General features: G+C 72.1%; 52 protein-coding genes (2 of these 52 only partly in view). 28 read left to right on the top strand and 24 right to left on the bottom strand.

The window, feature by feature from the left end:
* Positions 1–809: the start of a transketolase gene (gene tkt / locus AB0M43_RS20710; protein ID WP_363726939.1), read on the bottom strand. Its footprint begins 1,282 nt before the window's first position; 809 of the gene's 2,091 nt are visible here — the first part of the coding sequence; its start codon is at positions 807–809; the stop codon falls past the left edge of the window.
* A 258-nt stretch (positions 810–1,067) separates the two neighbouring features.
* Here tkt and AB0M43_RS20705 point away from each other — a divergent pair, with 258 nt between their 5' ends.
* The 4 genes from AB0M43_RS20705 (at position 1,068) to AB0M43_RS20690 (ending at position 4,308) form a co-directional block, all read left to right on the top strand.
* A complete protein-coding gene (locus tag AB0M43_RS20705) occupies positions 1,068–1,940 on the top strand; it encodes a heme o synthase (protein WP_363727016.1) in 873 nt (290 codons plus the stop codon).
* Between the two features lie 111 nt (positions 1,941–2,051).
* Positions 2,052–2,390 (top strand): hypothetical protein, encoded by a 339-nt coding sequence (locus tag AB0M43_RS20700; RefSeq protein WP_197007748.1) that lies wholly within the window; start codon positions 2,052–2,054, stop codon positions 2,388–2,390.
* Positions 2,391–2,601: 211 nt separating this feature from the next.
* On the top strand, positions 2,602–3,432 hold the full coding sequence (locus AB0M43_RS20695; RefSeq protein WP_363726937.1) for a hypothetical protein: 831 nt from the start codon (positions 2,602–2,604) through the stop codon (positions 3,430–3,432).
* Between the two features lie 126 nt (positions 3,433–3,558).
* On the top strand, positions 3,559–4,308 hold the full coding sequence (locus AB0M43_RS20690) for a hypothetical protein (RefSeq protein ID WP_363726935.1): 750 nt from the start codon (positions 3,559–3,561) through the stop codon (positions 4,306–4,308).
* Here AB0M43_RS20690 and AB0M43_RS20685 read toward each other — a convergent pair.
* Together AB0M43_RS20685 and AB0M43_RS20680 are read right to left on the bottom strand one after the other, a co-directional pair.
* Positions 4,305–5,183, bottom strand: coding sequence for a COX15/CtaA family protein (locus AB0M43_RS20685; RefSeq protein ID WP_363726933.1), 879 nt, complete (start codon positions 5,181–5,183; stop codon positions 4,305–4,307). The genes AB0M43_RS20690 and AB0M43_RS20685 overlap by 4 nt on opposite strands.
* Before the next feature lie 62 nt (positions 5,184–5,245).
* Complete coding sequence (locus AB0M43_RS20680) at positions 5,246–5,788, bottom strand: hypothetical protein (RefSeq protein WP_363726931.1); 543 nt, start codon at positions 5,786–5,788, stop codon at positions 5,246–5,248.
* A 186-nt stretch (positions 5,789–5,974) separates the two neighbouring features.
* Here AB0M43_RS20680 and AB0M43_RS20675 point away from each other — a divergent pair, with 186 nt between their 5' ends.
* From AB0M43_RS20675 to AB0M43_RS20640, 8 genes are read left to right on the top strand one after another with little or no spacing between them, the layout of a single operon-like run.
* Positions 5,975–6,673 (top strand): metalloregulator ArsR/SmtB family transcription factor, encoded by a 699-nt coding sequence (locus tag AB0M43_RS20675; protein ID WP_363727014.1) that lies wholly within the window; start codon positions 5,975–5,977, stop codon positions 6,671–6,673.
* Positions 6,670–8,097 (top strand): Fe-S cluster assembly protein SufB, encoded by a 1,428-nt coding sequence (gene sufB / locus AB0M43_RS20670; protein WP_363726930.1) that lies wholly within the window; start codon positions 6,670–6,672, stop codon positions 8,095–8,097. The genes AB0M43_RS20675 and sufB overlap by 4 nt, the downstream gene beginning before the upstream one ends.
* Positions 8,097–9,242 carry a Fe-S cluster assembly protein SufD gene (gene sufD, locus AB0M43_RS20665; RefSeq protein ID WP_363726928.1) on the top strand — a complete coding sequence of 382 codons (1,146 nt, stop codon included), beginning with the start codon at positions 8,097–8,099 and terminating at the stop codon, positions 9,240–9,242. Before sufB ends, sufD begins: the two co-directional genes overlap by 1 nt.
* Complete coding sequence (locus AB0M43_RS20660; protein WP_363726926.1) at positions 9,239–9,550, top strand: non-heme iron oxygenase ferredoxin subunit; 312 nt, start codon at positions 9,239–9,241, stop codon at positions 9,548–9,550. Before sufD ends, AB0M43_RS20660 begins: the two co-directional genes overlap by 4 nt.
* Entirely contained in the window at positions 9,547–10,308 is a 762-nt protein-coding gene (gene sufC / locus AB0M43_RS20655) for a Fe-S cluster assembly ATPase SufC (RefSeq protein ID WP_363726924.1), read from the top strand. The genes AB0M43_RS20660 and sufC overlap by 4 nt, the downstream gene beginning before the upstream one ends.
* Position 10,309: 1 nt before the next feature.
* Entirely contained in the window at positions 10,310–11,599 is a 1,290-nt protein-coding gene (locus AB0M43_RS20650) for a cysteine desulfurase (RefSeq protein WP_363726922.1), read from the top strand.
* Positions 11,599–12,042 (top strand): Fe-S cluster assembly sulfur transfer protein SufU, encoded by a 444-nt coding sequence (sufU, locus tag AB0M43_RS20645; protein ID WP_363726920.1) that lies wholly within the window; start codon positions 11,599–11,601, stop codon positions 12,040–12,042. Before AB0M43_RS20650 ends, sufU begins: the two co-directional genes overlap by 1 nt.
* A 5-nt stretch (positions 12,043–12,047) precedes the next feature.
* Positions 12,048–12,410 carry a metal-sulfur cluster assembly factor gene (locus tag AB0M43_RS20640; protein WP_363726919.1) on the top strand — a complete coding sequence of 121 codons (363 nt, stop codon included), beginning with the start codon at positions 12,048–12,050 and terminating at the stop codon, positions 12,408–12,410.
* A gap of 330 nt (positions 12,411–12,740) precedes the next feature.
* Here AB0M43_RS20640 and AB0M43_RS20635 read toward each other — a convergent pair whose 3' ends face one another.
* Entirely contained in the window at positions 12,741–13,430 is a 690-nt protein-coding gene (locus tag AB0M43_RS20635) for a hypothetical protein (protein WP_363726917.1), read from the bottom strand.
* A gap of 37 nt (positions 13,431–13,467) precedes the next feature.
* On the opposite strand from AB0M43_RS20635, the gene AB0M43_RS20630 reads away from it, so the two are divergent.
* On the top strand, positions 13,468–13,974 hold the full coding sequence (locus tag AB0M43_RS20630; protein WP_363726915.1) for a CGNR zinc finger domain-containing protein: 507 nt from the start codon (positions 13,468–13,470) through the stop codon (positions 13,972–13,974).
* Positions 13,975–14,016: 42 nt separating this feature from the next.
* Here AB0M43_RS20630 and AB0M43_RS20625 read toward each other — a convergent pair whose 3' ends face one another.
* The gene (locus AB0M43_RS20625; RefSeq protein ID WP_363726913.1) at positions 14,017–14,691 is read right to left on the bottom strand and encodes a DNA alkylation repair protein; all 675 of its coding nucleotides are present in this window, start codon (positions 14,689–14,691) and stop codon (positions 14,017–14,019) included.
* A gap of 105 nt (positions 14,692–14,796) precedes the next feature.
* Here AB0M43_RS20625 and AB0M43_RS20620 point away from each other — a divergent pair, with 105 nt between their 5' ends.
* Positions 14,797–15,417: an acVLRF1 family peptidyl-tRNA hydrolase gene (locus AB0M43_RS20620; protein ID WP_363726911.1), complete on the top strand. Its 621-nt coding sequence runs from the start codon at positions 14,797–14,799 to the stop codon at positions 15,415–15,417.
* 230 nt (positions 15,418–15,647) lie between these two features.
* On the opposite strand, the gene AB0M43_RS20615 is transcribed toward AB0M43_RS20620, so the two are convergent.
* The gene (locus AB0M43_RS20615; protein ID WP_363726909.1) at positions 15,648–16,973 is read right to left on the bottom strand and encodes a M20/M25/M40 family metallo-hydrolase; all 1,326 of its coding nucleotides are present in this window, start codon (positions 16,971–16,973) and stop codon (positions 15,648–15,650) included.
* Between the two features lie 111 nt (positions 16,974–17,084).
* On the bottom strand, positions 17,085–19,085 hold the full coding sequence (locus AB0M43_RS20610) for a M4 family metallopeptidase (RefSeq protein ID WP_363726907.1): 2,001 nt from the start codon (positions 19,083–19,085) through the stop codon (positions 17,085–17,087).
* Positions 19,086–19,316: 231 nt separating this feature from the next.
* Here AB0M43_RS20610 and AB0M43_RS20605 point away from each other — a divergent pair, with 231 nt between their 5' ends.
* Positions 19,317–22,019, top strand: coding sequence for an AAA family ATPase (locus AB0M43_RS20605; protein WP_363726905.1), 2,703 nt, complete (start codon positions 19,317–19,319; stop codon positions 22,017–22,019).
* Between the two features lie 132 nt (positions 22,020–22,151).
* On the opposite strand, the gene AB0M43_RS20600 is transcribed toward AB0M43_RS20605, so the two are convergent.
* The gene (locus AB0M43_RS20600; RefSeq protein ID WP_363726903.1) at positions 22,152–23,096 is read right to left on the bottom strand and encodes a helix-turn-helix domain-containing protein; all 945 of its coding nucleotides are present in this window, start codon (positions 23,094–23,096) and stop codon (positions 22,152–22,154) included.
* A gap of 71 nt (positions 23,097–23,167) precedes the next feature.
* Between AB0M43_RS20600 and AB0M43_RS20595 the strand changes: the two genes are divergently transcribed.
* Complete coding sequence (locus AB0M43_RS20595; RefSeq protein WP_363726901.1) at positions 23,168–24,283, top strand: saccharopine dehydrogenase NADP-binding domain-containing protein; 1,116 nt, start codon at positions 23,168–23,170, stop codon at positions 24,281–24,283.
* Between the two features lie 88 nt (positions 24,284–24,371).
* Here the strand turns inward: AB0M43_RS20595 and AB0M43_RS20590 are convergent, their stop codons facing one another.
* Complete coding sequence (locus AB0M43_RS20590) at positions 24,372–25,397, bottom strand: neutral zinc metallopeptidase (protein ID WP_363726899.1); 1,026 nt, start codon at positions 25,395–25,397, stop codon at positions 24,372–24,374.
* Between the two features lie 186 nt (positions 25,398–25,583).
* Here AB0M43_RS20590 and AB0M43_RS20585 point away from each other — a divergent pair, with 186 nt between their 5' ends.
* Positions 25,584–27,203, top strand: coding sequence for an ABC-F family ATP-binding cassette domain-containing protein (locus tag AB0M43_RS20585; RefSeq protein ID WP_363726897.1), 1,620 nt, complete (start codon positions 25,584–25,586; stop codon positions 27,201–27,203).
* A 110-nt stretch (positions 27,204–27,313) separates the two neighbouring features.
* Here the strand turns inward: AB0M43_RS20585 and AB0M43_RS20580 are convergent, their stop codons facing one another.
* Entirely contained in the window at positions 27,314–28,540 is a 1,227-nt protein-coding gene (locus AB0M43_RS20580; RefSeq protein WP_363726895.1) for a hypothetical protein, read from the bottom strand.
* Positions 28,541–28,677: 137 nt separating this feature from the next.
* On the opposite strand from AB0M43_RS20580, the gene AB0M43_RS20575 reads away from it, so the two are divergent.
* The 3 genes from AB0M43_RS20575 (at position 28,678) to AB0M43_RS20565 (ending at position 31,722) form a co-directional block, all read left to right on the top strand.
* On the top strand, positions 28,678–28,905 hold the full coding sequence (locus AB0M43_RS20575; RefSeq protein WP_363727012.1) for a helix-turn-helix domain-containing protein: 228 nt from the start codon (positions 28,678–28,680) through the stop codon (positions 28,903–28,905).
* Between the two features lie 22 nt (positions 28,906–28,927).
* Complete coding sequence (locus AB0M43_RS20570; protein ID WP_363726893.1) at positions 28,928–29,728, top strand: enoyl-CoA hydratase/isomerase family protein; 801 nt, start codon at positions 28,928–28,930, stop codon at positions 29,726–29,728.
* Between the two features lie 92 nt (positions 29,729–29,820).
* Positions 29,821–31,722 carry an ABC transporter ATP-binding protein gene (locus AB0M43_RS20565; RefSeq protein ID WP_363726891.1) on the top strand — a complete coding sequence of 634 codons (1,902 nt, stop codon included), beginning with the start codon at positions 29,821–29,823 and terminating at the stop codon, positions 31,720–31,722.
* 66 nt (positions 31,723–31,788) lie between these two features.
* On the opposite strand, the gene AB0M43_RS20560 is transcribed toward AB0M43_RS20565, so the two are convergent.
* From AB0M43_RS20560 to AB0M43_RS20550, 3 genes are all read right to left on the bottom strand, one after another.
* Positions 31,789–33,486, bottom strand: a complete 1,698-nt coding sequence (locus tag AB0M43_RS20560; protein WP_363726889.1) for a hypothetical protein — start codon at positions 33,484–33,486, stop codon at positions 31,789–31,791.
* A 204-nt stretch (positions 33,487–33,690) separates the two neighbouring features.
* A complete protein-coding gene (locus AB0M43_RS20555; protein WP_363726887.1) occupies positions 33,691–34,449 on the bottom strand; it encodes an SDR family oxidoreductase in 759 nt (252 codons plus the stop codon).
* Between the two features lie 66 nt (positions 34,450–34,515).
* A complete protein-coding gene (locus AB0M43_RS20550; RefSeq protein ID WP_363726885.1) occupies positions 34,516–35,082 on the bottom strand; it encodes a helix-turn-helix domain-containing protein in 567 nt (188 codons plus the stop codon).
* A gap of 64 nt (positions 35,083–35,146) precedes the next feature.
* On the opposite strand from AB0M43_RS20550, the gene AB0M43_RS20545 reads away from it, so the two are divergent.
* Together AB0M43_RS20545 and AB0M43_RS20540 are read left to right on the top strand one after the other, a co-directional pair.
* A complete protein-coding gene (locus AB0M43_RS20545) occupies positions 35,147–35,767 on the top strand; it encodes an NUDIX hydrolase N-terminal domain-containing protein (protein WP_363726883.1) in 621 nt (206 codons plus the stop codon).
* 43 nt (positions 35,768–35,810) lie between these two features.
* Complete coding sequence (locus tag AB0M43_RS20540) at positions 35,811–36,455, top strand: HAD family hydrolase (RefSeq protein WP_363726881.1); 645 nt, start codon at positions 35,811–35,813, stop codon at positions 36,453–36,455.
* A gap of 139 nt (positions 36,456–36,594) precedes the next feature.
* Here the strand turns inward: AB0M43_RS20540 and acnA are convergent, their stop codons facing one another.
* The gene (acnA, locus tag AB0M43_RS20535; RefSeq protein WP_363726880.1) at positions 36,595–39,390 is read right to left on the bottom strand and encodes an aconitate hydratase AcnA; all 2,796 of its coding nucleotides are present in this window, start codon (positions 39,388–39,390) and stop codon (positions 36,595–36,597) included.
* A 118-nt stretch (positions 39,391–39,508) separates the two neighbouring features.
* Between acnA and AB0M43_RS20530 the strand changes: the two genes are divergently transcribed.
* Positions 39,509–39,868 (top strand): glyoxalase, encoded by a 360-nt coding sequence (locus tag AB0M43_RS20530; RefSeq protein ID WP_363726878.1) that lies wholly within the window; start codon positions 39,509–39,511, stop codon positions 39,866–39,868.
* A 105-nt stretch (positions 39,869–39,973) separates the two neighbouring features.
* On the opposite strand, the gene AB0M43_RS20525 is transcribed toward AB0M43_RS20530, so the two are convergent.
* Positions 39,974–41,407 (bottom strand): PLP-dependent aminotransferase family protein, encoded by a 1,434-nt coding sequence (locus tag AB0M43_RS20525; RefSeq protein ID WP_363727010.1) that lies wholly within the window; start codon positions 41,405–41,407, stop codon positions 39,974–39,976.
* Positions 41,408–41,475: 68 nt separating this feature from the next.
* Here AB0M43_RS20525 and AB0M43_RS20520 point away from each other — a divergent pair, with 68 nt between their 5' ends.
* The 3 genes from AB0M43_RS20520 to AB0M43_RS20510 all read left to right on the top strand — a co-directional run bounded on the left by AB0M43_RS20520 (position 41,476) and on the right by AB0M43_RS20510 (position 44,600).
* Positions 41,476–42,093, top strand: coding sequence for a hypothetical protein (locus AB0M43_RS20520; protein ID WP_363726876.1), 618 nt, complete (start codon positions 41,476–41,478; stop codon positions 42,091–42,093).
* 203 nt (positions 42,094–42,296) lie between these two features.
* Positions 42,297–44,126, top strand: coding sequence for a hypothetical protein (locus AB0M43_RS20515; protein WP_363726874.1), 1,830 nt, complete (start codon positions 42,297–42,299; stop codon positions 44,124–44,126).
* A 120-nt stretch (positions 44,127–44,246) separates the two neighbouring features.
* Complete coding sequence (locus AB0M43_RS20510; protein WP_363726872.1) at positions 44,247–44,600, top strand: hypothetical protein; 354 nt, start codon at positions 44,247–44,249, stop codon at positions 44,598–44,600.
* Between the two features lie 3 nt (positions 44,601–44,603).
* Here AB0M43_RS20510 and AB0M43_RS20505 read toward each other — a convergent pair whose 3' ends face one another.
* The 6 genes from AB0M43_RS20505 to AB0M43_RS20480 all read right to left on the bottom strand — a co-directional run bounded on the left by AB0M43_RS20505 (position 44,604) and on the right by AB0M43_RS20480 (position 51,186).
* Positions 44,604–45,362, bottom strand: coding sequence for a BTAD domain-containing putative transcriptional regulator (locus AB0M43_RS20505; RefSeq protein WP_363726870.1), 759 nt, complete (start codon positions 45,360–45,362; stop codon positions 44,604–44,606).
* Positions 45,363–45,533: 171 nt separating this feature from the next.
* The gene (locus AB0M43_RS20500) at positions 45,534–46,052 is read right to left on the bottom strand and encodes a YidB family protein (RefSeq protein ID WP_363726868.1); all 519 of its coding nucleotides are present in this window, start codon (positions 46,050–46,052) and stop codon (positions 45,534–45,536) included.
* A 171-nt stretch (positions 46,053–46,223) separates the two neighbouring features.
* Positions 46,224–47,672 (bottom strand): aminopeptidase P family protein, encoded by a 1,449-nt coding sequence (locus tag AB0M43_RS20495; RefSeq protein ID WP_363726866.1) that lies wholly within the window; start codon positions 47,670–47,672, stop codon positions 46,224–46,226.
* A gap of 132 nt (positions 47,673–47,804) precedes the next feature.
* Positions 47,805–48,380, bottom strand: a complete 576-nt coding sequence (locus AB0M43_RS20490; RefSeq protein ID WP_363726864.1) for a TetR/AcrR family transcriptional regulator — start codon at positions 48,378–48,380, stop codon at positions 47,805–47,807.
* Between the two features lie 8 nt (positions 48,381–48,388).
* The gene (locus AB0M43_RS20485) at positions 48,389–50,530 is read right to left on the bottom strand and encodes a YhgE/Pip domain-containing protein (protein ID WP_363726862.1); all 2,142 of its coding nucleotides are present in this window, start codon (positions 50,528–50,530) and stop codon (positions 48,389–48,391) included.
* Complete coding sequence (locus tag AB0M43_RS20480; RefSeq protein ID WP_363726861.1) at positions 50,530–51,186, bottom strand: ABC transporter ATP-binding protein; 657 nt, start codon at positions 51,184–51,186, stop codon at positions 50,530–50,532. Before AB0M43_RS20480 ends, AB0M43_RS20485 begins: the two co-directional genes overlap by 1 nt.
* 288 nt (positions 51,187–51,474) lie before the next feature.
* Here AB0M43_RS20480 and AB0M43_RS20475 point away from each other — a divergent pair, with 288 nt between their 5' ends.
* Both AB0M43_RS20475 and AB0M43_RS20470 read left to right on the top strand, forming a co-directional pair.
* Positions 51,475–52,131 carry a potassium channel family protein gene (locus AB0M43_RS20475; RefSeq protein WP_363726859.1) on the top strand — a complete coding sequence of 219 codons (657 nt, stop codon included), beginning with the start codon at positions 51,475–51,477 and terminating at the stop codon, positions 52,129–52,131.
* Positions 52,128–53,057 (top strand): FUSC family protein, encoded by a 930-nt coding sequence (locus tag AB0M43_RS20470; RefSeq protein ID WP_363726857.1) that lies wholly within the window; start codon positions 52,128–52,130, stop codon positions 53,055–53,057. The genes AB0M43_RS20475 and AB0M43_RS20470 overlap by 4 nt, the downstream gene beginning before the upstream one ends.
* Before the next feature lie 48 nt (positions 53,058–53,105).
* Here AB0M43_RS20470 and AB0M43_RS20465 read toward each other — a convergent pair whose 3' ends face one another.
* The 3 genes in view from AB0M43_RS20465 to AB0M43_RS20455 are tightly spaced (at most 34 nt apart) and all read right to left on the bottom strand, a layout consistent with a single transcriptional unit that may run on beyond the window.
* The gene (locus tag AB0M43_RS20465; protein ID WP_363726855.1) at positions 53,106–54,098 is read right to left on the bottom strand and encodes a proline racemase family protein; all 993 of its coding nucleotides are present in this window, start codon (positions 54,096–54,098) and stop codon (positions 53,106–53,108) included.
* 34 nt (positions 54,099–54,132) lie between these two features.
* Positions 54,133–55,041, bottom strand: coding sequence for a dihydrodipicolinate synthase family protein (locus AB0M43_RS20460; protein ID WP_363726853.1), 909 nt, complete (start codon positions 55,039–55,041; stop codon positions 54,133–54,135).
* Positions 55,038–55,659, bottom strand: the end of a protein-coding gene (locus AB0M43_RS20455) for a 2Fe-2S iron-sulfur cluster-binding protein (protein WP_363726851.1). 1,274 nt of this gene lie beyond the right edge of the window; only the last 622 of its 1,896 coding nucleotides appear in the window; the start codon falls outside the window, past its right edge — the gene reads right to left on this strand; its stop codon occupies positions 55,038–55,040. The genes AB0M43_RS20460 and AB0M43_RS20455 overlap by 4 nt, the downstream gene beginning before the upstream one ends.

The raw sequence follows: 55,659 nt of genomic DNA, 5'->3' as shown, positions 1-55,659 counted from the left end.
TTCTGCTTCTTCGGGGCGGGCCAGCCGATGATCGTCCGCAGCGCGATGAACGACGGCTTGTCGGTGGTCGAGCGCGCGGCCTCCAGGGCGGCGAACAGGGCCGCCACGTCCTCCTGGTACTCGCCGGTCCTCAGCCAGTCGACCCGCTGCACGTGCCAGCCGTACGCCTCGTAGCGCTGGCAGACGTCCTCGGAGAACGCGATGTGGGTGTCGCCCTCGATCGAGATCTCGTTGTCGTCCCAGACCACGCACAGGTTGCCGAGCTTCTGGTGGCCGGCGAGCGAGCTGGCCTCGGAGGTCACGCCCTCCTCCAGGTCGCCGTCGGAGGCGAACACCCAGATGTCGTGGTCGAACGGGCTCGTGCCCGCGGCGGCGTCCGGGTCGAACAGGCCGCGCTCGCGCCGGGCGGCCATGGCCATCCCGACCGCGTTGGCCAGACCCTGGCCGAGCGGGCCCGTGGTCGTCTCGACGCCCGCGGTGTGCCCGTGCTCCGGGTGGCCCGGGGTGAGCGAGCCCCACTGGCGCAGGTGCTCCAGGTCGTCGAGCGTCAGCCCGTAACCGGACAGGTAGAGCTGAATGTACAGCGTCAGCGACGAGTGGCCGCAGGACAGGACGAACCGGTCCCGGCCCGCCCACGCCGGATCGGCCGGGTCGTGTCGCAACACCCTGTTGAACAGCAGGAACGCCGCGGGGGCCAGGCTCATCGCTGTGCCCGGATGCCCGTTGCCCGCCCGCTCCACCGCGTCAATTGCCAGCACCCTCGCCGTGTCGACAGCACGACGATCGAGGTCGGACCAGTCCAGAGTCACGATTCTTCTAGCCCCTCATATCCGAGAACGTCTTCGTTGACCCTACCTATCCGGGTCGGGGGTCGAACGCTGAACCACCCGCGTACCCCGCGCTGCCGCTGCCCAGGTCACGGGCATACCCTGTTCTACGTTTTGTAGACAGACTCGGAGGGTGGCCATTCACCGGTGAGTACCGTCGCCGACAGCCCCGGGGAGGCCGTGGCCCGCCTGCCGCACGCGGCGGCCGGGACCCCCGACGTCCAGGACAGCGCCGCGCGGGTGGGCCTCTTCCGGGCGTACGTCTCCCTGACCAAGCCACGCATCGTCGAACTGCTGCTCGTCACCACCGTGCCGGCGATGCTGCTGGCCGAGCGTGGCGTGCCGTCCCTGTGGCTGATCCTGGCCACCGTGGTCGGCGGCACGCTCGCCGCGGCCAGCGCCAACGTCCTGAACTGCTGGTACGACCGCGACATCGATCCGCTGATGCGCCGTACGCGGTCCCGGCCGCTCGTCACCGGGCGGATCTCGCCGCGCGGGGCGCTCACCTTCGGCCTGACCCTGGGCACGGTGGCTGTCGCGCTGATGGCGCTCACGACGAACCTGCTGGCCACGGCCCTGACGTTCGCCGCGATCATCTACTACGCGGTGATCTACACGATGTGGCTCAAGCGCACGACCCCGCACAACACCGTGCTCGGCGGGGCGTGCGGCGCGGCGCCGGTGCTGATCGGCTGGGCCGCCGTGACCGGCACCCTGTCGCTGAGCGCGTGGCTGCTGTTCGCCGTGATGTTCTTCTGGCAGCCGCCGCACTTCTGGGCGCTGGCGATGAAGTTCAAGGACGACTACGCCGCGGCGAGCATCCCGATGCTCCCCGTGGTCGCCTCGGCGCGGCGGGTCGCGTTGGAGAGCGTGGTCTACACCGTGCTCACCGTCGCCGCCTCGCTCGCGCTGTGGCCGGTGGCGAACCTCAGCTGGGTGTACGGGGTCCCGGCGGTCGTCGCGGGCGCCATCTTCACCCGGGAGGCCGTCCGGTTCTACCTCCAGACCCGGGCCGGCGGGGAGTTGAAGACGATGCGGCTCTTCCACTGGTCGCTCACCTACGTGACGGTCCTGTTCGTCGCCGTCGCGGTTGACGCATTGTTGACAGGCTGATCAGTCCGTTTCGGATATGTCTAGATTTAGCAGCCTCGATAAGAGTAAGCATCGTCACACTCTTGGTCCGATGTTAAGCGGGGGTAAGCCAGACGTGCCTACTGTGGTGGCATGGCTGACGCATCGACTGCCCCCGCAACGGAGCCGGACAGTACCGGCTCGCTCGAGATCCCGAGCGGACTCGTGGCGGACATCGAAGAGTTCAAGGAAGCCCATGACGGCGCCAGCGCCGTGATCGAGTACGTGGGACGTAAGGGCGCCCGCATCGTGCTCGTCGGCGAAGACGGCTCCTGGGGCGACCAGTTCGCGCCAGCGACGGACGTGGCCCGCGAGGCCTGCTCCCAGGCCGGTGTCTCGATCCTCTCCTCGTGGGAGCGCGAGATCAGCGACCGGATGCGCGGCGGCTCGAAGCTGCTGCGGGCCATGAAGCGCAGCGTCTTCGCCCGTTAGCCCCGCCAGCCCACAGACTTTCCGAACGGACCGCACGACCGCGCCGCCGGGGTGACCACCCCGGCGGCTGACTTTTGCCCGCTCCCGGGCCGGACCCGCCCGCCTTCCGGGCCCGCTCCCGGGCCGGACCCGCCCGCACGCCACCCGGCCCGCTCCCCGGACGGTCCGCCGACCCGGGGCCACGGAGCCGCCGGTGTGGTGTGATGGCGCCATGAAGGTCATCTCCCTCGCCACCTGCTCCGCCATGCCGGACCTCGACGAGGAGGAGCCGCTCGTCCTCGGGCCGCTCGCCGAGCTCGGTGTCCGCGCCGTCCCCGCCGTCTGGGACGACCCGGCGGTCGACTGGTCGGCCTTCGACCTCACCGTCCTGCGCACCACCTGGGACTACGCGCCCCGGCGCGAGGAGTTCCTCGCCTGGACGCGCGCCGTCCCGCGCCTGCTGAACCCGGCGGCCACGGTCGAGGCGAACACCGACAAGCGGTACCTGGCCGCGCTGGACGTCCCCGTCGTCCCGACCGTGTTCCTGGCCCCGGGCGAGGCCTTCACGGCCCCCGGCGGCGAGTACGTTCTCAAGCCCACCGTGAGCGCGGGCAGCCTCGACACCGGCCGCTACGGCCCCGCCGACGACGCCCTCGCCGCCGCGCACGTCGCCCGCCTGCACGCCGCCGGCCGCACGGTGATGCTCCAGCCGTACCTAACCGCCGTGGACGACGCGGGGGAGACCGCGCTGCTCTACTTCAACGGGGAGTACAGCCACGCGATCCGCAAGGGGCCCATGCTCACCGGCCCCGACCTCGGCACCGAGGGCCTGTTCAAGGGCGAGAACATCACTCCACGGGTACCGTCGGGCGCCGAGCGGGCCCTCGGCGACGCCCTGGTGGCCTCCCTGGACGCCCCGCTGTACGCCAGGGTCGACCTGATCCCCGGCCCCGACGGTTCGCCGCTCCTGGTCGAACTGGAGCTGGTGGAGCCGTCGCTGTTCCTCGGCCACGACCCGGGCGCCCCGGCCCGCTTCGCCCGCGCCATCGCCGCCCGCCTCTGAGCACCCCCGGCGGGCGCGGAACCCGCCCCGCGCCCGGGCGTACCCGTCTCGTCAGGGTGGTGGTCGCGTCGAGGTCACAGACCGTGACATATTGACAGGGGTCAGCGGTCCGTCTACACAAGACCGATGAGACGCACCGTGATCACGCTCGCCCTGCTCGGCCTCCTCGCCGGCTGCACCGGCACCCCGAAGCCGGGGGCCACGCCGACCCAGTCACCCAAGGCGGGCCGGGACGCGGCGCTGCCCGGCTTCGCGTTCGCCGGCTGCGTGAAGTCCGAGGAGGGCCGGGAGCTGGGGGTTCCCGGGCTGACCGGCGCGATCATGGGCAAGGGGGACCGGGCCGTGGTGTTCTCCAACACCGCCGACGGCAACGGCTGCGACTGGGTCGAGTACGCCCGCGAGCTCGTCGCCCAGGGCTACCAGGTGGCCGTCTGGACGTACGGCGCCGCCGGCGGCCAGCCCGAACGCAGCGCCGAGCTGAAGTCGGTCGTGGAGAAGGTCCGGGCCGGCGGCGCGAAGAAGGTCGCCCTGGTCGGCGGCTCCCGGGGCGGCTGCCTGTCGGTGATCGGCGCGGCGGAGATCCAGCCGGCGGTGGCCGGGGTCGGCGTCCTGAGCTGCGCGAAGGTCTACAACCGCGACCAGCCGACCGACCTCGCGCCGTGGACGGCCAAGCTGACCGCCCCGACGCTGTACGTGCTCGGCGACCAGGACCCGTACCTGAAGGCGGCCGAGGCGGAGGCGGACCTCGCGGCGGCCCCGGCGACGGACAAGAAGCTGCTGGTCCTGCCCGGCAACGGCGCGCACGGCGACGGGCTGCTCAACGTGCCGGAGGCCCGCAAGCCGCTGACCGACTTCCTGAACCGGGTGACGGCCTAGTCGACGGCGGGGATCGCGGCGCCCGGGGTGCGCAGGTCGTGCCACACGGCGAGCGTCGCGATCCAGACGGCGCAGGCCCCGGCCATGTGCGCGCCGACCAGGACGACCGGCAGGTGGGTGAAGTACTGCACGAACCCGATGACGCCCTGGGCCAGTTCGACCACGAGCAGAACGCCGACCGCGCGACCGGGGGCCCCGGTCGCCTTCAGGGCCAGCCACAACGCGAGGGTCAGGCCGAGCAGCAGGAACACGGCATCGGTGTGCAGCTGCGCCATGGCCTCGGGGTCGAAACCGGTCCGGGCGGCCTTGGCGTCTCCGGCGTGCGGGCCGCTGCCCGTCACCACGGTGCCCAGGACCAGCACGGCCGCGCTCGTCACGCACAGCGCCCAGACCAGGCCCCGCAGCGGCCCGGCCACGATCCACGCCGCGACCCGCTCGGGGTGCCGGGTCCGGAACCACAGGGCGAACGCGGGCACGATCGCCACGATCGACAGCAGGAAGTGGCTGGCCACCACCCACGGGTTGAGCGTCGTGTGCACGGTGAGACCGCCGAGCAGGCCCTGGGCGCCGACCCCGGCGACGACGAGGGTGGCCGGCACGGTCAGCGCGCGGCGCTTGTGCAGCAGGGCGAGGACCAGGGCGGCGATGGCCAGCGGTCCGACGACGCCGATCAGGGTCCGGTTGCCGAACTCGATCAGCCCGTGCACCCCCAGTTCCCTCGTCGGGGTGTACGACCCGTCCGTACACTGCGGCCAGGTGTCGCAGCCCAGCCCCGACCCGGTGAGCCGTACGGCCCCGCCGGTCACGACGATCAGGGCGTTGGCGATGAGCGAGGCGAGGGCGACCCGCGTGAGTAGTACTGGGCTCCGGAACACCGACACAGCGTAGAAGTTCCGCCCGGCGACCCCGAGAGGGGGGCCGCCGGGCACCCGAACCGCTACCCCCGTGGCAGTGGTGCGGGCTGGACCGACTCGAGCAGCTGGAGCAGTTTGTGGGCCCGGACGGCGCAGATCAGCAGTCCGACCTCCATGCCGATGAAGAGCAGCGGAAATATCTGCGGCCAGGCGTTCGCGGCGGCGGAGGCGAGGTGGTCCCTGGAGCCGCGCACCCTGACGAAGATCAGCCAGCCGGTCCCGCCCAGGAGTCCGAGCAGGTAGAACGCGACGTCGGCGATCACGAACACGCTGAGCTGCCGGGCGCGCCGGGTCCAGCGCGGCGAGCCCTCCCGGATCCGGTTGCTGGCGAACAGCAGGACCCCGGTGAGGACGAGCCCGAGCACGGCCTGGATCCCGAACTGGACCAGGTGCACGACCGCGTCGTTGAACGGCGCGACGATCCCGATGCTGGCCACCCCGAGCAGAGGCGAACTGAAGCTGAGCGACGCGCAGGACTCCATCACCCGGAAGATGACCCCGAGCAGCGCGGTCAGCCGGAGCGCGTCGGCGGCGGTGACCTCGAGCGGGGTGAAGGGGAGCTGCATGCTGGGCCTCCGGTAAGGTTGAACGCGTTCAACTCGGCCCGACCGTACCAGATAAATTTGAACGTGTTCAAGGGTGTCCGGCGTCACTGGCCGCCGGGTTTGCCCTCCACCCCGGAAATAAGTAACACTGGTGTTGTGAAAAAGACGGCGGCGGAGCTCAGCGCACCGCCCGCCCCTGCCGGGGGTGTGGTGGGCGTGGACGTCCGCACCCGTGACCGGGTCGCACAGCTCCTGCTCGAACACGGCGCCGCCACGGCCGCCGAGCTCGGCGAGACCCTGGGCCTGAGCCCGGCCGCGATCCGCCGGCACCTCGACGCCATGCACGCCGACGGCCTGATCGAGTGCCGCGACCGGCCCAGCCGGGTCCAGCGCGGCCGGGGCCGCCCCGCCAAGGCCTTCGAGCTCACCGACGCCGGCCGCGCCGCCGGTGGGCCGCACACCTACGACGACCTGGCCCGCGACGCGCTGCGGTGGATCGCCCAGCACGGCGGCACCGAGGCCGTCAACGCCTTCCTCGCCGAGCAGGTCTCGGGTCTGGAGACCCGGGCCCGCGCGGCGATGGCCCACGCGGGTGACGCGCCTCTCGCCCGGGCCGAGGCCCTCGCCGGGGCACTGTCGGCCGAGGGATACGCTGCCGGCGCGACCGCGATCGCCTCCGGCGGGCAGCTGTGCCAGCACCACTGCCCGGTGGCGCACGTCGCCGCCGAGTTCCCGCAGCTCTGCGAAGCAGAGACCCAGGTGATCAGCCGGCTCGTCGGGACACACGTCCAACGACTGGCGACCATCGCCAACGGCGACGGGGTGTGCACCACGTACATCCCGGACCCGCGCAACAGCGCCAGCTACACCGCTAGGACCACCGAGAGCGTGAGGACATACTCATGACCGCAGAGACCGTCGTCGTCAGTCAAGAGGAGCACCTCGCTGCCCTCGGACGCTATGAGTACGGCTGGGCCGACAAGGACACCGCCGGCGCCAACTCGCGCCGTGGTCTCAACGAGGACGTGGTCCGCAACATCTCGGAGCTCAAGAGCGAGCCCCAGTGGATGCTCGACCTGCGCCTGAAGGGCCTGCGCCTGTTCGACCGCAAGCCGATGCCGGCCTGGGGCGCGGACCTCAGCGGCATCGACTTCGACAACATCAAGTACTTCGTCCGGTCCACCGAGCGGCAGGCCGCCAGCTGGGAGGACCTGCCCGAGGACATCAAGAACACCTACGACCGCCTGGGCATCCCGGAGGCCGAGAAGCAGCGCCTCGTCGCCGGCGTCGCCGCGCAGTACGAGTCGGAGGTCGTCTACCACTCGATCCGCGAGGACCTCGAGAAGCAGGGCGTGCTCTTCCTGGACACCGACACGGCCCTCAAGGACCAGCCGGAACTGTTCAAGGAGTACTTCGGCACGGTGATCCCGGTCGGCGACAACAAGTTCGCCGCGCTGAACACCGCCACCTGGTCCGGCGGCTCGTTCATCTACGTCCCCAAGGGCGTGCACGTCGACATCCCGCTCCAGGCGTACTTCCGGATCAACACCGAGAACATGGGCCAGTTCGAGCGGACCCTGATCATCGTCGACGAGGACGCGTACGTGCACTACGTCGAGGGCTGTACCGCCCCGATCTACTCGTCGGACTCCCTGCACTCCGCCGTCGTCGAGATCATCGTGAAGAAGGGCGGCCGCTGCCGCTACACGACGATCCAGAACTGGTCGACCAACGTCTACAACCTGGTCACCAAGCGCGCCGTGTGCCACGAGGGCGCGACGATGGAATGGGTCGACGGCAACCTCGGCTCCAAGGTCACGATGAAGTACCCGGCCGTGTACATGGTCGGCGAGCGCGCGCACGGCGAGGTGCTCTCCGTCGCGATGGCCGGCGAGGGCATGCACCAGGACGCGGGCGCCAAGATGGTGCACGCCGCGCCGTACACCTCCTCGACGATCATCTCCAAGTCGATCGCCCGGGGCGGCGGCCGCACGTCCTACCGCGGCCTGGTCCAGGTCATGGACGGCGCGCACCACTCGAAGAGCACCGTCAAGTGCGACGCGCTCCTCGTGGACACCATCTCCCGCTCGGACACCTACCCCTACGTCGACGTCCGCGAGGACGACGTCCAGATGGGGCACGAGGCCACCGTCTCGAAGATCAGCGACGACCAGCTCTTCTACCTGATGAGCCGTGGGCTGACCGAGGACGAGGCCATGGCGACCATCGTGCGCGGCTTCATCGAGCCGATCGCGAAGGAACTCCCGATGGAGTACGCCCTCGAGTTGAACCGTTTGATCGAGCTCCAGATGGAAGGCGCTGTCGGTTAATGCTCTCCGAAACCATCGTCCCGCCGAAGACCCGCGCGCAGGAGCTTCGCTCGTACGACCCCGCTGACTTCCCGGCCCTCACCGGCCGGGAGGAGGAGTGGCGGTTCACCCCGCTCAAGCGCCTCCTCGGCCTCGCCGACGGGGACGCCGCGGTGGCCGCCGCCGGTCCGCGGCACGAGTACGGCCAGAACCTGCCCGGGGTCACCGTCGGAGTCCTCGCCAAGGGTGACCCGCGGTTCGGCGCGACGCTCGTCCCGTTCGACCGGCCCAGCGCCGTGGCGTACGCGGGTGCGGACAAGGCCCTGCTCGTCGAGATCGGCCGCGAGGCGGTCCCGGCGGAACCCGTCACCGTGCGGATCGTCGGCGGCGGCGTCGACGGGGTCGCCTACGGGCACACCGTGATCGACGTCGGCCCGCTCGCCGAGGTGTCCGTGATCCTGGAGCAGTCCGGCCCGGCCGTGCTCGGCGACAACGTCGAGGTGCTCGTCGCCGACAGTGCCCGGCTCACGCTGGTCACCGTCGCCGACTGGGACACCGGCTCGGTGCAGGCCCAGCACGTCAAGTTCCGGCTCGGCCGCGACTCCAAGGTCACGCACGTCCAGGTGACGCTCGGCGGGGACCTGGTCCGGCAGTACACCTCCGCGGAGTACACCGGGCGGGGTGGCGACTTCGAGAGCTTCGGCCTCTACTTCGCCGACGCCGGCCAGCACCAGGAGCACCGGCTCCTCGTGGACCACACCGTGCCCGACTGCCGCAGCCACGTGACCTACCGGGGCGCGCTGCAGGGCGAGGGCGCGCACACCGTCTGGGTCGGCGACGTGCTGATCCGCGCGGAGGCCACCGGCACCGACACGTACGAGATCAACCGGAACCTGATCCTCACCGACGGCGCGCGCGCCGACTCGATCCCGAACCTGGAGATCGAGACGGGCGAGGTCGCCGGGGCCGGGCACGCGAGCGCCACCGGCCGGTTCGACGACGAGCACCTGTTCTACCTGATGAGCCGGGGCATCACCGAGGAGGAGGCCCGCCGGCTGGTCGTCCGGGGCTTCTTCGCCGAGCTGCTGGCGAAGATCCCCGCCGAGGACCTGCGCGAGCGGCTCAGCGCGGTGATCGACACCCGGCTCACGGCGGTGGGCGAATGACCCGGATCTGCTCCGTGGAGGACGTGCCCAAGGGCTCCGTCCTGCGGGCGGACATCGACGGCCTGGCCGTCGCGGTCGTGCACGCCGAGGACGACAACTTCTACGCCATCCGTGACGAGTGCTCGCACGCCGCGATCGCCCTGTCGGAGGGCGAGGTCGACGGCTGCACGATCGAGTGCTGGCTGCACGGGTCGCGGTTCGACCTGCGGACGGGCGAGCCGTCCGGCCTGCCGGCCACCGAGCCGGTTCCTGTTTACCCCGTCGAGGTGCGTGACGGCGAGATTCACATTGGAGTGGTAAGCGCATGAGCGTGTTGGAGATCAAGGACCTGCAGGTCGCGGTCAAGCTGGCCGAGGGTGAGCTGAAGCCGATCCTGTCCGGGGTGAACCTGACCATCCGGGCGGGCGAGACCCACGCGATCATGGGGCCGAACGGCTCGGGCAAGTCGACGCTCGCGTACTCGATCGCCGGGCACCCGAAGTACCAGATCACCGGCGGCACGGTCACCCTCGACGGCGCCGACGTCCTCGAGATGACCGTGGACGAGCGGGCCCGCGCCGGCCTGTTCCTGGCCATGCAGTACCCGGTGGAGGTGCCCGGCGTCAGCGTCGCGAACTTCCTCCGCACCGCCAAGACCGCCATCGACGGCGAGGCCCCGAAGCTGCGCACCTGGGCCAAGGAGCTCAAGGACGCGATGGCGGCCGTGCAGATGGACCCGGCGTTCGCCCAGCGCAACGTCAACGAGGGCTTCTCCGGCGGCGAGAAGAAGCGGCACGAGATCGTGCAGCTCGAACTGCTCCGGCCGAAGATGGCCATCCTCGACGAGACCGACTCGGGCCTGGACATCGACGCCCTGCGCGTCGTGTCCGAGGGCATCAACCGGGTCAAGGAGCGGGGCGAGACCGGCCTGCTGCTGATCACGCACTACACCCGGATCCTGCGGTACGTGAAGCCCGACTTCGTGCACGTCTTCGTCGGCGGCCGGATCGTCGAGCAGGGCGGGCCGGAGCTGGCCGAGCACCTCGAGGCCAAGGGTTACGAGCGGTTCCTCCCGACAGGAGTCTGAGATGACGTTGACCATCCCGGAGGGGATGCCGCAGTACGACGACGCGCCGCGGTTCGACGTGGCGAAGGTACGCGCCGACTTCCCGATCCTCAACCGGGTGGTCAACGGTAAGCCTCTCGTCTACCTGGACAGCGCCAACACCTCGCAGAAGCCGCAGCAGGTGATCGACGCCATCGCCGTGCACTACGCGTTCCACAACGCGAACGTGTCCCGGTCGGTGCACACCCTGGGCACCGAGGCCACGGACGCCTACGAGGGCGCCCGGGCCCGGATCGCGGCCTTCATCGGCGCGCCGTCGGCCGAGGAGCTGGTCTTCACGAAGAACTCCTCCGAGGCGATCAACCTGGTGGCGCATGCCTTCCGGGAACGCTCCGAGGACGACCGGTTCCGGATCGGCCCCGGCGACGAGATCCTGATCTCGGAGATGGAGCACCACTCCAACATCGTGCCGTGGCAGATGCTCGCGGAGCGGACCGGCGCGACCCTGCGTTGGTTCCCGATCACCGACCACGGCCGGCTCGACGTGTCCACCCTGGACGACCTGCTCACCGAGCGCACGAAGATCGTGTCGATCGTGCACATGTCCAACATCCTGGGCACGGTCAACCCGACGGCCGCGATCACGAGGCGGGCCCGCGAGGTCGGCGCGCTGGTCATGCTGGACGCGTCGCAGTCGGTGCCGCACCTGCCGATGGACGTGGTGGCCTACGACGTGGACTTCATCGCGTTCACCGGGCACAAGATGCTCGGCCCGACGGGGATCGGCTGCCTGTGGGGCCGCGGCGAACTGCTCAACGCGATGCCCCCGTTCCTCGGTGGCGGCTCGATGATCGAGACCGTGACGATGGAGAAGACCACGTACGCGGCGGCGCCCGCCCGGTTCGAGGCCGGCACCCCGCCGATCGCCGAGGCCGTCGGGCTGGGCGTGGCCGTGGACTACCTGACCGCGCTCGGCATGGACGCGGTGCAGTGGCACGAGAAGGAGATCACGGCGTACGCGCTCGACGCGCTCGCCACCGTCCCGGGTCTGCGGATCATCGGGCCGGAGATCCCGATCGGGCGCGGCGGGACCATCTCGTTCGCCCTCGACAAGATCCACCCCCACGACGTGGGTCAGGTCCTCGACTCCGAGGGCGTGCAGGTCAGGGTCGGGCACCACTGCGCCAAGCCGACGTGTGTCCGGTTCGGCGTACCGGCGATGACCCGTGCCTCGTTCTACGTGTACACGACGACCGAAGAGGTCGACGCGCTCGTGCGCGGGCTCGAGCAGGTCCGGAAGGTCTTCGGCTGATGCAGCTTGACCAGCTCTACCAGGAGATCATCCTGGATCACTACCGCCGCCCGAAGGGCAAGGGCCTCCGGGACCCGTTCGGCGCGGAGGTGCACCACGTCAACCCGACGTGCGGTGACGAGATCACCCTGCGCGTCTGGCTGGTCGGCGGGGTCGTCAAGGACATCTCCTACGACGGCCAGGGCTGTTCGATCAGCCAGGCCGCCGCGAGCGTGATGTACGAACTGCTCGCCGGCGCCAAGCTCGAGACCGCCCTGCAGCTCGGGGATACGTTCGTCGAGCTGATGGGCAGTCGCGGCAAGATGGAACCGGACGAGGAAATGCTGGGCGACGGAGTGGCCTTCGCCGGGGTGTCGAAGTATCCGGCCCGGGTCAAGTGCGCGTTGTTGCCCTGGATGGCGTTCAAGGACGCGGCCGCCCGTGCCGCTGCGGTAGGGGAGTAGAAGCCATGAGTGAAGCTGTCGAACTGGCCACCGAGCCGAAGCCGAAGCCGAGCCTGGAGGACCTGGAAGAGGCCCTCAAGGACGTGGTGGACCCGGAGCTCGGGATCAACGTCGTCGACCTCGGCCTGATCTACGGGATCCACATCGACGACGAGAACGTCTGCACCGTCGACATGACGCTGACCTCGGCGGCGTGCCCGCTGACCGACGTGATCGAGGAGCAGGCCCGCGCGGCGCTGCTGACCGGTCCGGGCGGCGGGCTGGCGACGGACCTGCGGATCAACTGGGTGTGGCTGCCGCCGTGGGGCCCGGACAAGATCACGGACGAGGGCCGCGAGCAGCTCCGCGCGCTCGGCTTCAACGTCTGACCGTTCGGACCCGGCGTGGACGACGCTGGACCGCGCCGGGCCACTTCGCCTCAGATCAAGGGCGAGTTCACAATCTTCATATGGTTACGGTGGGGCGTGACCGGCATCTGAAGGTTGGCCCCGTGTGACCCCGTGAAAAAGGGCGCTCCCGGTAGGGAGCGCCCTTTTCTGGCCTACTTGGCGGAGGCTTTTCTCGCCTCGCCCCGGAGCTGCGCGTCACGCTTCTCCGCCGACTTCTTCTTCTTGATCCGGTCCTTCGTCCAGCGGACCTTGCCACGCGCTCCTCTACCCATTCGGGAAGTGTAGCCGCAATAATTCTGTATTCCCCGGTCAGCCCCTACGCAGCCAGCTGATCCCGAGTTCCTCGGCGGTGTGCGCGACCAGAGTGCGTAGTTCCGCCGCTTCCGGGGTGTCGCCCAGGGCGTCGGCGAGGGTGTTCTGGGCGGCGGCGATCTGGGGGCGGGCCCCGGCGGCGGCGCGCTGCTGGACGGACAGCCGGAACAGCGGGACGGTGTCGTCCCCGGTGGCCAGGTGTCGGCTCGCGTACGACTCCAGCAGGACGTCACCGGTGTCCCGGGCCCACTGCCGGACCTTCTCGTACCCGGCGGTGGCGGTCGGGGTGTCGCCGTGCAGGTTCTCCGTCGACACGGCGTGCCAGAAGATCGGCCAGCCGCCGAGTTCGGGGGCGTCGAGGACCGTGGCGAACTGGTCCACCGGGTCGGCGTCGAGGCCGGGGAGGTCGAGGGAGAACAGCCGGCCCCAGTAGGTGACCTGGCCGGTGAGCAGGGTGGCGAGCGGGGTGTCGCCGAGGGCGGCGATCGCGGCCAGGGCCGGGGCCACGTCGCCGAGCTGCCAGAGGAACCGGTCGACGGTGACCTCGGCGATGAGGGCGGCGCGGACCGGGTCGGAGGCCTCGGCGGTGCCGAGATGGTCGAGTGCCAGGTTCCACTGGCCGGCGCGCTGGAGGTGTCGGGCCACGGCGAGTTCCGGGCGGGACAGGTAGGCTTCGTCAAGCGTCATGGGACCTACCATGCCCCCTCTCCGTGTAGGTGGTCAAGTGCGTTACGAGGACTACATCGCGAATCTGGCCCGGCTCGCCGTCGAGCTCGCCAACGGCGACGGCCCGACCCCGTTCAGCGACATGATGTTCGGCGACCACCGGGTCGCGCGCCCCACCCCGGAGGAGCTGGCCGCCCTCCTGGCCGAACTGCGCCCGGCCCTGGAGGCGGTGGCCGACGGCGGCCCACTGACCCCGGTCAACGCGCTGCTCGCGCACTACCCGCCCCGGCTGCACATCAGCGACCACGACGGGCTGGGCGACCCGCACCTGCACCACGCGTACGACGGGGAGCCCGCCCTGGACTGGCTCGCCCGGGGATGCGGCGCGGCCCTCGCGCACATCGCCTGCGGGGTGCCCGAGGTGGTGCTCGGCCGGTGCGGGGCCAAGGGCTGCCCGCACTTCTTCGTGGACTCCTCGCGGAACCACAGCCGGCGGTTCTGCGGCAACACCTGCGCCAGCCGGACCACGGTCGCGGCCCACCGCAGCCGCGCGAAGGGCGCCTGACCGGCCACCGGAGAGACGCCCGCACCAGGACGCGCGAGCCGGCTACAGGTGCTTCAGGGCCTCGCGGACCGAGAGCGGGGACAGCGTGTCCCGGTGGGCGGCCACGAACGCGCGGACCGGCTCGGGCTCCGTGTGCGCGTACTCCCGGAGGGCCCAGCCCAGGGCCTTGCGGATGAAGAAGTCGGGGTGGCCGGCGAGGTCCGCGCAGTACCCGAACAGGCGGGTCGCGTCCGTGCGGCCCTTGTAGCGCAGCTGGTGCAGCACCGCCGTCCGGGCCACCCAGAGGTTGTCGTCGCGCGCCCAGGCGTCCATGGTCGCGACCAGCTCCGGATACGCCGTCACGAGCGGGCCGACGACGTGCGCGGCGAGCGCGTCCACCGTGTCCCACCACGGGTGCGTCTCGACCAGGAACCGGGCGGTGGCCAGGAAGTCCGGGCCGGCGACGGCGATGTGGCGGGCGGCGTAGTCAGTACCAAAATAGTGGTATTCGCGTTTGTCGAGCGCCCAGCAGGCGCGCACGACCGACTCCAGCTCCGCCCCGGACGGCTTCGGCAGGCCCCGGGTCACCTCGCGGGACAGCGCCCGGCGCGGCGTCGACATGATGCCGAGGAACGCGAACTGGTCGCGCATGTAGGCCGCCATCGCCACGGCCCGCTCCGGATCGGCGGCCCCCTCGAAGGCCGCGGTCAGCCGGGGGAGCAGCGTCGGCGTGGTCACAACCCAGAGCATCCCATCCGGGTACGACACCCGGGCGGGAACCCGCGCCCGACCGCCCCGCCGAGCGCCGCTCCGGCCGCGCCCGGCGTGGCATAGCGTTGCGGGATGGCGAGCAGACCAGCGGTGGGCGGCGGACGGTGGGTGGACGTGGCCCCGGCGCGTCTGGACAGGTGGATCGCCGGCTTCGCGGAACGGCACGGCGGCGCGACCGAGGACGGCCTGACCCTGACCGGCGGGGACGGCGAGACCGCCGAGTTCCACCTGACCGTCGGCGCGGCGGCGACCCTGGCGGAGCTGGTCGCGGCGGCGAACGAGCCGTACCGGATCGCCCTGATCCTCGCCCGGCGCGGCGGCTACGCGGTCGGGGTGGCCGCCGGTGACCGGCTGACCGTCTCGAAGGTCGACACGAAGTACGTCCAGAGCCGGACGGCCGCCGGGGGCTGGTCCCAGCAGCGGTTCGCCCGCCGCCGCGCCAACCAGGCCCGGCAGGTCTGGGACGCGGCGGCGGACACGGCCGTCCGGGTACTGGTGCCGGCGGGGCCGGTCAGCGCCCTGGTGTGCGGCGGGGACCGCCAGGCGGTCGACGAGATCCTCACCGACCCCCGGCTCGCCGCACTGGCCGCCGTGCGGGTCGACCGGTTCCTCGAGGTGGCCGACCCCCGGCTCGCAGTCCTGCAGCAGGCCGTTCTCCAGGCGCGGTCGGTGCGGGTGCGCTTGAGTTCCTGACGGGGCGGCGACGCCGTTGTCGCCGCCCCGCCGGATCCGGGCCACTCCCAGCCCGGAGTCCTGATGCGTGCCTGGTGGCCGGTCACCCTGGCCCGGAGGTCCCGCCCCGGGGGAGGCGGGTCGGTGCGGGCGGCTCCCGGCCAGGAGCCGCCCGCCGACCGCGCGACCCGACGCCCCCGGGCCGCGCGGCCCGACCGCGCGACCCCGGGCGTGGCCGGCCGCGCGACCGTCTAGAACCCGTAGATCTGGTACGAGAACGTGGTGCTCCCCGACGAGCCCCCGGCCGTCGCGGTGACCTTCACGCTGTAGGCCCCGGCGGTCGTCGGCGTGCCCGAGATCGCGCCGGAGGAGCTGATCGCCAGCCCCGGCGGCAGGCCGGTCGCGGAGAACGTCAGCGTGCCGCCCGAGCTGGACGTGGCCTTGACCTGCACCGGGAACGACTGGAACCCGACGAACCCGCTCTGGTTACCGGGGTTGGTGACCGTGACCGTGCCGTTCGGCGGGGTGGTCGGCTCGGCCGTGGGGCTCACGGTGGGGCTGGTGGTCGGACGCGGCGTGGGGCTCGACGACGGGGACACGGTCGGGCTGGACGTCGGCGTCGGCCCGGTGCCGACGGCCTGCGCCCAGATCGTGTACGCGATCCCGTCGGCGGCCCGGTTCAGCGCCGTGTCGTTGATGTTCGTCGGGTACTTGTCGCACGACGCGTGGTAGCACGGGTCGTAGGAGGAGTTGGCCGTGCCGCCCCATTTCTGCTGCTGGGCGGTCGTCTTGCGCGCGCTGGCCCCGGTGGCGTACCCCGAACTGGCGATCCCGGCGTTCTGGAAGGAGTAGTCGTCGGAGCGTCCGGCGCCTTCCTTGTTCTCCTCGGGGGCGAGGTTGAGGGATTCCCAGTAGTCCTTGAGGGGTTTGGCGACGGCGGTGGTGATGTTGTTGACGAAGTATCCGGCGTTGGTGGAGGCGATCATGTCGAAGTTGTAGTACCCCTTGATGGCGCTCTTCTGGGTCGAGGTCAGGGAGCTGACGTAGAACTTGGAGCCGTTGAGGCCCTGTTCCTCGTCCGTCCACCAGCCGAACCGGACGTGCTTGGACATGCTCGGGTTCGCCGACGCGAGTGCGAGGGCCGCTTCGAGGATGGCGGCGGAGCCGGAGCCGTTGTCGTTGATCCCGGGGCCGGCGGAGACGCCGTCGAGGTGCGCGCCGAACATGATGACCTGGTCGGCCGGCCCGCCGGGCCAGTCGGCGATCAGGTTGTCGGAGGCGTACTGGCAGCCGCTGGTGCAGCGCTGGCGCGACACCGTGTACCCGGCGTCCTTGAGTTTCTGCTCGATGTAGGCCACCGAGGCGGTGTGCCCGCCGGACCCGGCCCGCCGGTTGCCCGAGTTGTTGGTGGCGATGGTCTGGAGCTGGTTGAGGTGCGCCTTGACGTTGTCGACGCTGATGTCGGGGGCCGCGAGCGACGGCGCCGACTGCGGGCCGGCGTTGGCGGTCACGGCGACCGCGACGGCGCCGGCCAGGCCGAGGGCCAGGGCGGTGAGGGCGATACGTGAGGTCTTCATGGGCACGTCTTTCGCTGAGGGGTTCCCCGCCCCGGGGTCAGTGGGGCGGGGAGAGGGGACCGGCCCGGGACGCGCACCCCCCTCGGGACACGCCCCGGGCCGGAGCTGCTGTTAGAAGCCGTAGATCTGGTAGCTGAACGTGGTGCTGCCGGTGGCGCCGCCGCTGCTGGTCACGGTGACCTTGACGGAGTACGTGCCGGCCTGGCCGGGCGTGCCCGCGATCGAGCCGGTCGCGCTGATCGACAGGCCCGGCGGCAGTCCGGTGGCCGAGTAGGTCAGGGTGCCGCCGTTGCTGGAGGTGGCCCTGATCTGCACGGGGAAGGACTGGAAGCCGACGAAGCCGGACTGGTTACCCGGGTTGGTGACGGTCACGGTGCCGCCCGGCTGCCCGGTCGGGCTGGTGCTCGGGCTGGCCGTCGGGCCCACGGTCGGGCTGGTGCTCGGCGACGGGGACGCCGTCGGGCTGGTCGACGCGGACGGCGACGCGGTCGGGGTGGAGCCCGTGCAGGTCGGCTCGTTGGACTGCGCGGGGACGCTGACGGCGTTCCACGCGGCCTTCACGGCGTTGTACTGCGCGCACGTCGAGTCGATGTTCTTCGCCGACGTGAGGGTGAGCGTGCGGTACTTCGCGTACGTCATGTTCGACGTCTTCGCCAGCATCGCGTTGTAGAAGATCGCCCCGGCCTTCTTGATGTCCTTGAGCCCGGCGACGGCCGTGTTGTTGCAGGTCGGGCTGTTCGGCTTGCCGCCACCGGGCGCGCTGCCCTCGGCGAGCAGGTAGAACCAGTGGTTCATCGGCCCGGCCGCCTTGTGCACCTCGGTGTTGGGGATCGAGGAGGAGTAGCAGTTCGGGTCGTTGGAGACCTTCGAGGGCTCGTACATGTTGCGGATCGGGCCGTTGCCGGAGAAGTTGATCTCCTCACCGACGAGGTAGTCGGGCTCGTCGTAGTCGGCGGACTCGTTGGCGTACGCCTCGGTCAGCGCGCCGAAGATGTCACCGGTCGCCTCGCCCAGGCCCGCCTCGCCGGACACGGAGCTGCCGCCCCCGGTGTACTGGTCCAGGCCGTGCCCGAACTCGTGGCCCACCACGTCGAGCGAGCTCAGCCACTCCTTCGCGGAGTTGTAGCCGATCTTCACGTACGGGGCGGAACCGCCGGTCCAGTACGCGTTGTTCTCCTGGAGGCCGACCCGGATCTGGAAGCCGCCGCCCTGGCCGTCGATCCCGTTGCGGCCGTACCAGGACTTGAGCATGTCCCATTCCTTCTGCGCGGCGAACAACGCGTCCACGCAGCCGGTCTCCTTGTCCTTGGCCTGCCCGTTGCCCCACGTGTTGTCGGAGCCGCTGAACACCGTGGAGTTGCCGTAGTCGGCGCACGACAGCCCGGGCCGCTTGGGGTCCTTCATGGAGTACGTCGAACCCGACAGCGTCGTGTCGATCGTCAGCGGGCTCGGGCCGTTGTAGTGCGCGGTGCCCTGGCCGGCCTCGGCGTGCACGTCGTCGTAGGTCCTCACGACCCCGGCGGTGCGCGCGTCCACGAACACGTGCTTGCGCGACTCCAGGCCCTTGTCCCGGCCCGTCACGATGGTCTCCCAGGTCAGGGTCGGCGTGCCCCAGGCCAGGACGACGAGCCGCTGGCCCTCGACCGAGGTGGCCTCGGTGAGCTGCCCCTTCGCGACAGCCGTGGCCCGCGCCGCCTCCACGGTCGGCGTGGTGTCCACCGCGATGGCCGCGGTCTGCGCCACCGACGTGGACCGGACCCGGCCCTGGGCGTCGGTCACGACGGTGAAGTCACCGCCCACCACGGGCAGGCCCTTGTACTGCCGGTCGTACGTCACGTACTGCAGGCCCTGCGGGCTGGAGGCGACGCCCCGGGCCGCGTACTTCTCGTCCGCACCGGTGAACAGCGCACCGGCCTTCGCGGCGATCAACTGGTCCGCACCGGCGACCGCGGCCACCGGGTCGACCACGGGGTTGGCGTTGGCCGCCAGGGCCGGGGGCAGGGCGGCACCGGCCAGGCCGGGCGCGCCGGCTCCGGTCAGGGCGGCGGCGGTCGCGACCGCGACGGCGGCGCCGACGGCCACCCCCGCGGCTAACAGACGCTGGGTCCTCATGGAAATCCTCGCTTGTCAGAGGGGAATACGGCCGATGAACAAGGGGGTTCATCGAGACCGGTGAACGGAGCGTAGGAGCGCGCGGACCTGGGGAAATGCCCTAGAAGGGGGATCGAGGGTGATCCGTAGGGTGCGGTCGAGGGTTGTGTGACCCACCGCACACAACAGGTCGCTTTACGTGCTGAGCTGGGAACACTCGCCTGAAACGGGCCGGACGGGCAGACTGGCGCTATGCAGGATGTCGCCGCCGTCCTCGGCCGTACGGAGGTCCTCGACCGGTGCCGGGTGCGGCTCGACCGGGGCGGCGGGCTGCTGCTGTACGGTCCCGCCGGCATCGGCAAGACCACCCTCGTCGACGCGCTGGCCGCCGAGGCCGCGTCCGCCGGCACCCTCGTGCTGCGCAGCACCCCCTCGGTTGCGGAGTCCGAACTGCCCTACCTGGCGCTCGCCGACCTGTTCGGCGGCGTGATGGTCGCGGCCGGCCCCGTGCTGCCCACCCCGCAGCGGGTCGCCCTGGACACGGCCCTGCTCCGCCGGGTGCCCGCGCCCGGGTCCCGGGTCGACCCGCTGGCCGTCCGGCTCGCCGTCGTCGAGCTGCTGCGGTACCTGACGACCCGGCGCGGCGTGCTCCTCGTCCTCGACGACGCGCAGTGGATCGACCAGGCCAGCTTCGACGTGCTCGCCTTCGCCGCCCGCCGGCTCACCGGGGGCCGGCTCCGCGTCCTGGCCGCCGAACGCACCACCGGCCCGCCCGCCCGCACCGCCGTCGTCCCGGCCCCGGAGGAGGAGTTCGAACTCGGCCCGCTGTCCGAGGACGTGCTCGCCGACCTGCTCCGGGCCCGGCTCGACGTGCGGCTCGTCGGCCCCGGCCTCAGCCGGTTGTGCGCGGCCAGCGACGGCAACCCGTTCTACGCCCTGGAACTCGGCCGCTCCCTCCGCCGGCACGGCGCCCAGCCCTGGCCCGACGAGCCGCTGCCCGTCCCCGACCGGCTGCGCGCCCTCGTCGCGGCCCGGCTCGCGGACCTGCCCCCGGAGTCCGGCCCGGCCCTGCTGCTCATCGCCCTCACCGGCCGGCCCGAACGGGTCCTCGTGCCCCGCACCGACCCCGGCGTCGTCGCCGCGATGGACGCGGGCGTCCTGGTCTTCGGCGTCGACGGCCGGCTCCGGTTCAGCCACCCGCTGCTCAGCGACCTCGTCCAGGCCGAGGCGGACCCGGCCGACCTGCGGGCCGCGCACGCCCGGCTCGCCGCCCGCGCCGACGACCCCGTCGAACGCGCCCGGCACCAGGCCCTCGCCGCCGACGGCCCCTCCGAACAGCTCGCCGCGGACCTGCTCGCCGCCGCCGTGGTCGCCGAGGACCGGGGCGCGCCCGGCACCGCCGCCGAACTGGCCCACCTGGCCGCCGGCCGGACCGTGGACCCGGCGCTGGCGGCGAGCAGGCTCGTGACCGCCGGCTGGTACGCGCACCGCGCCGGCCTCGCCGACCGGACCCGCGCCATGTGCGGGGAGATCCTGGCCGGCGCCGTGCCGTCCGCGCGGGTCGAGGCCCGGCTGCTGCTCATGGAGCTGTCCGGCGGCGACACCACCGGGGTCCGTACCCTGCTCGCCGCCGCCGAGGCCGACGCGCGCGGCGACGACCGGCTGACCGGCTGGGTGTACCGCTACCGCGCCGAACTGGCCGTCCGCGAGACCGGCTGCGCGTCCGCCCGACCGGACCTCGACATCGCCGAGGAGCTGGCCGAACGCTGCGGCGACACCGAACTGCTCCTCGACACGCTCACCATCCGGCTGTCGGTGGAGGTCACCATCGACCCCGAGCACGCCCGGGAGGTGCTCGACCGGGGCCTGCGGCTCGCCGAGGGGCGGGAACTGACCCGGGGCTCGGCCATGCTCCGCCGGTACGCGGCCCTGGCCACCATGCGCGCGGGCGACCTGCCCCGCGCCGTCGACGTGATGGAACGCCTCCGCGCCGACGTGGAGCGCGCCGGCATCCTCACCGAACTGTTCGAGGTGCTCCAGCTCTGTTCCGTCGTCTACGGCCGGGTGGGCCGGTGCGCCGACGCGTACGCCACCGGCCTGCTCGCCGGCCAGCTCCGGATGGAGGTCGAGCCGACCCCCGGCCGCGGTCTCGTGCACCAGGGCACCGCGGAGCTGTTCGGCGGCACCGTCGAGCGCGCCGTCGAACTGCTGGACGCCGCGATCGACGTCCAGGAACGCATCCACGACCAGGAGTGGTTGGGCTTCGGCCTGATCGCCAGGGGCCGCGCCGACCTGCTCCTCGGCCGGCTGGAGGCGGCGGCCGCCCGGCTCGACCGGGCCCGCACCCTGATGCACAAGCTCGGCCTCACCGACCCGGCCCAGACGATGATCGACGCGGAACTCGCCGAGACCATGGCGCTGACCGGCAACGCCGACCAGGCCGTCCTCGTGCTCGCCGCCGCCCGCGCCGAGGCCGCCCGGCTGCAACGCACCTCCGTGCTCCTCGGCTTCACCCGGGCCGACTGCGTCATCGAGGCCGTCAGCGGCCACCCGCGCGAGGCCGCCGACCGGCTGCGCGCCGCGCTCACCGAACCGGACGCCCCGCCCCTCGACATCGCCCGCGCCTGGCTGACCCTGGGGGAGCTGGAGTGGCGGGCCCGGCGGCCGGGGCTGGCCCGGGTGGCACTGCGCGAGGCGGCGGACCGGTACGGGCTGGCGGGCTGCCGGCCGTGGCACCGGTACACGATGGAGCGGTTGGCCCGGCGCGACGCGGAGGGCGGGCCGGCCTCGGAGACGGAACGCCGGATCATCGAACTGGTCCGGGCCGGCGCGACGAACAAGGAGATCGCGGCGACCCTGCACCTGTCGGTGAAGGCGGTGGAGGCCAACCTGACGAAGCTCTACCGCCGCCTGGGGGTCCGCAACCGCGCCGGCCTGGCCCGCACAACCCAATAGCCCTTTTTTCCGGGTACTGGGTCCCGCACCGGATCCGGGGCGTCTCCCGATGCCCGGCCCCCGAACGCCCTGGGCCCCGCGTGCCCGGCCTCCCCGCGCCCGGATCCCGCGCGCCCCGGTGTCCCCGACCCGTCAGGCCTTGAACGTCTGCCGGTACGCTGCCGGCGGCGCCCCCACGATCCGCCCGAAGTGCGCCCGCAGACTCGCGGCGGTCCCGAACCCGCAGGTCGCCGCGATCCACCCGACGGGCTGGTCGCTGGTCTCCAGCAGTTCCTGGGCCCGGTACACCCGCTGGTGCAGCACCCACTGCAACGGCGACATCCCGAGCGCCGAGGCGAACCTGCGCTCCAGGGTCCGGACGCTGACGTTGGCGTGCCCGGCCAGTTCGGCGGTGACCAGGGGCAGGTGGAGGTGTCCGCCGATCCAGTCGAGCAGCGGGGCGAGCCAGTCGTCGGTGTCCGGCGGGGTGGGGCGGCGGAACTGGGCCTGGCCGCCCGCGCGGTGCGGCGGGGTGACCATCCGGCGGGCGATGTCGGCGGCGACGGCGGCCCCGTGGTCGACGCGCACCACGTGCAGGCAGGCGTCGATGCCGGCCGCCGTACCCGCCGAGGTGATGACGTTCTTGTCCTCGAGGTAGAGGACCGAGGCGTCGACCCGGACGGCCGGATGGCGCCGGGCCAGCTGGTCGGCGTGCAGCCAGTGCGTCGTGGCCCGCCGCCCGTCGAGGACCCCCGCCGCGGCCAGCACGAACGCCCCGGTGCAGATCGACAGGATCCGCGCGCCCCGGGCGTGGGCGGCCCGCACGACCTCGACCAGGTCCGCCGGGGGGTCGTCGAGGTCCGGGCAGGCCGGCACGATCAGCGTGTCCGCCCGGTCCAGGTCGGGGCTGGGCCCGGCGGGGAGCTGGAAGCCGGGGCCCAGGGTGACCGGGGCGTCGCCGACGACGGCGATCGAGAACCGGTACCACGGCTCGGGGAGGCGCGGGCGGGCGGCGAAGATCTCGCACGGCACGGCGACCTCGAAGATCGGCATCCGGTCGGAGAGGGCCATGACGACGACGTGCGGCTGCGCGACCATGACGCAAATCTAGCGCATGCTGCCGTTCACGGCACTGTTGGCGGCGTCCGGGGCCGGGCAGACTCGGCGACATGCGCAGCGAACAGACGCCGGGACAGGCGATCACCGTGTACGGGGCCTACGGGCACACAGGCAGATTCGTCGTCGCCGAACTGCGGCGGCGCGGCTGGACCCCGGTCCTCGCGGGCCGGGACGCGGCGAAGCTGGCCGCCGCCCGGGACGCGGTGCCACCGGCCGGCGCGGCGATCCCGGCCGGCGCGGGAGGCGTGGCGACCCCGACCCGCGCGCCGGTTGAGGACGGAGGCCCTGCGGCGCCCCTGGAGGTCCGCCCGGCCTCCGTGGACGACCCCGAGGCCCTGGACCGCGCGCTCGCCGGCTCCGTGGCCGTCGTCAACTGCGCCGGCCCGTTCGCCGAGACCACGCCGCCCCTCGTCGCGGCGGCCCGGCGCGCCGGCATCCCCTACCTGGACGTGACCGGGGAGGCCCTCGTCGCGATCGACACGTTCGAGCGCTACGCCGACGGCGACCGGAGCATCGTCATCGCGCCGGCGATGGCCTTCTTCGGCGGCCTCGGCGACCTGCTCGCCACGGCCGCCGCGCGCGACTGGGACTCCGCCGACGAGGTGACGGTCGCGGTCGCGCTCGACAGCTGGATTCCGACCCCGGGCAGCACGAAGGCGGGGGAGCGCCGGGCCGGCCGGCGGGTCGTGTTCCGCGACGGCGGGCTCACGGTCCTCCCCGGCGACAACGCGCCGCCGACGGGTACCTGGGAGTTCCCCGCGCCGTTCGGCACCCAGGAGGTGGTGGGCGAGGTGTCCGTCACGGACGTGGTGACCATCCCGCGCCACCTCCGCACGCCGGTCATCCACGCGCTGCTCAACACGCGCCCGCTCGCCGACCTCCGCGATCCGACGGGTACGGGCCCGGAGGCCGTCGACGACAGTGGACGGTCGGCGCAGCGGTTCCTCGTCGACGTGGTGGTCCGCCGGGGGAGCGAGGAGCGCCGGGCCTCGGCCCACGGGCAGGACATCTACTGGTTCACGGCCCCGATCGTGGTGGAGGCGGTGGAACGGATCCTCGACGGCCGGGCGAAGGCCACCGGGGTCGCCACGGCCGGCGAACTGTTCGACGCCCGCGACTTCCTGGCGGCACTCCCGTTCGACCACCTGTCCCTGGACGGCAGCTGACCGGCGCGGGGCCGTGACCGGCCGTCATCCCGGCGGCACCACGCGGAACGGCCCCCACCGCGGTGGGGGCCGTTTCGCGGAACCCAGGTCAGCCGAGCGCGTTCCCGAACGTGTTGCACTGCTTCGGGTCCCCGGTCTCGAAGCCCTTCCCGAACCACTGCTGCCGCTGCACGCTCGACCCGTGCGTCCACGAGTCCTTGTTGATGCTCCCGGTGGCCTTCTTCTGGATGGCGTCGTCGCCGACCGCCGCCGCCGCCGTGAGCGCCTCGGAGATGTCCTGCTGGGTGACGGACTTGAAGATGGCGTTGCCGGACTGGTCGGTGGTCGCGGTGGCGGCCTTGGCCCACACCCCGGCGTAGCAGTCGGCCTGCAGTTCCAGCATCACCGAGTACTGGTTGGCGTTGCCCGGGTCGCGCTGCTGGGCGCGGCGCATCTGCGCCTCGGTACCCAGCAGGTTCTGCACGTGGTGCCCGTACTCGTGCGCCAGCACGTACGCCTGCGCGAACTGGCCCGGCGCGCCGAACCGCTTGGCGAGCTCGTCGTAGAAGGTGAGGTCGATGTACACCTTCTTGTCGCCCGGGCAGTAGAACGGGCCGACGCCGGAGCTCGCGCTGCCGCAGGCGGTGTTGACCGAGCCGGAGAAGAACTGGGTGGGCGCGAGCTGGTACGCCCGGCCGAAGTTAGCCTGGAGCCCGCCACGCCAGTAGTTCTGGATGGAGTTCACGAAGAGGGTGTTGCGGCACTTGACGTCCTTGAACCGGTCGGGGTTCGACACGGCGCACTTGGACTGGAGGTCGGAGTTGTCGACGTTCTGCCCGGAGGTGGTGCCGCCGGAGTCGAGGATGCCGCCCATGCCGCCGAGGTTGCCGCCGACGCCGAGGAAGCCGAGCAGGCAGATGATCAGCAGCCCGACGATCCCGCCGCCGAACAGGCCGCCCTTGCCGCCGAGCACGGACCCCAGCCCGCCGCCGCCGGACCCGCCGCCGGAGTCGGCCCCGGGGAACGACGCGCCGCCGGGGAACTGGAAGCCGCCGCCACCGCCACCGCCCGAGGAGCCACCTGTGGCGTCCTCGACCTGTGACGTGTCGATCTCGGCCTTCTCATTGAATTCCATCTCGCCTCCTGCGGACAGATTACGGTCGCTTCGTCCTCCGTGTCACACGTGACGCAAAACCCATTTTGATCATGAATGCGCCCCCGGTAGACTGGCTGGGTGCCTCTTCTCCTCGACTGACCCGACGGTGTCCGTTCCCGTCCTCGTCACGCCTTTCTTAGTTCCCCGAGAGTGAGCACGTTAGTCATGATTTCCGTCAGCGGCCTCGAGCTGCGCGCCGGCGCCCGCATCCTGCTGTCCGACACCACCCTGCGCGTCCAGCCGGGCGACCGGATCGGCCTGGTCGGCCGCAACGGCGCGGGCAAGACCACCACCCTGAAGGTCCTGGCCGGCGAGGGTCAGCCGTACACGGGCCAGATCGAGACCAAGGGCCCGATCGGCTACCTCCCGCAGGACCCCCGCACCGGCGACCCCGAGCAGCGGGCCAGCGACCGGGTGCTCTCCGCGCGCGGGCTCGACGTCATCATGGCCGAGATGAAGGCCGTCGAGGCCCAGCTGGCCACGGAGCACGGCGACAAGCTCGTCCGGAAGTACGGCGCCCTGGAGGACCGCTTCGCGGCCCTGGGGGGCTACGCGGCCGAGGCCGAGGCCGCCCGGATCTGTTCGAACCTGGGCCTGCCCGACCGGGTGCTCGCCCAGAACCTCGGCACCCTCTCCGGTGGTCAGCGCCGCCGGATCGAGCTGGCCCGGATCCTGTTCTCCGACGGCGCGGAGGGCGGCATCCTGCTGCTCGACGAGCCGACGAACCACCTCGACGCGGACTCGATCACGTGGCTGCGCGGATACCTCGCCGGCCACAAGAGCGGGCTCATCGTGATCAGCCACGACGGCTCGCTGCTGGAGGCCGTGGTCAACAAGGTGTGGTATCTGGACGCGAACCGCTCCGTAGTCGACCAGTACAGCCTGGGCTGGAAGGCCTATCTCACCCAGCGCGAGTCCGACGAGCGCCGCCGCAAGCGCGAGCGGGCCAACGCGGAGAAGAAGGCCGGCGCGCTGTTCGCCCAGGCGGACAAGATGCGGGCCAAGGCCACCAAGACCGTGGCCGCGCAGAACATGGCCAAGCGGGCCGAGAAGATGATCAGTGGGCTGGAGGAGGTCCGGGCGAGCGACCGGGTCGCCAAGGTCCGGTTCCCGGCCCCGGTGCCCTGCGGCAAGACCCCGCTGACGGCCAACGGGCTGAGCAAGTCCTACGGTTCGCTGGAGATCTTCACGGACGTGGACGTGGCGGTCGACCGGGGTTCGCGGGTGGCCATCATCGGCCTGAACGGCGCGGGCAAGACGACGCTGCTGCGGATGCTCGGCGGCGTGGTCGAGTCCGACACGGGCGAGGTCGTCGCCGGCCACGGCCTGCGGATCGGCTACTACGCCCAGGAGCACGAGACCCTGGACGTGGACCGCACGGTTCTCGACCACATGCGCTCGGCGTCGTCGGCGGTCGGCCCGCACGGCACCGGCCAGACCGACACGGAGCTGCGCAAGATCCTGGGCGCGTTCCTGTTCACCGGCGACGACGTGGACAAGCCGGCCGGGGTGCTCTCCGGCGGCGAGAAGACCCGGCTGGCACTGGCGGGCCTGGTCTGTTCCGGCGCGAACGTGCTGCTCCTCGACGAGCCGACGAACAACCTGGACCCGGCGAGCCGCGAGCAGGTGCTCGACGCGATCGCCAACTACCCGGGTGCGATCGTGCTGGTCACGCACGACCCGGGCGCGGTGCTGGCCCTGAAGCCGGACCGGGCGATCCTGCTGCCCGACGGCGTCGAGGACGCGTGGTCCGACGACCTGCTGGAGCTCATCGAGCTGGCCTGAGGGCGAAGAACAAGAGCGCCCTTCATCTGGTACCCGGATGAGGGCGCTCTTTTCTTGCGCGTACCCGGATGAGGAGCTCTTTCCTGTCGCCCCGGGGTCGCGGGCGTCCCTCACCAGGGGGTCGCGAGCGCCGCCTCGATCACGATCGCTGTGAGCGCCCCTGCGGTGACCAGAAGTAGCGGGGGGTGCACCGGTGCACCGGCCGGGCGTTCCGGGGCCGTGGCGGCCACCAGGAGCCACGGGAAGAACGGCAGCCACGCGTGCTCCACCCCGCCGCGCGCGAACCCGGCGAACACGGAGAACAGGATCGCCACGAGCGCGCCGATCAGGAACGGCCAGCCGGGGGTGTTGCGCAGCTTCCGGACGCTGGCCACCAGCGCGGGCCCGGCGGCGAGCAGCAGCACCACGAGGCTGATCCCGCTCCACCACAGCGCTGAGCGGTGCGGCTCGATCCGGGCGGCGAAGTCGGCCTGCGCGGTGACCAGCCCGTCGAACCAGTTGAACCCGGCCCAGGTGGCCAGGAGGACCGGGATGAGCGCGCCGAGCCCGCTGGCCAGGTGCAGCATCGGCCGGCGGCGGGCGAAGTACAGGCAGACGACGGACAGGCCCAGCCACGGCACGGAGTACGAGAACAGCGCCGCCACCCCCAGCACCAGCCCGGCGGCCAGGGTCAGTCCGGCGGCCCGCCACCCGGTGCGGATGTGTTTGCTGCCCCGCTCGCCGAGCATCACCCCGGTCGCGCCGAGCAGCGCCACGATCGCGTCGAGGCTGACGGCGGTCCACACCGCGTACGGGGCCAGGACCAGTACCGGCACGAACGCCCGCGCGGCGGCGTCCCCGCACGACCCGCGCACCGCGACCAGCACCACGGGCACGGTCAGCGTCCCGACGGCGGTCAGCAGCGCGCCGATCGCCAGGTCGGGCAGTCCGGCCTCGCGCAGCCAACCGAGCAGCAGCAGCGGACCGGGCGGGTGGCCGACGCCGGTCGAGTCGTCGGTGAACGTCAGGGAACGGGTCAGGCCGCCCGCGCCGTCGACGAGGGCCAGCCCGATCGCCCACGCGAACCCGGCGACGTAACCGAACGCGAGCACGTGCCGCCACCGGAGCCCGTCCAGCAGTCCGCGGGCCGCGGCGACCAGGACGACCAGCGCGACCGCGGGTGCGAGAAGGCTCCCGGGACCGAGGTGGAAGCGGTAATGTCCCAGGAAGGGGGCACTGGCGGTGCCCAGGTGTGCGCCTCCGTGCACGGCCAGCCACGTGAGCGTGAGCCCGACGCCGGCGAGCGTCAACCAGGTCACCAGTTCACGCCGCTCGATCCGGCCGGGTTGTGTCGTCACGGAGCAAGAGGCTATCGGGTACCCGACACGAGCGCGCGTGTTGGTTGGCTTCCGGGGCATATCTGGCGCATGATCTTTGGAAACGATCTCATGGGTGGGATCGGCAACCGCTCACAGCGAGACGTGAGGGATAGATGATGGTAGCCACCGGCACCAGCACCACCACCGAGAAGGGGCGCCGGATCATCGGGGCCGAGCGTCAGACCCTGGCCAAGGACCTCGTCGAGCGGTACGCCGCCGGCGAGAGCATCCGGGCCCTGGCCGCCTCGACCGGTCGCTCGTACGGCTTCGTGCACCGGGTGCTCTCGGAGTCCGAGGTGCAACTGCGGCAGCGAGGCGGCGCGCGGCGTCGTAAGAAGGCGTGACCTGGCCGAACAGGGGGCGTCGGTGACGACACCGGCGCCTCACGCCTCTTCGGTCTCCCCGGCGGGGGTGCGGCTCGACGTCGACGGCCAGGTCGCGACGGTCACGCTGTGCCGCCCCGAGGTGCTCAACGCGCAGACCCCCGCTCTCTGGGCGGCGCTGCGCGATTTCGGCCGCGAACTGTCCGGCGACATCAGGGTCGTCGTGGTCCGGGGCGAGGGCCGGTCGTTCTCGGCCGGGCTCGACGCGGCCGCGATGGCCGGCGGGGAACTGGCCGGCGGGCTGTCCCTCACCGAGATGGCCAAGCTCTCCGAGGACGAGTGCGCGGCCCTCATCGCGGGGTACCAGGAGGCGTTCAGCTGGCTCCGCCGCCCCGACCTCGTGACGGTGGCCGCCGTGCAGGGCCACGCGATCGGGGCCGGTTTCCAGCTGGCTCTCGCGTGCGACCTGCGGGTGCTGGCCGACGACGCGAAGTTCACGATGGCCGAGCCGACCCTGGGCCTGGTGCCCGACCTCGGCGGCACCCAACCCCTGGTCCAGCTCGTCGGGTACTCCAGGGCGCTGGAGATCTGCGCGACGGGCCGCCGGGTGGGCGCGCTGGAGGCCGAACGGATCGGCCTGGCCACGCTGGTCGTGCCGGGCGAGGAGCTGACCGAGGCCGTGGCCGACCTGGTCGCCGCCCTCCTCGGTCCGAACCGCGACGCCGTGGTCGAGACGAAGGCGCTGCTGCTGGGCGCCACCGACCGGTCCTACGCGGACCAGCTGGCCGCCGAGCGCTCCGCCCAGGTCCGCCGGCTCCGTGATCTGGTCGGTCTCGGGGAATAGGTAAGGGTCGACAACCGCTACCACTCCTGACAATATCTCCGACGGGCTCCGCGCTGCGGGTCCGTCTGTGAAGATGGCAGTGGGGTGGCTGAATGGCGATGGGCGGCGGCGGTTTCGGGGGCGGTGGCCTCGGCGGTGAGATGGTCCGTGCGATGCGTCGCGAGGACCAGCTCGGTGACCGCAAGTTGGCCAAGGGCAGCTGGCGGCGGATCGCGGCGTTCGCGGGGCCCTACCGGCGCGACATCACGCTGTTCCTGATCCTGGTCGTGCTGGACGCGGTGGTCGGCGTGGCCACCCCGGTCTTCGCCGGCCGGGTCGTGGACGCCATCACGAAGCCCAGCTCCGGTGCCCAGAAGGCCGTCATCACGATCGCCCTCATCATCGCCGGCCTGATGATCGCCGACGCGATCCTGTCGATCGGGCAGCGCTGGTTCTCCTCCCGGATCGGCGAGGGCATCATCCTCGACCTGCGCACCCAGGTGTACGACCACGTGCAGCGCATGCCCCTGCAGTTCTTCACCCGGACCCGGACCGGCGCGCTCGTCAGCCGGCTCAACAGCGACGTCACCGGCGCCCAGCGCGCGTTCACGTCCACGCTGTCCGGTGTGGTCAGCAACGCGATCTCGCTGATCCTGACCGTGGCCGTCATGTTCACGATGTCCTGGCAGGTCACCCTGTTGTCCCTGGTCCTGGTGCCGGCGTTCATCCTGCCCGCGCGCCGGGTCGGCCGGAAGCTGGCCGCGATGACCCGGGAGTCCTACCAGCTGAACGCGGACATGACGACCACCATGACCGAGCGGTTCGGGGTGTCCGGCGCGCTGCTGATCAAGCTGTTCGGCCGGCCGGAGACCGAGGCGAAGCGGTTCGAGGAGAACGCGCACCGGGTCCGCGACATCGGCGTGCTCACCGCGATGTACGGCCGGGCGTTCTTCACGGCGATGCTGCTCGTGTCGGGCCTGGCCCAGGCGCTGACGTACGGGCTCGGCGGGTCGCTGGCGGTCGCCGGGTCGATCAGCGCCGGTACCGTGGTGTCCCTCGCCCTGCTCCTCACCCGGCTGTACGGGCCGCTGACCGCGCTGTCCAACGTCCGGGTCGACGTGATGAGCGCCCTGGTCAGCTTCGAGCGGGTCTTCGAGATCATCGACCTGCCGCCGGGGATCCGGGAGAAGTCCCCGACCGTGCCGCTGCCGGCCGGTCCGGTGCGGGTGGAGTTCCGGGACGTGGAGTTCAAGTACCCGAGCGCGGCGGAGGTGTCGCTGGCCTCGCTGGAGGACGTGGCGGTGCTCGACCGGCGGGAGAACGACCTCGTGCTGCGGGGCGTGTCCTTCACCGTGGAGCCCGGCCAGCTCGTGGCCCTCGTCGGCTCCTCGGGCGCCGGCAAGTCCACGACCTCGATGCTGGTGCCCCGGATCTACGACGTGACCTCCGGCGCGGTACTCGTCAACGGGGTGGACGTGCGCGACACCTCGCTGGACGAGCTCCGCGACACCGTGGGCGTCGTGACCCAGGACTCGCACCTGTTCCACGAGACCATCGCGGAGAACCTGCGCTACGCCAGGCCGGACGCCACCGAGGCCGAGATGCTCGAGGCCCTGGAACGCGCCCAGGTCGGCGACCTGATCCGCACCCTGCCCGACGGGCTGGACACCCTCGTCGGCGAGCGGGGCTACCGGTTCTCGGGCGGCGAGAAGCAGCGGATCGCCATCGCGCGGCTGCTGCTGAAGGCGCCCGGGTTCGTGATCCTCGACGAGGCGACCGCGCACCTGGACTCCGAGTCGGAGGCGGCGGTGCAGCGCGCGCTGGGCGAGGCGCTCGTCGGGCGGACGGCGCTGGTCATCGCGCACCGGCTGTCGACGGTGCGGGACGCGGACCAGATCATCGTGCTCGACGGCGGGCGGATCGTGGAGCGGGGTACGCACGAGGAACTGGTCGGCTCCGGCGGCCTGTACTCCGACCTGTACCGGACCCAGTTCGCGGTGCTGGACGTCGGCTGACCGCCTCTGGGTACGCACGGCCTGGAACCCCCGTGAGGCGGTGGTTCCAGACCGTGTCAGGTGGGACTAGGCGATGTCCATCCCGTGTCGGGTCCAGCCGGTGGGGCCGTCCATGTCCTTGCGGAGCAGGACGTGGTCGGTGCTGGTCGCGAAGAGGTAGCGGCGCCGGTCGGCGCCCATGATCAGGGTCGGGTCGGTGGCCACGCCGATGCCGACGGTGGACCAGCCGGTGCCGCCGAGGTCGTGGAGCAGCAGGTCGTTGTTGGCGTTGCGGACGTAGATGTTGACCCGGCCCGTGTCGGGGTGGACCCCCACGGTCGGGGTGCCGATGACGCCGATGCCGACGGTGGACCAGCCGGTACCGCCGAGGTCGTGGAGCAGCAGGTCGTTGTTGGCGTTGCGGACGTAGACGTTCACCCGGGCGTTGTAGGGGTGCACGGCCACGACCGGGTCGCTGACGATGCCGATGCCGATGGTCGACCAGCCGGTACCGCCGAGGTCGTGGACCATGAGGTTGGTTCCGACCCGGGTGTACACGTTGACGCGTCCCGTGGCGGGGTGCGTGGCGGCGGTGGGGTTGCCGGTCACGCCGATCCCGATGACCGACCAGCCGGTACCACCGAGGTCGTGGACCATCAGGTCGTTGTTGGTGGTGCGCACGTAGACGTTCACCCGGCCCGTGGCGGGGTGCACGAGCACCGAGGGGTTACTGGCGATGCCGATCCCGATCACCGACCAGCCGGTACCACCGAGGTCGTTGACCAGGAGCTGGTTCTGGGTGTCGCGGACGTAGACGTTCACCCTGCCGGTCACCGGGTGGATGATGGCCTGCGGCTCGCCGACCACACCGATCCCGATCAGCTTCCACCCTTCGGCGAGCGGATCGTAGGAGTACAGGTCGTTGTTCGTCGTGCGGACGAAGTTGACGAGATGGTTGTTCGCGGTGCGGACCGTGTTCTTGCTGTAGGCCGGGGGCGCCGGGCGCGGTGCCGTCTGGGCGATCGTCACGTTCGCGTTCCGGACCAGGTCCGAGGACGTGCCCGTGACCCAGTAGGCCTCGTTGTCGGAGGTGGTCACCTCGCGACCGGCGGAGCTGGCTCCGGCACTGGGCGCGATGGACTGGCCGCCGGGCTGGCAGTTCTCCGGTGCGGGTCTCCCGTTCGGGCAGATGCCGAACTGACCGGCGGTGAGCATCGGGTAGTGCGTCACGCCGCTGTCGTCGGTCACGAACGTCCGGGAGATCACCCGCGGAACGTAGAACGTGCCGATACCGGAACTGATCGAGCAGGAGGGTGCCTGCCGTTCCCAGGTGCGCTTGTAGGGCAGCAGCGCCGCCCCGATCCAGTCGTAGTAGTGGCCCGGCTTCTTGTACGTCTCGGTTATCGAGATCGTCTTCGTCTCGGTGAGACTCACCGTGGCGCTGATGCCGAACTTTGTCTCCACCTCGCCCGACAGGACCTTCAGGTCCACCCCGACCTTGTTCCTGAGCTCCGCCGAGGCCGTACCGGAGGCCGTGCGGGTTCTCGTGTTCGTCGACGAGTAGCTCTTCTCTCCGCCGTCGGTGATGTGACGCTCGGTGCCCTCGACCGCGTGCCCGGGTCCGTACTTGATTCCCGAAGGGTCGAAGGACCACTCCCCGTACTCGTACGACTCGTCGCAGACGTCGCCGAGCGGCAGCACGTCACCCGCGGTGGCCGGCACGCCAGTGCCGACAATGGACGCCACCACCAACGCGGCCAGCGCTATTTTGCGCAGTTCCAACACAGCATTGCTCCCCGTGTGAATACAACATTCTTGGCTAGGTCGCAGTGCGACCCGGGGGGAGTCTCAACGATGTTGATCACGGCGAGGGGAAGCTCACATCACAACTTGAAGCTTTCCTTTTCGTATCGTGCCTGGCCGGCGGCCCGGAGCCACGTCCGTCGGCCGGCGCACCACCGCGACGTGCCGGGCCCGCACCGGCACCCGCTACAGCCCGTGCAGCGCCCCGCCGTCGACCGGCACGGTCACCCCGGTCAGGTAGCTCGCCGCCGGGGACAACAGGAACGCAGCCACCTGTCCGAACTCGTGCGGCTCGCCCAGCCGGCGCAGCGGGATCGCGCCCCGGGCCACGGCCTCGGCGCGCTCCGGGTCCCCGGTCGCGGCCAGCAGCTCCTGGTTGCGCTCCGTCTTGATCCGGTGCGGCAGCAGGCTGAGCACCCGGATCCCGTGCGGCCCGTACTCGCGGGCCATGTCCTTGGCGACGCCCGCCAGCCCCGGCCGGAGCCCGTTGGAGACGCCCAACCCGTCGATCGGCTCGCGGACCGAGGACGACAGCACGAAGCCGATCACGCCGCCGGTGGTGAGCTGCTTGGCGGCCGCCCGGGCCATCCGGACCGAACCGAGGAACACGGTCTCGAACGCGTCCCGCCACGCGTCGTCCTCCGTGCCGGCGGCGGTGCCCCGGGCCGGGCCGCCGACCGAGATCAGCACCCCGTCGAGCCGGCCGAACCGCTCCAACGCCGCGCCCAGCAACAGATCCGGCGTACCCGGGTCGGCCAGGTCCGCCGCGACACCCACCGCGCTCTCCGGGCCGAGGGTCGCGACGGCCTCCTCCAGCCGGCCGTGGCCGCGCGAGGACAGCACCACCCGGGCGCCGTCGGCCACGAGGGCCTGCGCCGTGGCGAATCCGAGGCCCCGGGAACCCCCGGTGATGACATAGACGCGGTGCCGCAGTCCGAGATCCATGCGCCGACCCTACCGGCGGACGGAGGGCGGGTGCCGGACCGTACAGAATGCTGGTCTTAAAGCTTTCTAAAGAGGTTTGCGGACCGCGCCCTCGACGAGATCGAGCACCGGACCGAGGTCGTCGGCGGGGCGGCCCATCGCGAGGTGCATGACCAGGCCGTCGTAGGCCAGTTCGAGAAAACGCTGCAAGGTCTCGACGGGTACGTCCTCGCGGAGCACCCCGGCCTCGCGCTGCCGGTCGAGCCGGTCGCGGGTGGCCTGGGCGATGGCGCCCGACCGCTCGGCCCACTGCTCGCCGAACTCCGGGTCGGTGCGCAGCCGGCGGGTCACCTCGAGCTGGGTGCCGAGCCAGCCGACCACGTCGGGGTTGCCGACCAGGTCGCGCATCACCTGGACCAGCCCGTTCTGGGCGACCGTCACCGCCATCTCGGCCGCGTCGTCGGCGGCCACGGCGAGGAAGAGCGAGTCCTTGTCGCGGAAGTGGTGGAAGATCGCGCCCCGGGACAGCCCGGTCTCCTCCTCGAGGCGGCGCACCGTGGCGCCCTCGTAGCCGTACCGCGCGAAGCAGGCCCGCGCGCCGGCGAGGATCTCGTGGCGGCGGGCCGCGAGCTGATCCTGGCTGACTCTGGGCACAGGGTGATCGTGACATGCCGTAGTGCTTATTGCAATCCGTACGTACGGCTTGCAAGGTGTACCGATGAAGATCGTAGATCCGAGTGTACGGGTGGCACAGCTGGCCGACGAGCTACGGGCCATCGCGGCCACCTCGTTGTACTTCAGCAAGGATCCCCACGACCGCGCGCGCTTCGAACAGATCCGGATCGTCGCCGCGGAACTGACGGCCGTCGTCGACCGGCGCGACGCGGCCGAGATACAAGCGATATTCGCGGACGACCTCACTCCGCGTACTCCACTCGCGGGCGCCGACGCCGTCATCTTCGACGCGGCCGGCCGGTTGCTGATCACCGACCGGGCCGACGGCCGGGGCTGGTGCGTGCCCGGCGGGCTGGTCGAGGTGGGGGAGTCCGCGTCCGAGGCGGCGGTCCGCGAGGCGTACGAGGAGGTGGGGCTGACCGTGCGCGCCACGGAACTCCTCGCCGTGTACGACAACCGTAAGGTGTTACCGCCCGGGACAGCCCATGTTTTTCACCATGTGCACCGGTGCGAGGTCGTCTCGGGGGAACCTGTCACGACGCACGAGGTGCGGGATTTCGGGTGGTTCCATGAGTCCGAAATCGACAAACTGACGTTCTTTTCGCTCCATGCCACCCTCGTCCGGGACGCCTTTCGCGGCGGCGGACAAACGCTGTTCCACTGACCGGCTCTGTTGCGCCGCGCGAAACTGGCGTAACGTCCCGCGCGTGCCGCTGCTACTCCTCGACCTGGACAACACGCTGGTCGACAGAACCGGCGCGTTCCGATTGTGGGCAAAGGAATTCCTGCCCGTGATCGGCGCGCCGGACGCCGACCTGGAGTGGCTCATGAAGCTGGACGGCGACGGGTTCACCCCGCGCGAGGAGGTCGCCTCGGCGATGCGCGCGCGGTACCTGCTGGACGCCGCCGTCGAGGACATCGTCGCCGAACTCCACATGGGCGTCGTCGAGCACACCCGCCTCGACCCGCTGATCGCCTGCGCCCTGCAGATCGCCGACCGGGCCGGCTGGATGCCCGTCATCGTCACCAACGGCACCCAGCGCCAGCAGGAGGCCAAGATGCGCAGGGTCGGCCTCGAAAGGTATGTGGCCGCCTGGGTCATCTCCGAGGAGGTCGGGGTGCGCAAACCCGACCCGCGGATCTTCGAGGCCGCCGCGAACCGGGCCCGGCACCGGCTCGACGGCGCGTGGATGATCGGCGACAACCCGGCGGCCGACATCGGCGGGGCCACCCGGGCCGGGATCCCGAGCGTGTGGATCAGCCACGGGCGGCACTGGGAGGAGCCCCGGTTCGCGCCGACGGAGATCGCGGGCAACTGTCTGGCGGCCGTGTACAAGGTGCTGGCGGCCTGACGGAAGTGCCGATGCGCGCCGGGTGAGTGGCGCGGCGTAACCCTCTCGTGGTGTTGATCTGGCCCTTGATCTGAGGCAGGGCAAGCGAAAGGCCGACCCGGCGGGACGAGTGCCCCGTGGGTCGGCCTTCCGTGCATGACTAGCTGGCCGCGCGCACCATGCCCCGCAGGACGTACTGCAGGATGCCGCCGTTGCGGTAGTAGTCGGCCTCGCCCGGGGTGTCGATCCGGACGACCGCGTCGAACTCCACGCCGTCGGCCTTCACGTGCACCGTCTCCGGGATCCCGCCGTCGTTGAGCGCCGTGACCCCGGTGATCTCGAAGGTCTCGGTGCCGGTCAGGCCGAGCGACTCGGCGTTCTGGCCCGCCGGGTACTGCAGCGGCAGGACGCCCATGCCGATCAGGTTCGACCGGTGGATCCGCTCGTAGGACTCGGCGATGACGGCCTTGACGCCCAGCAGCGCGGTGCCCTTGGCCGCCCAGTCCCGCGAGGAACCGGAGCCGTACTCCTTGCCCGACAGGATGACCAGCGGCACGCCGGCCGCCTGGTAGGCCTGCGACGCGTCGTAGATGCTCTCCACGGCGCCGGACAGGAAGTTCGTGGTGAAGCCGCCCTCGGTGCCGGGCGCGATCTGGTTGCGCAGCCGGATGTTGGCGAACGTGCCCCGGATCATCACCTCGTGGTTGCCCCGCCGGGAACCGTAGGAGTTGAAGTCGCGCCGCTCGACGCCGTGCTCCGCCAGGTACTTGCCCGCCGGGGAGTCGGCCTTGATCGTGCTGGCCGGCGAGATGTGGTCGGTGGTGACCGAGTCGCCGAGCTTGGCGAGCACCCGCGCGCCGGCGAAGTCCACGACGGGCGTGGTCTCCATCGTCATGCCCTCGAAGTACGGGGGCTTGCGCACGTAGGTCGACTGCGGGTCCCACGCGAACGTGTTGCCGGTCGGGGTGGGCAGGCCCTGCCACTTCTCGTCACCGGCGAACACGTCGGCGTAGGAGTCGGCGAACTGCGCCGGGTCGATCGCGGAGGCCACGACCTCGTTGATCTCCTGCGCGCTCGGCCAGATGTCGGAGAGGAACACCGGCTGGCCGTCCGAGCCCGTGCCGAGCGGCTCGGTGAGCAGGTCGATGTCCATCGTGCCGGCCAGGGCGTACGCGATGACCAGCGGCGGGGACGCCAGGTAGTTCATCTTGACGTCCGGGTTGATCCGGCCCTCGAAGTTGCGGTTGCCCGACAGGACCGAGACGACGGTGAGGTCGTGCTCGTTCACCGCCGCGCTGGCCTCCGGCAGGATCGGGCCGGAGTTGCCGATGCAGGTGGTGCAGCCGTAGCCGACCAGGTTGAAGCCGAGCTTCTCCAGGTACGGCGTGAGGCCCGAGCGGTCGTAGTAGTCGGTGACGACCTTGGAACCGGGGGCCAGGGTGGTCTTCACCCACGGCTTACGGGTCAGGCCCTTGTCCACCGCGTTGCGGGCCAGCAGCGCCGCGCCCAGCATGACCTGCGGGTTCGACGTGTTGGTGCACGAGGTGATGGCGGCGATCACGACGTGGCCGTGGTCCAGCTCGTAGCTGTTGCCGTCGGTGCCGGTGACCGTGACCTTCTTGGACACCCGGCGCTGCATGACGGTGGCCGACTCGTGCGGCCCGCTGTGCCCGTTGGTGCCGTGGAACGCCGGGGAGTCGCTCGCGGGGAAGGACTCGGCGGACGCCTCGTCCAGGCCCGACTCGACGCCGTCGGTGCCCACGTAGTCGACCAGGGCGGCGCGGAAGCCGGCCTTCGAGGTCTTCAGCGGGACCCGGTCCTGCGGGCGCTTCGGGCCGGCGATCGAGGGCTCGATCGTGGACAGGTCGAGCTCCAGGCGCTCCGAGTAGTTCGGCTCGGACGCCGGGTCGTGCCAGAGGCCCTGGGCCTTCGCGTACGCCTCGACCAGCGCGGTCTCCTCGGCGGACCGGCCGGTCAGCGTCAGGTACTTGATGGTCTCGTTGTCCAGCGGGAAGATCGCGACCGTCGAGCCGTACTCCGGGGACATGTTGCCGATCGTGGCCCGGTTGGCCAGCGGCACGGCGGTGACGCCCGGCCCGTAGAACTCGACGAACTTGCCGACGACGCCGTGCTTGCGCAGCATCTCGGTGATCGTGAGCACCAGGTCGGTGGCGGTCACCCCGTCGGGCAGCTCGCCGGACAGCTTGAAGCCGACGACCTTCGGGATCAGCATGCTGACCGGCTGGCCGAGCATGGCGGCCTCGGCCTCGATGCCGCCGACGCCCCAGCCGAGCACGCCCAGGCCGTTGACCATGGTGGTGTGCGAGTCGGTGCCGACGCACGAGTCCGGGTACGCCACGCCGTCGCGGACCATGACCGTGCGGGCCAGGTGCTCGACGTTGACCTGGTGCACGATGCCGGTGCCCGGGGGCACGACCTTGAACTCGTTGAACGCGGTCTGGCCCCAGCGCAGGAACTGGTAGCGCTCGCGGTTGCGCTCGTACTCCAGCTCGACGTTGCGGGCGAAGGAGTCCGGCGCGCCGAACAGGTCGGCGATCACCGAGTGGTCGATGACCAGCTCGGCGGGCGCGAGCGGGTTGACCTTGGTCGGGTCGCCGCCCAGGTCCACGACGGCCTCGCGCATGGTGGCCAGGTCGACCACGCACGGCACGCCGGTGAAGTCCTGCATCAGCACCCGGCCCGGCGTGAACTGGATCTCCACGCTCGGCTCGGAGCTGGGGTCCCACTCGCCGAGGGCCCGGATGTGGTCGGCGGTGATGTTCGCGCCGTCCTCCGTGCGGAGCAGGTTCTCCAGCAGGATCTTCAGGCTGTAGGGCAGCCGCTCGTGACCGGGGACAGCGTCCAACCGGTAGATGTCGTAGGCCGCGTCACCGACCTCAAGTCGGCTCTTCGCACCGAAGGTGTCGAGGCTCGCCACGTCGTACTCCTCAGTCATGGGATCTTCGTGCAGTCTCCCGCACCGACTGCTCCGTGCGGGTCTTAGGGTCCTCTACGCTCACGCAAACCGTACGTCCGTCTTGCTAAATCCGCAACTCGACGCCAGACTGTGGGACATGACCCTGCATCACGTACAGCTTGCCTGCCCGGCGGGCAGCGAGGACACGCTTCGGGGGTACTACGTCGGCGTCCTCGGCTTCGTCGAGCTCCCCAAGCCCCCCGCCCTGGCCGTGCGCGGCGGCGCGTGGTTCCGCTCGCCCGGCGGCGCCGACCTGCACCTCGGGGTGGAGGAGGACTTCCGCCCGGCCCGCAAGGCGCACCCGGCCCTGATCTGGCCGGACCTCGACGCCCTGGCCGAGAAGATCCATTCCGCCGGGTACGAGGTGACGTGGGGCGAGGACGAGGTGCCCGGGATGCGCCGGTTCCACACGTTCGACGTGCTGGGGAACCGGTTGGAGTTCGTGGCGCCGGGCTAGGCCGGGCCCGGCCCGGTGCTCCCGGTTGCGCCGCAGTTCAGGTTGCGCCGCGGGTCAGGCTGCGCCGAAGGTCGGGCCGCGCGCCCCGCGCGGTCGCGCGCCCGGTCAGGCCACGATCTCCAGCGCGCTCTGGGTGCGGGCCGGCCCGCCCGCGTCCACGTCCGCGCGGGCCAGCCTCAGCCGGCGCACGACGTCGACCAGCTGCGCCTCCGGCAGCGTGTACGGCAGCCGGACGAACCGTTCCATCAGCCCGTCCAGGCCGAAGCGCGGCCCGGCCGCCACCCGGACCCCGCGCCCCTCGGCGGCTGCGGCCAGGGCCGTGCTCACCGGCGCGTCCAGCTCGACCCACATCGACATCCCGCCGGTCGGCACCGTGAACCGCCAGTCCGGGCACTCGGCGCGCAGCGCGGCGACCAGCGCGTCCCGCCGGGACAGCAGGGTGGCCCGCTGGGCCGGGATGATCTCCTCGGCGCGGGCGACCAGCCGGCCGGCGACGAGCTGTTCCAGGACGGGGGAGCCCATGTCCGCGCCGACCCGCAGCGCCGCCAGCCGCTGGATGACGGGGCCGGCCGCCCGGATCCAGCCGATCCGCAGGCCGCCCCAGTACGCCTTGCTCATGCCGCCGAGCGTGATCACCCGGGAGTGCCGGTCGAACGCGGCCAGCGGGAGCGGCATGTCCTCGCCGGTCAGGGACAGCTCGGCGAACGTCTCGTCGACCACCAGGTCCGCGCCGACCGGGTGCGCGGCGGCGGCCAGGCGCTCCCGGGTCTCCGCCGGCATCAGGTGTCCGGTCGGGTTGTGGAAGTCCGGCAGCAGGTACGCCACCCGGGGCCGGACCTGCCGGAGCGTCGCGATCAGCTCGTCGCCGTCCCAGCCCGTACCCGGCAGGCCGTAGCCGGCGACCCGGGCGCGGTGCGCGGTGAGGGCGACGAGCGCGTTGGCGTAGGTCGGGACCTCGACCAGGGCCGGCTCGCCCGGGGACAGCAGGAGCCGCAACGTCAGGTCGAACGCCTGCTGCGCCCCCGTCGTGATCATGATCTGCTCGGGGCTCGTGGGCAGCCCCCGGGCCGTGTACCGCTCCGCGACCGCCGCCCGCAGCGGGGCCAGCCCGGTCGGCGTGTACCCCGAGCCGTTCGCGAACCGGGGCAGCTCCTCGACGGCCTCCCGCGCGGCGTCGGCGAGCTGCGGCGGGGCGGGCAGCGCGGCACAGCTCAGGTCGAGCACGTCCTCGTCGGCCCCCGCGTCCGACCACAGGCCGCTGCTGCCGATCCGGTGCCCGTCGGGGACGGAGGTCCAGCTGCCCGCGCCCTGCCGGCTGGTGAGGAAGCCGGACTCGCGCAGCCGCCGGTACGCCGCCGTGACCGTGGTCCGGCTCGCGCCCAGCACCAGGGCCGCCTCGCGCTCGGCGGGCAGCCGCACGCCCGGCGGCACCCGGCCGTCGAGGACCAGGCGGTGCACGGCCCCGGCGAGGGCCAGGTAGTCGGCCTCCCGGCTGCGCCAGTCACCGAGCAGCCGGGCGAACTGGGTGGCGCTGAGCATGCGTTTCAAGGCCAGTACCCCGCAATTGGCTCTTTAATTGGGCTGGAATGGCCTTAAGAATGGCATGCATGAAGGACCTCGGCAAGCGCTTCGCCCAACTGCAGCTCGGCCTGGTGATCTACGGCGTCAGCATGGCCCTGATGATCCGCGCGCACCTCGGCACCATGCCGTGGGACGTGTTCCACCAGGGTGTCGCCGTGCAGACCCACCTGCCGTTCGGGTGGATCGTGGCCGGTACCGGGGCGCTGGTCCTGCTGCTCTGGATCCCGCTGCGGCAGAAGCCCGGGGTCGGCACCATCAGCAACGTGCTCGTGATCGGCTTCGTCGCCGAACTCACCCTGCGGATCATGCCCGAACCGGGGCCGCTGCCCGTCCGGATCGGCCTGCTGCTGTCCGGGGTGGTGCTCAACGGGCTGGCCGGCGGGCTGTACATCGGCGCGCGGCTCGGCCCCGGCCCCCGCGACGGGCTGATGACCGGGCTGGCCGCGAAGACCGGGAGGTCGATCCGGCTGATCCGCACCCTGATCGAGATCGCCGTGGTGACCAGCGGCTGGCTGCTCGGCGGCACGCTCGGCATCGGCACCCTGCTGTACGCGGTCGCGATCGGGCCGCTCGTGCAGTTCTTCCTGGCCCGCCTCACCGCGCCGACGGCCCGCCTGGCGGCGCCCCCGACCCGGGAGGCCTGAGACCACCGTCCCGAACGATCCGGGACCGGCGTCCCGGGAGGCCTGGGACCAGCGTCCCGAGGGACCCGAGACCACCGTCCCGGGCGGGTCGCGCCCACTCGCGCCCCGCCCGGGACGGTCCGCCGCCAATCCCGAACGTTCCCGAACGCTCTCGACCCTTCCGACTGGTCATTTGATTCGATGTGAACGTTTACATTGTCCACATGGGAGTGGTGGACAGCGTGGACGTGCGGGACCGGGTCGGGGAACTGCTCGCGGCCGGGACCCGGGTGGTGAACCTGGTGGGGCCGGTCGGGATCGGGAAGTCCCGGCTGATGGCGGAGCTGGCCGGGCCCGGCGGCGCGGTGGGTCGGCCCGGGACGTCCGGGACCGGCGGGCCGTCCACGGTGCCCGGTGCGGACACCACCCCGACCGACCCGTTCCACGACGTCCGGTTCGCCGACGAGGTCAACGACGAGGCCGCCGTCGCCCGCCTCACCCTGCCCGCCGGCCCGCTCGTCGTCGCCAGCCGCCGACCGCTGCCCGCCCACCGGTCCTGGGACCCCGAGATCCCCGTCGCCGTCGTGCACGTCGAGCCGTGGCCGGACGCCCGGATCGCCGAACTGGTCGCCGCGTCCGGCGTCGACGACCCGGCCTCGACCCGCAACGTCGTCCGGCTGTCCGCCGGCGTCCCGCTCCTCGCCCGCGAACTGTGCCGGGCCCTGCGCGCCGCCGAGATGGCCGACGCGCCCGGGGCCGTCGTGCACGCCGCCGTGGCCGGGGTGCTCCGCCGGCTCGCCGTCGAGGACGCCGGCACGGAGGAGGCGCTCCTGCTGCTCGCCACGGTCGGCCAGGCCGACGGGGACCTGCTGACCGTGCTCGGCGCGGGGCCGGCGTTCGCCGCGCTCGCCGAGTCCAGCGTCGTCGTCGCGGTGGCCACCGGGCTGGCGGTGGCGGAGCCGTACCGGACGGTCTTCGACCTCGCGCACGAGTGGCGCTCGCCGGTCGGGCACCGCACCGCCGCGACCCGGGCCGCCGCGCACCACGGCCGGCTGCTCGCCACCGAGCACAGCGACCGGGCCCGGGCCGACCGGGTCGCCCAGGCCCTGTTCCTCACCGTCCCCGACCCGGCCCGCCGGCTGTTCCGGCCCGTCACCGCGCCCGCGCACGTCCGGCCGGCCGGACCGGGCGACGCCGACGACGTCGCCCGGCTGGTGCGGCGCTGGGCCCGGTGGGGCTCGTTGGGCGCGCGGCGGACCGAGCGGCTGCTCGACGGGTGGATGCGGACCACCCCCGACGGGTTCCACCTGGTCTGCGACCGGGAGGGGCACGCCGTGGGCCTCGCCAACGTGTTCCCGGTGACCGACCGGGCCATGGCGACCATGGAACCCCTGCTCCAGCAGCACACCGCGGTACTCACCCCGGGCAAGGGCGCCTTCATCGGCCTCGCCACCTACGACGACCGGCAGCCGGCCGCCCGGGCCGCCCTGTTCCGGTTCCTGCTCGCCATGGGCATCCAGCACAACGGGATGGTGATCTCGACCCCGTCGCGGGAGTACCAGCGGCTGGCCGCCGGGCTCGGGCTGCACGCGCACGGCGCCACCCGGGACGACGTTCTGGACTGCGGCCGACCCAACCAGGTGTACTCGCACGACTTCGAGACCGAGAGCCTGCCCCGCTGGCTGGACCGGCTGCGCGGCCCCGGGCTGGCCCCCGTGGTGCCCGACGACGCCGGCTGGGTGCTCCGCCAACTGCGCGAGGCGCTCGACCACGTGCACGAGCCGCTCGCCCTGGCCCGCAGCCCGCTGCTCGCCGTGGCCGGCGGACCCGGGTCGCTCCGGGACCTGCTGGTCGGCGCGATCGGGGAGCTCCAGGCCGGTCCGGCGGCCGCCGACGTGGAGGCGGGGGAGATCCTCGCCCGGTACTACCTGGAACGGCGGGGCGGCCACGAGCACATCGCGATGCGCCTGCACCTCAGCCGGGCCACGTACTACCGCCGGCTGCACCACGGCCTGGCCCGCCTCGCCCGTCCATTCGTCGTCCAGTCGCGCTGAGCACACTCCCCGCAGGCCAGCGCGTTCCCGTACCCGGCTGAGGTTCCACTATGGACCTCGTGCCGTCATGCTGGTCGATGGTCGCGCAGGCGCCCGTCACCGAACCCAGAGGAGACACCCATGTCCCGACTGTCCAGATCCGTCAGCGCGGTAGCCCTCGTCGCGGGCGTCGCCGGGGCGATGCTGGTGGGCGCGGCCCCCGCCCAGGCCGCGGGCACGCTGACGGCGTCCCAGTACTGCGAGTCCATCCGCAACAGCATCTTCTGCGAGGCCATCGTCGCCGGGGGCACGGCGCCCTACACGATCAAGTGGCACTACAACGGCTACTACTTCCCGCAGCACGACAACAAGACGTACGTGTCCTGGGGCTGTCAGCCGTACACCACGCCGCAGTCGAAGATCGTCGTCACCGACGCGACCGGCGCGAGCGTCACCAGCATCACCAACCGCCGCTGCACCGGCGGGGCGCCGTAACCGTCAGCACCGGGTGAGCAGGAGCCGGGCGTCCTCCAGCAGGTCGCCCGGCGCCACCCCGAGTTCGCGGCGGAGGGCCACCCGGGCCCGGCGGTAGACGGCGACGCCCGCCGCGCGCTGGCCCAGGGCGTGCAGCACCCCGATCAGCCGGGCCTGCGCGCCCTCGTCGAGCGGCCGGTCCCGGGCGTCACGCTCCACAAGGGCGAGAGCCTCTCCGGGGGTACCGGCGGCGATGGCGGCGGCCGCGTACCAGCCCAGGACGAGTTGGCGGTCCGCGTCCAGGCCCGCGACGGCCGGGCAGTGCGCGAGTTCGGCGAGCACCGGGGCCCGGCACAGGTCCAGGGCCCGCGCGCACAGTTCCAGCACCCGGCCGGGATCCCCCGGGCCGGCCGTTCTCGCGGCGCGCGCCTCGCGGACCAGGTGCCGGAACAGCCACACGTCCACGTCGCGGTCGCCGAGCCCCAGGGCGTACGCGTCCGTGCCCGGCACGCTCGGCAGGACCGCGCTCGGCGTCCACCGCACCCGGTCCGGTTCCAGCGCCCGCCGCAGCCGCCGCACGTACGTGTGCACCACGTTGCGGGCGCACCGGGGCGGATCGGCCGGCCACAGGGTGTCCACCAGCTCCGCGACCCGGACCGGCCGGCCGCCGCCGAGCGCGATCAGGCCGAGTACGGCGCGCTGCCGGGCCGGGCCGAGCGGCACCTCGGCGGGGCCGTCCCAGGCGGCGACCCGACCGAACAGTTCGAGGCGTACGGCGGACACGGGGCCTCCAGTGGCGAGGTGTACTCGCGCCACCGTACGGAGTCCCGGGGCCGCCGCCGTCTCAGAAGCGTCTTGGAACCGTCTCAGGCCGTGGCGGGACCGTGCCCGGACTCGCTGACCGGCGTCCGGCCCGGGTATCCGGCCGCACCCCGGCGGGCACTCCGACCGGGGTCAGCCGAGGAACTTGGCCAGGGTGGCCTGGAGCGCGGCCGGGTCGAGCTGCCCGTTCGGGCTGGATTCGTCGACGAGCGCCGGCACGACCTGGCTGAGCGTGTCGCTGACCTGCTCGGGCGTCGCACCCGTCTCGGCGGCGATCTCGTTGACCGTGTCCGGGCCGAGGGCGTCGGTGAGCTTCTGGGCGTCCAGGGGCTCGTTGGCACCGGTGCCGATCCAGGACTGGAGCTGGTTGCCCAGGCCGGCCGCGTCGAGCTGGCCGACGAGCCCCTTGCCGCCGCTGCCGCCCAGTACCCCGCCGAGGATCTTGCCCAGGTCGATGCCGCCGCCACTGCCCCCGGAGCCGCCACCCAGCACGCTGCCGAGGATGCCGCCGAGGTCGATCCCGCCCGGCCCGGCCGCCGCCGGCGCCGCCCCGTTCGCCGCGCCGCCGAGCTTGCCGGCGAGCAGCTTCGTGACCAGCGCGAGGATGATCTGCTGGGTCATCGGGTTCTTCAGGATTTGCTGCAGGTCCATGGGTTGCTCCAGGTTCGAGTGAAATGCCGCCTACCGACCCTAGGCCGTACGGGTGCAGCGGACATGCGAAACGCCCCGGGAGCGTGCTCCCGGGGCGTCGTGTCGCAGCGCCCGATCGGCCCGGCCGCGGGGCCGGGACCAGCCCGGCGCGGTGGCCGGACGCGGTGCGGTCTAGCCCGGCAGGCGGGGGCCCGCCTCGCGCTGGGCGGCCATCCACGACTCCACCTCGGCGGCGGTCCGGGGCAGCCCGGCCGACAGGTTGACGGAGCCGTTCTCGGTGACCTGGATGTCGTCCTCGATCCGGACGCCGATCCCGCGCAGCTCGGCGGGGACCAGCTCGTCCTCCGCCTGGAAGTACAGCCCCGGCTCGACGGTCAGCACGTAGCCGGTGTCGAGCTTGCCGTCGGTGTACATCTCCTTGCTGGCGTGCGCGCAGTCGTGCACGTCGAGGCCCAGCATGTGGCCGAAGCCGTGCAGGGTCCACCGGCGGAAGTACTGCGCGTCCGCGCTGAGCGCCTCCTCCACGGAACCCGGCAGCACCCCGAGGTCGCCCAGGCCCTCGGCGAGCACCCGGTTGCAGGTGTCCCGGATCTCCTTGTACTCCACGCCCGGCTTGACGGCGTCGATCCCGGCCTGCTGCGACGCGTACACCACGTCGTAGACGGCGCGCTGGAGGTCCGTGAACCGGCCGGACACCGGCAACGTACGCGTGACGTCGGCGGTGTAGAGGTTGTTGTTCTCGACGCCCATGTCCATCAGCAGCAGGTCGCCCGGCTGCGTCCGGCCGTTGTTGCGGGTCCAGTGCAGGATCGTGGCGTGCGCGCCGTTGCCGACGATCGAGCCGTAGCCCACGTCGTTGCCGTCGTGGCGGGCCCGGAGCGCGAACACGCCGTCGAGCAAGCGCTCGGACACGGCCCGGTCGGCCGGCAGGATCCGGGTGACGTCCTCGAAGCCGCGCACCGTGGCGTCGATCGCGTCCTGGAGCTGCGCGATCTCCCACGCGTCCTTGACGAGCCGCAGCTCGGAGAGCACCTTGGCCAGCTCCGCGTCGCGGGCGGCGTCGGTGACCAGCACCGCGCCGTCGACGGCGGCGTCGTAGCCGCGCAGCACCCGGGTCCGCCCCGGGGCCAGGTCGGCCAGGGCCTTCGGCAGGTCCGCCAGGTCGGCCGTCGGCAGGCCCAGCTCGGTGGTCTTCTCCGCCAGGGTCTGCCGGCGGCCCACCCACAGCTCGCCGTGCTGGGCGTTGCGGAAGAAGGCGTCGGTGTCCTTGGGCGAGCGGGGCCGCACGTACAGCACCGCGTCGTGGCCCGTGGCGGTCGGGTGCAGGATCAGCACCGACTCGGGGTCGTGCTCGCCGGTGAGCCACATGAAGTCGCTGCCCGGGCGGAAGGGGTAGTCGGTGTCGTTGGCCCGGACCTGCTCGCGCCCGGTCGGGACGACCAGGTTCTCGCCGGGGAAGGCGGCGGACAGCTGGTCCCGCCGGCGCGCGTGGTGCGCCGACTGGGGGAGGGCGAGCACGTTCAGAGGGGATTCCGCCCAGCCGGTCCGCATGAACTCCAGGAACTTCTCCGGGAACATCGGGTCGTGGCTGCGCTCACCCTCGGGGCGCTCTTCGGTCATCTGGGGGCTCCTCGCGGTAGTACGGCTAGAGCCAAGGTACCCCTTACGGGCCGGTAATGTTCCACTGCTTCATAACAGTTGTTCGGTACTTTGCGACACACGTGCTGTCAGGCCCGCGCCGCCCCGCCGATGTCACCGCAGCCGCGCGTCCACGATCATCATCAGGTCCTCGCGGACGTCCTCCAGCGCCCGGTCCGGCGAGTGCACGAGCCAGTCCAGTGCGACCGCCAGCACCACCCCGAACAGGGCGGACGCCCCGAACCGGACATCGACCCGCTTGTCGAACTCGCCCGCGTCCACCCCGCGCTGGATCACCTCGGCGATCGCCGTGACCGCCTCGTCCCGCAGCGCGTGCAGGGTGGGCGTCCACTCCCGGTTCGTCCGCCACATCTCCGCCATCAGGAGCTGGGCGAACTCCTGGTACCGCTGGATGTAGCGCAGCTGGGCCGTCGCCACCGCGTGCACCCCGTCCGGCCCCGACAGCCCCTCGGCGGCGGCCCGCAGCTCGGCCGTCAGCGCGCCCAGCCCGTACCGGAGCAGCTCGGTGAACAGCACCGGCTTGGAGGTGAAGTTGTAGTACACGGTGCCCTTGGCGACCCCGGCGGCGGCCGCGATGTCGTCCACGGTGGTCGCGGAGTAGCCCCGCTCGGCGATCAGCGTGACCGCCGCGTCGAACAGGCGTTGCCGGGTGGACTCGCGTCGGCCCATCGTCGCTCTCACATCTGGAGGTCGGGGTGCAGTTTGCTCGGGGTGAGCCGCCGCGACCGGCGCAGCACCAGGGTGGTCAGCCCCAGCGCCCCGGCGGTGAAGGCGATCAGCACGAACACAGCCTGCCACACCGGACCGGCCGCGCCGCCGTTGATCAGGTGCCGCAGACCCCGCACGACATAGGTCATCGGCAGGTACGGGTGCAGCGCGCGCAGGAACGCCGGCGACGTCTCGATCGGGTACGTGCCGCCCGACGACGTGAGCTGCACCATCAGCAGCATCAGGGCCAGCACCCGGCCGGCCGCGCCGAGCTTCGCGCCGATCAGTTGCAGGATCGCGGTGAACGCGCCCACGGTCAGCACCAGCAGCCCGACCGCCGCCCACGGCCGCACCAGGTCCAGCCCCAGCGCGAAGTGCAGCACCGCGAGCAGCACCGTGCCCTGCACCAGCCCCACGGCGAACCCGGGCAGCCAGCCCGCGAGGGCCACCCGCCAGGCGGGCGCGCCGGACGCCAGGTGCCGGGAGTTCACGGGCCGCAGCAGCATGTACGCGAGCATCGCGCCCACCCACAGGGCCAGGGCGATGAAGTACGGCGAGAAGCCGACCCCGTACGTGGCCGCCGCGTTCTTCGCGGAGCGCTGCAGGGCCACCGGGTCGCCCATGATGTCGGAGCGCTGGGCGCGCGCGTCGGCGTCGTACCCCGGGATCCTCCCTTCGGCGTCCGTCAGCCCGGTGGCGAGCTTGCCGGCCCCGTCGTGCAGGGTGACCAGGCCGCCGGCCAGCTCGGACGCGCCGCCGGACAGGGTGCCGACCCCGGAGTCGAGCTGCCGGGCGCCGGTGGACAGCCGGTAGAGGCCGCCGGAGAGTTCCTTCATGGCCCCGGTCGCGCTGGTCACCCCGGTGTGGATCTGGGTGGCCCCGGTGGCGATCTGCTCGGACGCGGTGGCCAGCGCGTTGACGGACGCCCGGGCGCCGGCCACGTCGTCGGCGAGGTGCGGGGCGGCCTGCTGGAGCGCGCGCGCCTTCGTGGCCACGTCGCGCAGCTTCGTCTTCAGCGCCGTGAACGCCCCCGGGTCGGTGTTCACCGCCGACTGCACGGCCTTCGCGGCGTCCACGGTCTTGTTGGCGGAGTCGAGCGCGGCGACGTAGGTGGAGTCGGACTTCAGCTCCGGCTTCTCCTCGCCGAGCTTGACGACGTTGCGCTGGACGGCCCCCGCCTGGGTGGTCGCGTCCGTGACGAGGTTCGGCAGGGTGTCGAGCTTGTTCGCGATCAGCTCCGCCCCGTCGGCGACCGCGCCGGCCGCCGTGGCCAGGTCCCCGCCGTGCTCGCGGAGGAACGGCTCGACCGTGTCGGCCGCCCCGGACAGCTTCGTGGCCAGCGCCCGGTTGCCGGCCGCGAGCTTCGTCGTGCCGTCGGCGAGCTGACCGGTACCGGCGTTCAGGGTCACCAGGCCGTCGGTGATCCTCTTGGCCCCAGAGTTCGCGCTGGCCAAGCCCTCGGCGAGCTGGCTGCTGCCGGCGTGCGCCGTGCCCAGCCCGCCGTCGAGCTTGCTCGCCCCGTCGCTGAGCCTGCCGGAACCGTCGTCCAGCCGCCCCGCGCCGTCGGCCGCGTCCCCGATGCCGGCCTTGAGTTCCGAGACACTCAACAACATCTTGTCCAGGTACTTCTTCGTCGTCTTCCCGCTCGCCCCCGCCCGGATCTCCGTGAACGCCGAGCGCGCCAGCATCCCCGACAGGTAGTTCGTCGCGTCGTTGGTGACCACGGACAGCTCCCCCCGGCGCGGGGCCGAGGCGGTGTCCGACGGCGAGTTCAGCGACGCGGAGAAGTCCTTCGGAATCGTGAACACCAGGTGGTACGTGCCGTCGTCGAGCCCCTTCGCCGCGTCCTTCGCGTCGGTGACCTTCCAGCCGAAGACCTGCCGGTCGATCAGGGTCTTCTGCAGGTCGGCCCCGGCGTCGACGTCCCCGGCCCGCACATCGGAGTTCACGATCGCGACGGGAATCCGCTTGAGCTGCCCGTACGGGTCCCAGAAGGCCCACAGGTACAGCGCCCCGTACAGCAGGGGCACCAGCATCAGCACGACCATGGCGGCCCGGGTGAGCCGGGCGCGCATGAACCGGCGCAGCTCGAACCTCGCCAGCGTGAACATCACTTCTCCTTGGTGAGGGTGAGAACGTGGTCGGCCACGGGCGACGGCTCGCGGCTGACGGCGACGACGGCGGTCCCCGCGTCGGCGACCTCGCGCACCATGCCCCAGAACGCCGCCTGCTCCTCGCCGGTCAGCGCGGTGTCCACGTCGTCGACGACGATGACCCGGGGCCGGCCGAGCAGCGCCAGCTCCAGGCAGAGCACGTGCCGCTGGAACGGGGACAGGTCCCGGGCCAGGGTGCGGTCGGTGTTCCGCTCGCCCCGGCGCCCGAGGAGCACCCGGCGCTCGCGGAAGTGCTCGCCGACGGTCAGCGCGGGCTCGGGCTCGTGCACCCCCGGCACGTACCCCAGAGCGAGGTGTTTCCAATGCTGTTTCGGCAGCGTCAGGGTGCCGTGGTTGGTCGTGAACCGCCCGGCCAACGCCAGCAGCAGCGAACTGCGCCCGCTCGCGGCCGGACCGGCGACGCAGATCAGCTCGCCGGGGTGCACGGACACGGTCACGTCCCGGAACACCCAGCCCCGGCCGGTGCGCAGGCCGAGGTTGTGCGCGGAGACGACGGGCAGCGGGGCGCGCTCGACGATGCCCTCGGCCTCCTCGACGACCCCGGACTCGTCCACGTCCTGGGGGACCGCGGTCTCCTCGGTCTCGGGCTCCACCGCACACTCCTTGAACTGACCGGTCAGTACAAAAACCAAGGTATGTGGGGGCGGAGGTTCCTGTCCAGCCGAGTGACGATAGTCATGGGCTACCGCCACGTCACCGTTGTGCCCTTGACATATGAATGTGCCGTTCATCCGGATCCCTGCCCCCGGGAGGCGTCCGGCGCCGGCAAACGCGCATTCGGCCCGCGTCGCCCGCGCGCTCGTCGACACTGGTGGGATGACGGTGCGGCGGTCGGCGCGCCGAACTCCCGGTGCGCGCCTCCGCACCCCGGAGGTCGGGCGGTGAGAACCCTGGGATCGCGCTACGTGCTGCTCGGGATCATCGCCACCTACGTACTGGTCATCCTCGGACCGGGCGAGAACGCGTCGGCGCCCGTGCGGGTGGCGATCCTGGGCGCGCTGCTGGCCGTCACGGTGCGGGCCCGCAGAGCGAGCCAGGGCTGGGCCGGCGCGGCGCTCGGACTCGGCGTCGTGCTGTGCGCGGCGACCGTCCTGGTGGGGCTGTCGGGAAGCGAACGGGCCCACGCGGTCCTCGCCGGGTCCGCGACGACGCTGCTGGTCGCCGGAATGATCGTCGCCGTGGGGCAGGCGGCCCTGACGTCCAGGGCCGTCGACGGCGCGACCCTGCGCGGTGTGTTGTCCGTGTACCTCCTGCTGGCCCTCCTGTTCGGCGCCGTGCACCAGGTCGCCGGCCAGTTCGTCGACGGCTACCTCCACGGTGTCCAGGGGCCGCCGGACCTGTCGACGGCGCTGTACTTCAGCGTCATCACCCTGACCACCATCGGATACGGGGACATCACGCCCGGCTGTGACGTCGCCCGCGCGGTCGCGGTCACCGAGGCACTGGTGGGGCAGCTGTACCTGGTGTCCGTCGTGGCCAGGGTCGTCTCGGGCTACCGGACCCCCGACACCTCCGACCCCAGCCGGGACGAGCCTTGAGCGCGCTGCGGGGCGCGGGCGCCGTGGTCGCGCTGCTGGTTCTGCTGGTGCTGCCCACGGCCGCGCTCGCCCGCCTGGCGGCCACGGACATCGCGGTCGGGTTCCTCCTCGGCGCCGTGCTGTTCGGACCCGTCCGGCTCCGGCACCCGCCCCGGGTGGCGGTGCTCACCGGCGCCTGCGCGGCCGGGGTCGTGACCCTCGCCAGCCTCGTCGGAGGGCACCCGTGGGTGTTGGCGGCACTCGTCGCGCTGGCCACGTTCGCGGCGGGGCTGTCGGCACACTGGGGGCTGCACAGCGCCGCCGTGCTCGTACCTGTCGCGGCGGTCGTCCTGCACGCCCCCGCCCCGCCCGGGCATGCCCTGGGGCTGGGCGTCGCCGTGTTCGCCGGCACCGGATACGGCCTGGTCCTGCTCGGCAGGCTCCCACTGCCCCCACCGGCACCCGACGAGGTGTCCCCGTTGCGGGGAGCCGTCGTGTTCGGACTCGTGCTGGCACTGCTCACCGGCCCGGCGACGCTGGTGACGTCCGCCGCCGGCGTGCCGCACGGCTACTGGGTGGCGTTGACGGTTCTGATGGTCGTCCAGCCCTCCCTGGAGGCCTCCAGGGAACGGGCGGTCGCCAGGATCCTCGGCAGTACCCTCGGTGCGGTCGCCGCCGCCGTGACCGCCTCGGTGATCACGAACAACGAGGTGCTTGTCGGCCTCGGCCTGGTCTTCAGCGTGGCCTCCGTCGGGGCCGCCCGCAACTACGCCCTCAAGAGCGCCCTGCTGACCATGTCCATCGTCCTGCTCGTCGGCGGCCACGACAGCGGGGAGTCCACGGCCCTCCTCCGGCTGGGGCTCACCGTGATCGGCGGCGTCGCCGTCCTCGCCGCGTGTTTTCTGCTCCCGTGGGTCGCGGGACTGTTCGACCGGGACGACGCCTGATCCGTGGTGGCCGGCGCGGGTCGGGCGCCGGCCACCGGAGACGGTGCGTTACAGCTCGAAGCCCGTGGGGAACGGGTCGCGCGGGTCGAGGAGGTACTGCGCCATCCCCGTGATCCACGCCCGCCCCGTCACGGTCGGCACCACCGCCGGGTACCCCCCGACGGTCGTCTCCTCGACCAGCCGGCCGATGAACCGGGTCCCGATGTAGGACTCGTTGACGAAGTCCTCGCCGAGCGCCAGTTCCCCGCGCGCCCACAGCGACGCCATCCGCGCGGACGTGCCCGTGCCGCACGGCGACCGGTCGAACCACCCGGGGTGGATGGCCATCGCGTGCCGGGAGTGCTTCGCGTCGGAGCCGGGCGCGGCCAGGTACACGTGGTGCACGCCCGCCATCGTCGGCAGCAGCGGGTGGGTCGGCGGCGGGATCGCGCCCATGATCGCCAGGCCGGCCCGCAGCAGCTCCTCCTTGGCGGAGCGCTCGAACGGCAGGCCCAGTTCGTCGAGCTGGACGATGGCGTAGAAGTTGCCGCCGTACGCCAGGTCGTAGCGGACCTCGCCGTAGCCGGGGACGTCGACCGTGGCGTCCAGGGCCACCGAGAACGCGGGCACGTTGGTGAACGTGACCGACTCCACCCGGCCGTCGCGGACCGCCACCGAGGCGACGACCAGGCCGGCCGGCGTGTCCAGCCGGACCGTGGTGACCGGCTCGGTGACGGGCACCATGCCGGTCTCGACCAGGACCGTCGCCACGCCGATCGTGCCGTGCCCGCACATCGGCAGGCAGCCGGACACCTCGATGAACAGCACCCCGAAGTCGGCGTCGGGCCGGGTCGGGGGCTGCAGGATCGCACCCGACATGGCGGCGTGGCCGCGCGGCTCGTTCACCAGGAACTGCCGGATGTGGTCCAGGTTCTCGATGAAATGGGTACGGCGTTCCGCCATCGTCGCGCCCGGGATCACGCCCATCCCGCCGGTGATCACCCGGGTGGGCATGCCCTCGGTGTGCGAGTCGACGGCGGTCAGGTACCGGGAGAAGTTCACGCGACGAACCCCATTCCGCTCAGCCCGCCCGCGCTCATCGCTGCGCCAGGTACGAGATCGCCTTGTCCATGTCGGCCTTCACCTGGGCGGTCTGGGTCTCGTCCAGCGGCCCGCGCGGCGGCCGGCACGCCCCGCCGACCCGCCCGACGAGCTCCTGGCCCAGCTTGATGGCCTGCACGAACTCGGTCCGCGAGTCCCAGCGGAACGCGGCCACCAGCGGCTCGTAGATCGCCCGGGCGCCGGCCACGTCGCCCGCGGTCGCGAGCTGGTACAGCTCCACCGACTCCTTCGGGAACACGTTCGGGAAGCCGGCCAGCCAGCCGACGGCGCCCATCAGCAGGCTCTCCAGGACCACGTCGTCGGCGCCGGACACCACGTCGAGCCCGGGGGCCGCCTCGCGGATCTCCAGGACCCGGCGGACGTCGCCCGAGAACTCCTTCACCGCGACGATGTTGTCGAGGGTGGCGATCTCGGCGAGTACCGAGGGCGTCAGGTCGACCTTCGTGTCGATCGGGTTGTTGTAGACCATCACGGGCAGCCCGACCTTCGCGATCTCGGCGAAGTGCGCGACGACCTCGGAACGGTTCGCCCGGTACATGGTCGGGGGCAGGGCGAGCACGCCGTGCGCCCCGGCCTCGGCGGCCTGCTCGGTCCACAGCCGCGCCTGGTGCGAACCCGGGGCGGACACGCCGGCCACCACGACCCCGTTGGTGCCGACCGCGGCCACGGCGGTGCGGACGACCTGCGCGCGCTCCTCGTCGGTGAGGGACGAGTACTCGCCGAGCGACCCGTTCGGCGTCACGCCCCGGCAGCCGTTCGCGACGAGCCACGCGCAGTGCTCGGCGTACGCGTCGTGGTCGACCCGCAGTCCGGCCGGGGCGGAGGCGTCGGAGACGTAGGGCAGGGTGGTGGCGACAATGACGCCGCGCAGATCCGTGGTCATGAGGGGTCCTTTGCTGAGGCGAGGTCGCCGAGGGTGATGGGGGTTGCGATGGGTCGGTGGTCGGCGGGTGGCAGCCCCGCCAGGTCCGCGACGTTGCGGCCGCAGACCCGGCCCTGGCACCAGCCCAGGCCGGCCCGGGTGCACAACTTGAGGGTGCGCAGGCCGGTGACCTGGTCGGCGAGGGCCGCGCGCAGCGTGCCGCACGTGACCTCCTCGCACCGGCAGACCAGGGTGTCTTCGTCGAGCCAGGTCCGCCAGCCGGGCCGCACCGGGTACACGGCGTCGAGTGCCGCCGCGAACCGGGTGTGGGTGGCCCGCTGCCTCGCGGCGGCCGGGTCGGGGGCGGCCCCGGCGGCGGCCAGCCCGGCGAGGCGGCCCTCGGCGGCGGACAGTGCCGCGCCGCCGATCCCGGTGAGCTCGCCGGCCGCGTAGACGCCGGGGACGGTGGTGCGCTGGGTGGCGTCGACCCGGACGAAGGCCTGGCCGGAGCCCTGGGCCGAGGTCCGGGCGGCGGTCCGGCCAGTGCTCCGGCCCGTGGTCCGCGCGGCGGCCTGGCCCGGGGTCCCGGTGACGGTCGTTCCGTCGGTGCGGTCGAAAGCCTCGCTGACCTCGCCGACC

The organism is Longispora sp. NPDC051575, from assembly GCF_040681875.1.
GTDB lineage: Bacteria > Actinomycetota > Actinomycetes > Mycobacteriales > Micromonosporaceae > Longispora.
Note: the sequence above shows the minus strand (reverse complement) of the source record. Positions and strands in the feature narration are given on the sequence as shown.

What these genes read in the sequence shown, in the direction of transcription:
- AB0M43_RS20460 (WP_363726853.1), bottom strand. Translation starts at nt 55,041, where the DNA reads ATGACCACGGATCTGCGCGGCGTCATTGTCGCCACCACCCTGCCCTAC.
- sufC (WP_363726924.1), top strand. Translation starts at nt 9,547, where the DNA reads ATGAGCGTGTTGGAGATCAAGGACCTGCAGGTCGCGGTCAAGCTGGCC.
- AB0M43_RS20635 (WP_363726917.1), bottom strand. Translation starts at nt 13,430, where the DNA reads ATGACGCTTGACGAAGCCTACCTGTCCCGCCCGGAACTCGCCGTGGCC.
- AB0M43_RS20660 (WP_363726926.1), top strand. Translation starts at nt 9,239, where the DNA reads ATGACCCGGATCTGCTCCGTGGAGGACGTGCCCAAGGGCTCCGTCCTG.
- AB0M43_RS20585 (WP_363726897.1), top strand. Translation starts at nt 25,584, where the DNA reads ATGATTTCCGTCAGCGGCCTCGAGCTGCGCGCCGGCGCCCGCATCCTG.
- AB0M43_RS20650 (WP_363726922.1), top strand. Translation starts at nt 10,310, where the DNA reads ATGACGTTGACCATCCCGGAGGGGATGCCGCAGTACGACGACGCGCCG.
- AB0M43_RS20575 (WP_363727012.1), top strand. Translation starts at nt 28,678, where the DNA reads ATGGTAGCCACCGGCACCAGCACCACCACCGAGAAGGGGCGCCGGATC.
- AB0M43_RS20500 (WP_363726868.1), bottom strand. Translation starts at nt 46,052, where the DNA reads ATGGACCTGCAGCAAATCCTGAAGAACCCGATGACCCAGCAGATCATC.
- AB0M43_RS20620 (WP_363726911.1), top strand. Translation starts at nt 14,797, where the DNA reads ATGGCGAGCAGACCAGCGGTGGGCGGCGGACGGTGGGTGGACGTGGCC.
- AB0M43_RS20700 (WP_197007748.1), top strand. Translation starts at nt 2,052, where the DNA reads ATGGCTGACGCATCGACTGCCCCCGCAACGGAGCCGGACAGTACCGGC.
- AB0M43_RS20690 (WP_363726935.1), top strand. Translation starts at nt 3,559, where the DNA reads ATGAGACGCACCGTGATCACGCTCGCCCTGCTCGGCCTCCTCGCCGGC.
- AB0M43_RS20525 (WP_363727010.1), bottom strand. Translation starts at nt 41,407, where the DNA reads ATGCTCAGCGCCACCCAGTTCGCCCGGCTGCTCGGTGACTGGCGCAGC.
- AB0M43_RS20610 (WP_363726907.1), bottom strand. Translation starts at nt 19,085, where the DNA reads ATGAGGACCCAGCGTCTGTTAGCCGCGGGGGTGGCCGTCGGCGCCGCC.
- AB0M43_RS20545 (WP_363726883.1), top strand. Translation starts at nt 35,147, where the DNA reads ATGAAGATCGTAGATCCGAGTGTACGGGTGGCACAGCTGGCCGACGAG.
- AB0M43_RS20595 (WP_363726901.1), top strand. Translation starts at nt 23,168, where the DNA reads ATGCGCAGCGAACAGACGCCGGGACAGGCGATCACCGTGTACGGGGCC.
- AB0M43_RS20565 (WP_363726891.1), top strand. Translation starts at nt 29,821, where the DNA reads ATGGCGATGGGCGGCGGCGGTTTCGGGGGCGGTGGCCTCGGCGGTGAG.
- AB0M43_RS20555 (WP_363726887.1), bottom strand. Translation starts at nt 34,449, where the DNA reads ATGGATCTCGGACTGCGGCACCGCGTCTATGTCATCACCGGGGGTTCC.
- AB0M43_RS20485 (WP_363726862.1), bottom strand. Translation starts at nt 50,530, where the DNA reads ATGTTCACGCTGGCGAGGTTCGAGCTGCGCCGGTTCATGCGCGCCCGG.
- AB0M43_RS20510 (WP_363726872.1), top strand. Translation starts at nt 44,247, where the DNA reads ATGTCCCGACTGTCCAGATCCGTCAGCGCGGTAGCCCTCGTCGCGGGC.
- AB0M43_RS20530 (WP_363726878.1), top strand. Translation starts at nt 39,509, where the DNA reads ATGACCCTGCATCACGTACAGCTTGCCTGCCCGGCGGGCAGCGAGGAC.
- AB0M43_RS20695 (WP_363726937.1), top strand. Translation starts at nt 2,602, where the DNA reads ATGAAGGTCATCTCCCTCGCCACCTGCTCCGCCATGCCGGACCTCGAC.
- AB0M43_RS20515 (WP_363726874.1), top strand. Translation starts at nt 42,297, where the DNA reads ATGGGAGTGGTGGACAGCGTGGACGTGCGGGACCGGGTCGGGGAACTG.
- AB0M43_RS20615 (WP_363726909.1), bottom strand. Translation starts at nt 16,973, where the DNA reads ATGAAGACCTCACGTATCGCCCTCACCGCCCTGGCCCTCGGCCTGGCC.
- AB0M43_RS20600 (WP_363726903.1), bottom strand. Translation starts at nt 23,096, where the DNA reads ATGGTCGCGCAGCCGCACGTCGTCGTCATGGCCCTCTCCGACCGGATG.
- AB0M43_RS20590 (WP_363726899.1), bottom strand. Translation starts at nt 25,397, where the DNA reads ATGGAATTCAATGAGAAGGCCGAGATCGACACGTCACAGGTCGAGGAC.
- AB0M43_RS20495 (WP_363726866.1), bottom strand. Translation starts at nt 47,672, where the DNA reads ATGACCGAAGAGCGCCCCGAGGGTGAGCGCAGCCACGACCCGATGTTC.
- AB0M43_RS20640 (WP_363726919.1), top strand. Translation starts at nt 12,048, where the DNA reads ATGAGTGAAGCTGTCGAACTGGCCACCGAGCCGAAGCCGAAGCCGAGC.
- sufU (WP_363726920.1), top strand. Translation starts at nt 11,599, where the DNA reads ATGCAGCTTGACCAGCTCTACCAGGAGATCATCCTGGATCACTACCGC.
- AB0M43_RS20680 (WP_363726931.1), bottom strand. Translation starts at nt 5,788, where the DNA reads ATGCAGCTCCCCTTCACCCCGCTCGAGGTCACCGCCGCCGACGCGCTC.
- sufD (WP_363726928.1), top strand. Translation starts at nt 8,097, where the DNA reads ATGCTCTCCGAAACCATCGTCCCGCCGAAGACCCGCGCGCAGGAGCTT.
- AB0M43_RS20605 (WP_363726905.1), top strand. Translation starts at nt 19,317, where the DNA reads ATGCAGGATGTCGCCGCCGTCCTCGGCCGTACGGAGGTCCTCGACCGG.
- AB0M43_RS20520 (WP_363726876.1), top strand. Translation starts at nt 41,476, where the DNA reads ATGAAGGACCTCGGCAAGCGCTTCGCCCAACTGCAGCTCGGCCTGGTG.
- acnA (WP_363726880.1), bottom strand. Translation starts at nt 39,390, where the DNA reads ATGACTGAGGAGTACGACGTGGCGAGCCTCGACACCTTCGGTGCGAAG.
- AB0M43_RS20490 (WP_363726864.1), bottom strand. Translation starts at nt 48,380, where the DNA reads ATGGGCCGACGCGAGTCCACCCGGCAACGCCTGTTCGACGCGGCGGTC.
- sufB (WP_363726930.1), top strand. Translation starts at nt 6,670, where the DNA reads ATGACCGCAGAGACCGTCGTCGTCAGTCAAGAGGAGCACCTCGCTGCC.